Genomic DNA, 57,671 nt, shown 5'->3' with positions numbered 1-57,671 from the left:
TGTCTTCAAGAAATTCCACAATGAAGAGGAATACCAAAACATGGAGAAGTATGGTAAGCATATGGCCGAAAAATTAGTCAAATCCATGATTCGGAACCTAAAAAACATCAGCGACAATGGTCGAAAAACTGAATATATTAAAGTAATCAACGATCTTTTCTCTCAAACTCATGAATAAAAACACCATAAAAATAGGAACGCGTGGCAGCAAATTAGCCCTTTGGCAAGCTGAAACCGTAAAAAGCGAACTCGAAAAAGCACATCCAAATCTTAATTTCGAGCTTGAAATCATTAAAACAAAAGGGGACAAAATTTTAGATGTTGCTCTTTCCAAAATTGGAGACAAAGGCCTGTTCACCAAAGAAATTGAACAAGCTCTTTACGATAATACCATTGATTTGGCAGTACACAGCTTGAAAGATTTACCCACGGAGCTGCCCGAAAACCTAATCATTGGAGGCATGCTGAAACGAGCCGAAGTGCGGGATGTTTTCATCTCAAAAGATGGCCGAAAATTAGCGGACTTTACAGCCAAGGACAAAATTGCGACATCAAGCTTGCGACGCCAGTCTCAACTACTTCACTTCAACCCCGAGCTGCAGATTGTAGATATCCGCGGCAATGTAGAAACCCGCCTGAGAAAAATGAACGACGGTCACTGCGACGCACTGGTTATGGCTGCTGCCGGAATTCTGCGCTTAGGGTACGAAGACGTGATTTCAGAGATGTTAGATACAGAAATAGTACTTCCCGCCATCAGTCAGGGGGCAGTAGCCATCGAAATTAGAGAAGATGACGGCCGCATCCAAGCGCTGGTGGACGCCATTACCGATGAAGCAACCCGCTCAACCACTTTAGCCGAGCGCTCACTTTTGCGTGAGCTTGAGGGAGGTTGCCAGGTGCCTGTTGGGTGTTTTTCGGAAGTGAAGGGCGATCAAATCAAATTGACTGGGATGGTAGCCAGTTTGGACGGGACAAAACGAATCCTTAAGTCGGTAGAGTCAAGCATGGAAGAAGCTTCAGAAAAAGCCATCGAATTAGCTCAAGCTATTCTGAACGATGGTGGCAAAGAAATTCTGGACAGCATCCGGCCAGCATCTGAGGTTTAGGACAAGCAAAGTCTCGACTTAAGTAAGACCTTGCAAAGGTAAACCAGGCAATAACGCTATTAAGGTGCAAAAGGCCCCGAAAAAATTAGATCCCGATGATCGGCTCATCCTGAATCACGCACCCAATAGCACGAATTCATGAACCATTTCAAGAAGCGTGTGAAACAGAATACAGACATATTACAAGGCAAAGTGATTATTTGTACCTATCCGAAAACCGAGCAGGATGAATTGGCTGAAATGCTCTCTTCACAAGGAGCAAGCGTATTTTCCATGCCAGTGATTGACATTTCACCACTTCCCTTTCAGCTTAAAACTGATTTAAACAACTATGATTGGTTAATTTTCACCAGTAAAAACGCGGTTGAACCGTTTACCAACCAGTATCCATCTATTCCTTGCAAAGTAGCAGCTCTTGGAGAGAAAGCAGCCATCCATCTCCGAAAATATGAAGTGGAACCGGCATTCATTGGATCCGGGAAATCGGCCATTGATTTTGCCGCTCAATTTATTGATGTGGTGCATGCCAACGAAAAAGTGTTGCTGGTTCTGGGCAATTTAGCACCCGATACGCTTAAGCAACAACTGGGATCGAAAGCTATGATTGACCGGATCAATGCCTATCAAACCCGTTCCAGTGAGCATGTAGATCCAAGGTTTATTGAATGGCTAGAGCATGATCGCTATGATCTTCTGCTTGTAACCAGCCCATCATCTGTTAGGGCGATTCTGGAAAAGGTCAGCAAGTCAGCAGATCAACTGCGCTTTGTCAGCATCGGAACAACAACAACAGCGGCCATCAGAAAATATGGAGGTGAACCTATCGCGACTTCAGAAGAACCCAGTTACGAAGGTATGGCTCAAACAGTGATCAACTATTATCAAGCAAAAATTAAAAACTAAAAAATATGAGCTTTCCAATAACACGACTAAGAAGACTACGAAAATCAGCCGCTATCCGTAATATGGTGCGCGAAACAGAAGTGAATCGCGATGATTTAATCATGCCTTATTTTGTGCTTCCTGGCGAAAATATCAGCAATCCCATAAAATCCATGCCCGGCAACTTTCAACTGTCGGTCGATTTATTGGTTAAGGAAGTGAAAGACTTGGTTGATCGCACAGGAGTCGATAAAATTTTGCTTTTCGGTATTCCTGCCGAAAAGGATGAGACGGGCGAAGTTGCTTGTCAGCACGATGCCATTGTGCCACAAGCTATTCGTGCCATCAAAGCAGAAGTGCCGCAAGTGATGATTGTGGCTGACGTATGTAACTGCGAATACACCAAACACGGACATTGCGGAACCATTCTTGATGGTGACGTAGATAACGATAGCACCTTGAAAACACTGGCCGCTCAATCTATTACGCTAGCTAAAGCCGGTGCCGACTTTATTGCTCCAAGCGACATGATGGATGGACGGATTGCCGCCATTCGCGAAGCACTGGACGCCAACGGATTTTCAAACACGCCAATCATGGCTTACTCGGCCAAATATGCCTCCGGCTTTTACGGACCTTTCCGCGATGCAGCCGATAGCGCTCCTCAATTTGGCGACCGCAGCACTTACCAGATGGATCCGGCCAATGGCGACGAAGCCTTGCGTGAAGTGGAAACCGACTTGGAAGAAGGCGCTGACATGGTGATGGTCAAACCGGCCTTAAGCTACATGGACATTATTAACCGTGTAAAATCAACCTACAATGTACCGGTAGTTGCCTACAACGTAAGTGGCGAATTTTCCATGGTGAAGGCGGCAGCTGCCAACGGCTGGATTGATGAGCAACGCTTGATCAAGGAAATTCTGACTTCCCTCAAACGGGCCGGAGCCGATGTGATTATCACTTATCACGCCAAGGAATTTGTTTTAAGCGAACTCGAAAAAGGCAACCGGGTTTAGAGGCTGGAACCTGAAACCTGGAACTTAGAATTTGGAATTTGAAACTGAAATATGGAACTACACAAAAGCATACAAGCATTTGATAAAGCAAAACAACTGATTCCCGGCGGAGTTAACTCTCCCGTGCGTGCCTTTAAAAGCGTGGATGCCGACCCGGTATTTATTGCGAAAGCCAAAGGAGCTAAAATCTGGGACATCGATGGAAACGAATACCTGGACTTTGTGGCTTCCTGGGGCCCAATGATTCTGGGACATGCGCGCGAAGAAATAGTGCAAGCCGTTCAGCAAGCCGCTGAGCTGGGAACCAGCTATGGTGCCCCCACCCTCATTGAAAATGAAATGGCTGAGCTAATCACCAGCATGGTTCCTTCCGTTGAAAAAGTGCGGATGGTCAACTCCGGAACAGAAGCAACCATGAGCGCCTTGCGCCTGGCTCGTGGATTTACCGGCCGCGATTTGATTGTCAAATTTGCCGGCTGCTATCACGGTCATGCCGACAGCTTTTTAATTAAAGCCGGCTCGGGTGCAATCACCCTCGGCTTACCCGACAGCCCCGGCGTAACCAAAGCTTCAGCAAAAGATACGCTGACAGCCGACTACAACAACCTGGAATCGGTTGAAGAGCTATTCAAACAACATGGCGATAACATTGCCGCCATTATTTTGGAACCGGTTGCCGGAAACATGGGCGTGGTGCTGCCCGAAGAAGGCTTTTTGAAAGGCTTGAAGAAAATTACCCAAAAATACGGCGCACTACTCATCTTTGATGAAGTAATTACCGGCTTCCGCCTGGCAGCAGGAGGTGCGCAACAACGCTTTGGCGTTGAACCAGACCTGACCACCATGGGGAAAATTATTGGTGGCGGACTTCCTGTTGGCGCTTATGGTGGCCGCAAGGAAATTATGGACAAGCTGGCGCCCGACGGACCGGTTTACCAAGCCGGAACGCTTTCAGGCAACCCGTTGGCCATGGCCGCTGGTTGTGTTATGCTGAGCACGCTTAAGAACAATCCCACGATTTATGACGAATTGGAGCGTAAAGCAGCCACTCTGGAAGCCGGACTGAAAGCAAACCTGGAGAAAACCGGCATCCCCGCTGTAATCAACCGTATTGGCTCGATGATGACAATGTTCTTCACCGAAAACCAAGCCGTTAAAAGCTTTGAAGACGCGATGACATCGGACACAGCGCGCTATGCAGCCTATTTCAAGAAGTCGCTGGAAAGTGGTATTTACCTGGCCCCCTCACAGTTTGAGTGCTTATTCGTTACCGATGCGCACACCGATGAGGATATCGCCCGGGTGATAGCGGCCAACCAGCAAGCCCTGAAAAGCTTGTAGCTGGAAGCCAGATGCTGAATTCTTGATGAAACAACCGAGGGTCCAGTAGCCTGCCCCAAACAACTATTAATCACTAATGACAATCAAATGATGCAATCACTATTTCTAGATACACTTCAGGGAAAGAAGACCGAAAGGCCACCGGTTTGGTTTATGCGCCAAGCCGGGCGCGTGTTGCCCAATTACAACAAATTGAAAGAAAAATACACCTTTCGTGAGTTGATGAATGACGCGCAGCTGGCTGCCGATGTTACCCTGATGCCTATTCAGGATTTAGGAGTCGATGCCGCCATCCTGTTTTCCGATATTCTGGTTATTCCCAACGCCATGGGCATGGAGCTGGAATTTACCGATCGTGGACCGGTGTTTAACAAGCCCCTGAAAGGCATTACCAATCCGGCAGACCACCTGAATCCAGATCCGGCCAAACTGGAATATATTTATGGGGCTATTGATGAGATTATCCGTCAACGTCCGGCCAATATTCCTTTAATCGGATTTTGCGGAGCGCCACTAACCACCTTGTGTTACATGATTCAGGGCATCAGTTCGAACCCCAATTTCCCGGAGGCGATCAAGTTCTTGTTTCAGCATAAAAAAGAAGCCAAGCGACTGATTGATGCCATTGCCGACCTCTCGGTGATTTACGCGAAAAAACAAATTGAGCATGGCATCAATGCCTTCCAATTGTTTGAAACGCACGCCAACCTCATTCCGGTTGAATTGTATAACGAACTGTTTATGCCTGCGGTGAAGCAAATCAGTCGGGCTGTTCGTGAAACTGGCACGCCGTTTATCTTTTTCCCGAAAGGAATTGGCACCGGACTGAAATACATCACGCCGGAGATTGCCGATTTTGTGAGCATCGACTGGCAAATGCCCATCGAAGATGCCCGTGAGATTGTTCATGCTGAAGTTGGCTTGCAAGGGAATCTGGACCCACGCCACCTGTATGCCACACAGGAGGAGATTGCCGTGGAGCTTGAGAAATACAAGCCCTTCTTCCAAAAAAACAGCAAATGGATTTTCAACCTGGGACACGGCTTTCTGCCAGACATCCCTTACGAGAATGCTAAATTCGTGGTTGATTGGATTAAGAGCACCAACTGGTCAGAATAATCAAAACAAAATTATAGCTGCACACCATAGAAATCCGGCCCTTAAAAGGTCGGATTTTTCTTTTGAATAAAACTAAAAACCTGTCAACTACAATTAAGTGTTCGGCCAGTGCGCAGCACAGTGGCTGAACGCGGTGTTGACGTAAACCGGGATTGATAGCCGAAACAAGTATTATGGGTTTTCCAATCGGATATAAGCTATTTTGCCTGACCACGATGGTCGGGCTTTTTATTTTTGGCGGTTTTTTCTCCTTGTTTTTATGGCTTAAACGAAGGAGTTACTTCCCGTTTTTGTGTTCGGGAAACCGGTTTTCGGGTTTTTCTTCGCTGCCTGTCAAAGCTCCGCCAGGCCCTGGGCTCAGGGCTTTTTTACAAGATTCATCAGAAGGTTTAGGGTGGCCGTATTCAGAGGCGGTGGTCCGCGCGTATTAAAACGCCAGATGGTGACCAGCTTTCCTTTGCGGCAGGCCGGACAGAGCAGGTGTACATCCACTCGTTCAGGAAGCTTGATTCGTCCAAGTTCCCGTTGTAGCAGTTCCACACAAACTTTCTTGAGTGTACTGCTCAGGATTCCATAGTGGCGGATGCGGGTAAACCTGCGAGGCAGAATGTGCAGGGCAAAACGGCGGATAAATTCTGCTTCCGGCAATGACAACAGGTATTTGGCACCACCTCGGCGGTAATCTTTGGCCTCGAAAGTCACCTGCCCGCTTTCGATGCTCCGGATGCGATGGTTGCTGATGGCAATTTTGTGGGTGTAGCGACCCAGGTATTCCACCACCTGTTTGGGCCCAAAGAAAGGTTGCTTGCAGTACACCACCCAAGAACGGGCAAACAGGGATTTGTATAGTTTGGGATCATCAAGCTTGTTGGCTCTTAATCCTTCTACATATTTGGCCCGGAAGACCCCACTCATGGCCTTTACCGGAAAAAGGAATTTATCTTTTCCGCGTGCTGCTTTCCACTTGCCTGAGGTGTTGATCCCTCCACCGGGAACAATGCAGTGCAGGTGCGGGTGAAGCCAGAGGTTTTGTCCCCAGGTATGCAGAATGGCAATCATTCCGGGTGCAGCTCCTATGAACTTCGGGTTGGCTGCGAAAGCTTTTACCACATCCCAGGCGGTTTGAAACAGCAGTTTATACACCAGCTCTGGTCGATGCAGGACCAGCCGGTTCAACTCACCAGGTAAGGTAAATACCAGGTGGTAGTACGAAGTACGGAACAATTCTTTCTCACGAGCCTGCATCCACTGCTCGCGTTTGTGCCCCTGGCATTTGGGACAATGGCGGTTCCGGCAGCTGTTGTAACTGATATGCAGTTTTCGGCACTTGGTATTATCACACACATCGATATGCCCACCCAAAGCAGCTGTGCGGCAAACCGACAAAGCCTGCAGGGTTCTGACTTGCCAGCTGTTTGCACAGAGTTCATTTAACCGGTTCTGCTGGTTACGTAATACCTCAGCCACTTCAAAGGCCGGTTTCATGACTTCGGGTATAAGCGGTCCAGCGGACTAAAGGCTTTATCGCGCCCCAGTTGTGCAATGTGCAGGTACATCAGGGTGGTATGAATGTCGACATGCCCGAGCAGGTCTTTCAGGGTCATGATGTCCATGCCCATTTCCAGCAGATGGGTGGCATAGGTATGGCGAAGCGTGTGCGAGGTCACCCGCTTCTGAATCCCGGCCCGTTTCACAGCCTGGCTAATGACCCACTGAACGCCGGTCTCGGAAAATTGCTGCAGCTGCCCGGTATTGGTCTTCCCGTTAAACAGCCACACGTAAGGAGGCTCAGCCTGCAGGTAAGTCCGTAGTCCGCGTACCAAATGTTTGCCCAGCGGCACATAGCGATCCTTTCGTCCTTTACCTTCCCGAACATGCAATTGGGCACGATCCAGGTCAACATCAACCAGTTTGATGCCCAGCAGTTCGTGGCGCCGGAGTCCGCAGCCATACAACAGGCCCAGAATCAAGCGGTGACGAAGCAGCGCGGGCGCTTTCAGCAGGCGCCTGACTTCCTGCTGACTTAACACAACGGGCAGTTTTTTCGAAAGCTTCATTTTAGGCAGGAACACCTGTTTTTGAGGCATACCCATAGCCCGGTAAGCAAAACGAAGCCCGTAAACCGTGTGCTTAAAATAGCTTTCGGAAGGTGTTCGGTTTTGCGTTTTAATCAGATGCAGGTAGTCCAGTACCTGATCTTCTTCCAAAGCCAGTGGATTGCATTTAAAGTGAAGGGCCATGGTGGCCAGACAACGGGCATAGTTGTTCAGCGTACTTTCACTTTTGCCTAAAAGCTCAACTTGCCGTTGCAGTTTCTCATAAACTTGCTTAAATTCAGGGAGTGAAAAACAAGCTTGCTCAATTAACGTGGGGCTTTTTTTTCATGATGATGGAATTTATAGTTCACTCTAAAGGTACTGGAGCCTGAGCACTTTAGCTACCTTTAGGTTTCGTTCAACTCCAGCTCAAGGCGAAAACTACCTGAGAATAATCGATCCCTATTTATTCCCAATTATTGACACAAGCAAACATATTGACAAACAAAGCGTTTCTTAATACGAAGATCTAATTTTTACCTATGCTTAAATTTTTAAAAGATGAATAGATTAAACCAGCTATTGATCGTATTCGTTCTCTTGCTACTTACTAGCCCAAGCTATGCTCAGGCTGATAGTCTTACTCAGAACAATGACTCCATTAATTCAGCCCTATTACTCGACTTTAACCGGAAACTCTACGAGATTGAACAATTACGCCTGGCTGACTCCATCCGGAAAGTGGAACTCGAAAAGGAACTTAACTCTTTAAAAACAACCGATAATTTAAAAAAGGACGAACTCCAGCTTCAACTTCAGCAAATTGAGGAGGCCGAACAACAACGTATTAGCAACAAAAAAGCTCGCATTGATGCGCTTCGCAATTCAGCCATTGGAGCACCGGTGGTAGGCGTATTGCACGACACCTTGTTTCACATCTACTCAAAAATCGGTGCCTTTACACCAGCCGAGCGGGCCGAAAACATCAGCAAGCGCATCCGGCAACTGTACAACGATGACTTTCTGAAGCTGGATTCAATTTCCGTTGTGGCTTCCGAAAACAGCTACGAAATTGTGTACGGCGAAACCATTGTTATGAGCGTCACCGAAACCGATGCTTTTTGGACCAACCAAAACACGCATGATCTGGCACTTAGTCACACCGACACCATCAAACAAGCCTTGTCTCATGCCAAAAAAGAAAACAGCCTGATCAAAATCCTGATCCGGGTGGGGCTGGTTATTCTCGTTTTTATCATTGCGCGGCTGATTATATGGCTCATTGGCCGGGGCTACCAACGCGCCCTGAGACTCATTCACCAAAAAAAGGGAACCTGGCTAAAAAGCCTGTCGTACCGCGATTACACCTTCCTGTCCATTGAGCAGGAAATGCAGGCCATTCTCTTTTTATTGAAAATTGTGCGCTGGTTCTTGTACGTTCTGATGCTGTATATTACCCTGCCCCTTGTATTCAGCATTTTTCCGTTCACGCGCGGCTGGGCCGATCAACTGTTTAGGCTGGTTTGGTCGCCCTTTAAAGCCATATTCGTCGCCGTTTGGAACTATCTACCCAATCTGTTCAGCATCCTGGTTATCTATTTTGTAATGAAATACTTCATCCGATTTGTGCGGTATATCTTTTCTGAAATTGAATCGGGAAAGCTCAAGCTATCGGGCTTTCATGCCGACTGGGCCATGCCCACCTACAGCATTGTTCGTTTTTTGCTGTATGCCTTTATGTTTGTATTGATATTTCCTTACTTGCCCGGATCGGACTCCAATATTTTCAAGGGTGTTTCAGTCTTTATCGGTGTGTTGTTTTCGCTGGGGTCATCCTCGGCCATTGCGAACATGGTTGCAGGGCTCGTGATTACCTACATGCGCCCTTTCAAAATTGGCGACCGCATTAAAATTGGCGACATCTTTGGCGATGTGGTCGAAAAGACCTTGCTGGTTACCCGCCTCAAAACCATTAAGAATGAAATCATCACCATCCCCAACTCAACCATTCTTTCGGGCAACACCATCAACTATAGCAGCGAAGCCGTTGAAACCGGGTTGATTATTCACTCCACCATTACCATTGGCTACGATGTGCCCTGGAAGGAAGTGCACCAAGCCTTGATTGACGCGGCCCTGCGTACCGAACACCTTTTGCCCGAGCCCACTCCGTTTGTGCTGCAAACCAGCCTCGACGACTTTTTTGTGTCGTACCAGATTAATGCCTATACCAAAGTGCCCACCAAGCAGGCCCTCATTTATTCCAACCTGCACCAAAACATTCAGGATGTGTGTAACGAAAAGGGTATTGAAATTATGTCACCACACTACCGGGCAGCACGCGACGGCAACCAATCGACTATCCCGGCCGATTACCTGCCCAAAGATTACCAGACGCCTAGCTTTCGGATAAAAGTCGATCCGGAGAAGGGTAAAAGCTAAGCGGGCTTTTGTTCATCCGGATTCATTCACTTGTATAGAATGGAGAAAGGAATTCTTGTAGTTCCAGCTTACTGACCGGATGAACTGCGAGTCATCCGATCAGCATAGGTATGCGGGCAATCTACAGTTTTTCGAAGTATTTCACTTGCAGGTAGTCGGGCATGTGCAAAGGGGTGTTCACCACAAAAGCGCCCATCAGCACCACCTTTTCGGCTTTAAAGCGTTCCTTTATACGCTGCGACTGGCTGACAATAAAGTCATGGCTTTCGTCGAACAGAATATCCATCACCTTGGGTTCGGGTTGCTGTTTGGGAATAAGATTGAGCTTGGGAGCCAGCATTTGCCTAATGCGCCCTTGCTGGTAATCGTCGGGGTTTAAAACGATTGGCTCGCCGGGTTCGTCGAGCAACATGCGGTAAGCTCCAAAGGCTGCGCCGCACGAGAGGGTGCCACGTGCCTGCCCTATGCGATGCACAAAGCCGAGGCTTTTTTCGTCGATTGCCAGGTGCGGTCCGAAAAAGATAAAGGCGGTTCCATTGTCGGGAATGTGGTCGCCAAAAGCGTTAAAACCCGTTTCGCCCGAAAACGGATAGCCGGCCAGGCCACCCAGGTAAAACACATGGCCAAAATGGCTGCGTATTTTCTCAATCACCACGTTGTTCAGCTCGTCGGGGCAAAGCGAAACCGCTGCAATGGTTTTATCCATTTCCATACCAAATTCAATAACCATTCGGTAGTAATATTCATTGAGCACCTGCTCATAAGGCGCGGCATCAGGAAAAAGCGCTTTAATGCGCTTGTCAATTATACTATTCATTCTCAATCGTTTTTATCCGGTTGAACCCAGTGCATTGGCAATCGCATTCACACATTGGAGCAAAGCAAAAAGATGATCTTCTTCTTCCGGTAATTGCTTGCTTCGGCTAGTCCGCCACTTGCGGAGCAGTTCGATTTGGGCTTCATGCAGATGATTTAATGCTTCGGCCCTTAACAGGGTTGAAAAATAATGATTTTTTCGACGTTCATAGATTGGTTTTTGCAGTAAATCACTCAACATTTCGCGCGTTAAGCTCAATTCCTGCTTAATTTTACTCATCATGCGCTCCCGAATGCTTGCATCTTCAACCAAACTGGCATATGTATCCATGATACGTTCATCGGTCGATGCCAGGCTCGAATCGAGATTGGTGATGACGTAGCGCACAAACGGATCGTAGGCCACCAGCCGACACAGTTTGTCGTATTCTGCTGATTTTTGGGTTTGAAGTTCTTTCAGAGTCGAACCTACGCCGTACCAACTGGTAATGTTGAAACGCGACTGGGACCAGCTAAACACCCAGGGGATAGCGCGCAAATCGTCGATCGTGCGTTTACCCGTCCGCCGGGCTGGCCGCGAGCCAATTTTACTCGACTCAATGACATCGATGGGCGTGGCTTCTGAAAAAAACCGAATAAAATCGGGATCGCTAATCAGTTCGCGGTAAAAATCGCGGCCCCGTTCTCCCAGCTGGTGAAACAAACCGGCCACTTCTTCATTTTCTTCCGGGAAGTGCCTGTGTAAGAGCGACTGAGCCGTAACACTCGCCAGCATCAGCTCCAGGTTGTAAGCTGCGTTGACCTTGTGCGCATATTTCCGTTCAATGGTTTCGCCCTGCTCGGTTACACGTAGGTTTCCGTTGATTGATCCATAGGGCAAGGTTTTAATAAACCAGTGTGATGGCCCCGACCCTCGGCTGATGCTTCCGCCAGTACCGTGAAAAAACCGGATGATGACGCCATGCTTCTGCCCTATTTTCGTCAGTTGTTGCTGTGCTTCGTGCAAAAACCAGCTACTGGCCAGAATACCACCATCTTTATTGCTGTCGCTGTAACCAATCATCACATCCTGGTAAAGCTTATCAGAGTGACTCAGCTCTTGCTGGTAGTTCAGGCTGTTTTTCACCACCGGATGGCTCAGGTAATCGTCCAGAATGCCAGGGCTGGCCTGCAAATCTTCAATGGTTTCGAACAAGGGCACCACCGGTAGCTTGGCGGCCAACAATTGCCCATGTTTCAAGGCCAAACCAGCTTCGCGCATAAAGAGGTAAACAGTCAGCAAATCTTCGGCATTTCGGGTCATGCTAATAATGAGCTTCCCAATAGAGCGCGAACTGTATTTGTTAACATGGTCGCTCACCACCTGCAGACTTTCAATCACATTGCGGGCTTCCGCCCCAATATCAGTATGGTTAACCAAAAAAGGCCGGTTGGTCTTCAGCTCAGTGTCTAAAAAAGCCCGCTTCCCCTCAAGCGACGAGCCCATCCGGCTGTCTTTATTTTCGCCCAACGAAGCCACCACCAGTTGCGAAAGCGCCTTTTCGTGGTACTGGCTATTTTGCCGAATGTCGAGCTGCGCCAAGTGAAAACCAAACACCTTGAGCAGGCGTTTGCAGCGCCCCACATCCACCTGCGCCACTTCAGGAATCCCGTAGCGAACCATTTCGTCGGATAAGTAATTTAAATCGTTAATCAGCTGATCAGAATTTTGATAACTGCTGGCCCGGTCTTCGAGATGCATGGTATATTCCTGGCTTAAATCGATCGGTATTTTATGCAGCAAAAGCATCACATACGCCTTGAAAACCTCGTTGTTATGCTCCTGAATAATTTTTCGTCCAGGGCCTTCCAGTTCTTCTGCCAACTGATGGATACGCTCGCCAAACGTATCGCTCACCTGATCAATATCGAGGTAGATGCTTAGCTTTTGAGCCAGTGCCAGCAGTTCTTTCTTGACGATGATAAACGCGTGTGTCCGAAGCTTATTCAGTGTCATCCGGGTTATTTCGGGGCTTACCAGCGGATGTCCGTCCCGGTCGCCTCCCACCCAATTACCAAAGGCTAATCCGGGAAGCAAATCGCAGTCATCCAGCAAGGAGGTATCAAAATCCGACTCTTTCCAAGCTTGCTTCAAGCGCTTGTCCAGTAAAACGACAACATCCGGAAACACCTCGGTGAGGTAGTGCAAAATATTATCCAGCTCCGACTCCAGCCGGGGCTTTTCAATATAAATTTCACCAATATTCCACAGGCGGTGAAGAATCTGTTTAATCTCATCCCGAATGTCATCCTGCTCAATCCGGGTATACATCTGGTTTTCGCGCTTAAGCAGCAGCAAATACAGCTTGCGGTACTCCTGCAACACCACCGAGCGCTTAGCCTCAGTAGGATGCGCAGTAAGCACAGGCTCAACCAACACCTGGGGCAAAACCTCCAAAATTTGCTGCTCGGTAATTCCTTTTTCCTTCAGCATTTTGAAGTTGATGGCCCACAAGCCATTCACCTCACTCATGTCCTCATCTTCCTTGGATCGGCGGCTCTGTACGGCTCCATTCACCTCAACCAGGTTGAGCAACTGAAAACACATGGATTGCATGTGAATATAGTCATTACTAAGTAATAACTGCTGAGGGGGTTGCGCTGATGAGCTTATCCAGGGAATATAAGTCACCAATTCTGGCTTGTTGCTTTCCTTTAGCACTTCGGCAAAGCATTTCAGCAAAAAGTTCAGATCTTTATAGGGCTTTCCCAAGGCTTGTTGCACTTGTGTAAATACTGAATCCATGGTCTTTTCTTTAATCTTCCTGCACTTTAACAGCTCAAATAAAGTAACAGTTCAAAAAAAATCACAAAACTGAAGCGAACAGACGCTGCACTTTCTGGACGTCAACCGATATAACTGAAAAATAAAAGCCCCTCAACTTACTTGAGAGGCCTGCAAAAATCATACATCAACACTTAGTTGCCGCTAATCTGCCCTCGTATTTCTCCTCCGGGATACGAACTGGTATGCACATTAACATAGGTTTCGCCATTCTTTATGCTGTCAATCAGATCGTGAAGTGTCATCCCTGCTAAGCTGCCAACCAAATCGTCTGCCATAAGAGTTCCTTCAGCCAGTACTCCGTTTGTTGTTCCGACCAAAAGAGCCGGCGGGGGACCGGAAGGATACAGCCAAGCCACAACTCCTCCATTGGCTCCAGCTGGTGCCATGTGGATATGAGCCATCAAAACATCTTCAATATTGGCAACAATCAGCTTATAATGCAAGCTCATCCCATCTTTACTTAGCTGGAAAATTGCCTGTCCGGTAGCCATCGATTCAACCGGAACAGCAGCGACCTCCTGACCGGAGGAGAGATGAGCCCTGAAGTTTCGGGTCATTTTCATTTCAGCACTTTTTAAGGCTACATCAGCCGGGAAGTCTTCTTGAAAGTCGGCTTTTTCGCAAGATGTTGCAAACAAAAGCCCGAGAACGAAAAGAAACACACTAATTTTTCGCATAACATTAACGATTTTAATTCATTTACAAGAAGATACTTAAAAACCCAGCTTAATGTTTCGAAATTAAGATCAATTTATCCTTTTTTTAATGATACAGCTCTTTAAAAAGGAGTCGCGTTTGAAAAACAACCAAGCTGAAATACACTACAGAACGGTGTTGCCTGTAACCTGATGTGCATGGCTACCAATCAAAATAACGGACGGCATGGGAGGATCAATTCGATTCAAGTCCGACTCAATTTGAGCTAACGAAGAGGTAAACAACTGCTGATCGGGATGCCCCACCCGACTAACGATTTGCAAAGGCACATCGCCCGACACTTCCCGACTACGCAATTCGCTGGCCAGAAGCGCCAGATTTTTAAGTCCCATATAAACCATAACGGGAGCTTTAGCTTTGATTACGGCAGCCACCTCATCCATGTTTTCGAAACCGCCGTTGCGCTTATGTCCCGTATAAAACAAGGCCATGCTATTCACATTTCGCAAGGTTACCGGAATATGAAAACCGCTGGCAGCAGCCAATCCGGCGGTAATCCCCGGCACGACTTCCACATTCAGCTTTTCCTGAAAACAAAAAGCCAGTTCTTCGGCGCCCCGCCCAAAGATAAAGGGATCGCCCGCCTTCAATCGCACCACACGCTTCCCTTCGGCAGCAAATTGCTTCAACTGGCGGTGTATGTTGCCCTGTCGTTCGGTTTGATGCTGACCATCCTGGTAATGCTTGCCGGCATAAATTCTCAAGGCAAAGGGGCTTGCCAACTCCAAAATATCCGTGCCATGCAGCGCATCGTATAAGATCACATCTGCCTGCTCCATCCGCCGAAGAGCCCGAATGGTAAGCAACTCCGGATCTCCCGGACCTGCTCCCACGATCGAAATCAGGTGGTCTTCGGAGCTTAGCAATTCCCCTTTTTGATTATACAATTCAGCTATTGACATAGGTACTTTTTCCTCACTACTCGTTTCTCACTACTTTCTACTCACTACTCTCCGCTTCCAAATAATCCATCGGACTCCGATAAATAAACTGGTAATCGAGCAGGTGAATAAGTTTGCTACTGTCCACCAATTTGTATGGCGATTGTTCGTTCTGAAAGGCAGGTGCGGGCATACCGGACACCGCCGAGGCTTTCTCGTAAAACTCCTGACGCGATGGATGAACCGGACAACAGGCATTCAGGGTTTCGCCCCAAAGATCCTTGTCAATAATCGTTTGAATAATTTGCAGACAATCATCCAAGTGAATCAGATTCACGGGCTTGGATCCACTGATTGCTGTTGTTTTGCGACTCAGGAAACGAGCCGGATTGCGATCGGCACCTACTAATCCGCCAAAACGAAGCACCGTGGTTTTAAAATGTGGATTCTGTGTCAACAGCAACTCAGCCACCACCAAGGCTTTCCCTGATGATTTTTGGGGCAGTAAGACATTGTCCTCGCGCACCTCTCCGTTCAGCTCATTGTAAACCGAGGTGGAGGAGATAAACATTACCTGCGGCACCTTAAATTCTTCCAACAGCTTCACCAACTGTTTGATTTGAGCTGGAAAAATGGTCTCGATAAACTCCTCGCGCTTGGGAGGAATAGCCACAATGACCAAGTCCGTATCGAAAAACGTCTGATCTTTCAGCTGAACCTTATCTACGTCAAGCACCAAGCGGTAAGGCTCAATCCCGGCAGCCTTTAGCTTCTTTAGTTTCAAGCGGCTTGTCACCGACCCTTTCACCTGAAAACCTTTGACAAGCAATTGCTCGGCCAGAGGAAAGCCCAACCAACCACAACCTAATATGGAAATTCGTTTCATTTTAATCTTTCTTTTAAGCCATTAACCTTATTAAATGTGCCTAAAAACAGCACAGTGACGCATTTATTCAATGATGATTCGGTGCGTTGGTTCCGGCTCATTCAATTTCTCGGTAATCCGCCGAATCGCATACTTCACAAACGAGAGCTCCTCCTGTTCATGCGACTCGAGAACTAAGTTCGGAAATTCGGCCCAGGCGGCCTGCGCTGTCCGGTTGCCGTTAGCCAGAACCGGAGCCTTGGGTGGCGGAAAATTCCCTGAAGCTTTGTAGCTTTTAATGGCGCTCTCGCTAAAAAACAGGTAGCCGTCAAACACCTCATTCATCAAAATTTCGATGGAGGTATTTTTGTAGACTTCAACAGCCTGCCAATCCTGCTGGTATTGATCCAACATTTCCTCCAAAGGATTAAGCGATTTATTTCCGCGCAGGTAAACAATCTTTTTATGCTTATCCTCCTTCAGCAATAGCTCGGCCAGAGCATAGGCATTGGGCGATGCAGGCCGTAGGACCTTCACCCCACAACGGGTTAAAATTCCTTCCTGCTTTTCTGAAAGGCAATACACCTGCTCTCCTTTTTCAAAGCCAATTCCATCCGCAAAACGCAACAGCCAGTGGGCCGCATAGGAACTGGTTACCACCCACTTTTTACTGCTGCCTTGCCAGGAATTAAATAAGGCGACATCCGGTTTACGATATGTAATCCGAATCAGCGGCTGCTCAATAAAGCGAATCTGCTCACTGACCAGCCATTTGCGGGTCAATGCTGATAATTTTCTACCAATAAATATTGCCGGTAATTCCATGATTCCCTCCGTTTCAATGTTTAAAATCTTTTCCTTGTTTGGTTTCTTGCACATATTCCTTCCGAATAACGAAATCGCCAAAGCCTTCGCCTTCTTTTCTGTTCGTGGCATAATCGGCAATGATAGGTCGTAACTCAGCCAATATTTCTTCTTCGGAAAGAGTTTCTTTGTAGAGGGTATTCAAACGCGTACCGCTGAAATTTCCTCCCAAATAGAGGTTGTAATGCCCGAGTGATTTTCCGACAAAACCAATCTCGGCCAGGTAAGGACGCCCACAGCCATTGGGGCAACCAGTCATGCGGATCACGATTTCCTGTTTCAGCAAATCATATTCGTCAAGAATGGATTCAATTTTCCCGACTAAGGTTGGCAGGTAGCGCTCGGCTTCAGCAAAAGCCAGCCCACAAGTGTTCAGAGCCACACAAGCAATGGTATTTTGGCGTAATCCGGACAATGGCATGGGCCAAACGCCATACTTGCTCATAATCCGGTTCACTTTGTTTTTATCGCTGGTTCCGGCAATAATCAGGTTTTGGTTTCCGGTAAGAATAAACCGGGCATCGTCCACTTTTTGGGCCACCTCACGCAAAGCTGTTTTCAGCTGAAGCGTCTCGGTATCTTTCACCCGTCCCCCCTCAACAAACAGGTTGAGGCTCCACTTACCGTCCGTGCCTTGTTTCCATCCATATCGGTCGCCATTGCGAATAAATTTAAACGGCTTGGATCGCTGTAATTCATAGCCTAAATAACTGTTCACTTCAGTTTTAAACCAGTCCAGCCCTTTGCGGTCGATGGTGTATTTCAAACGAGCCTGCTTCCGGTTGGTGCGATCTCCATTGTCTTTTTGTACCAACACCACTTTTTCGGCTACCTCAACGGCCTGCTCCGGGGTGCAAAAACCAATAACATCGGCCAGACGCGGATAAGCTTCCGGGATGCCAAAGGTTGATCCCATGCCACCGCCGGCAATAACATTGTAGCCAATCAGTTTTCCTTCCTCTTCGATGGCTATAAAGCCCAGATCCTGCGAGAAAATGTCCACATCATTGTAAGGGGGAATGGCGACACCAATCTTAAATTTTCGTGGCAAATAACGATTACCATAAATGGGCTCCACTTCGGTTTTGCTGTCGGCTACCTTCTGCTTATCCAGCCAAATCTCATGATAAGCCGGAGTTTGAGGCGTCAGGTGCGCGGAAATATCACCTGCCAATTGGTAAACTGCCGCATGTAATTCCGATTCAGCGGGGTTAGCATGCGACATCACATTGCGATTCACATCACCACAAGCAGCAATGGTATCCATCAAGGCCTCGTTAATTACCCGGATGGTCGGTTTCAGCTTCCTCTTAATGACTCCGTGCAGTTGAAAAGCCTGACGAGTAGTCAGTTTCAAGGTTCCATTGGCATGAGTGTCTGCTAACCGATCCATTTGTAACCACTGCGAAGGGCTAGCCACCCCTCCTGGCAGGCGCACCCGAATCAAAAATGAAAAGGCCGGCTCAAGTTTTTGGCGTTTACGCTCCTTCTCCAGATCACGGTCGTGTTGCTGATAAATGCCGTGAAATTTCGACAACTGCGTATCATCGGCTGCTATAGCACCGGTTACCTCATCAGCCAAACTCTCCTCTAAAGTTCCTCTAAGGTAGTTGCTCTCGTATTTAATACGTTCGACTTCTGCCAGTTTACTCCAATCAATTGTTTCGCTCATTATCGTCTGTCTTTATTTTTTGTTTATGCTTTCGTCCTGGTTCTGTTGCAGGAGACTTCGTTGATGGGTTCGTTTTCTTAATATACATCGGCCATAAATCGTTTTTCCTTCTTCAGCTTTTTGAAATAGGCACGGGCCTTCTTATCGGTCATTCCCCCTTGTGTTTTGATGATGTCCAACAGGGTAATCTGCACATCTTTGGCCATGTATTTCATGTCGCCACACAAGTAAAAACTGGCACCATCTTCAAGCCAGCGAAACAGTTCTCCTTGCTGTTCTTTTAGTTTGTGCTGAACGTAAACCTTCTCCTTCTGATCACGCGAGAAAGCCAAGTCAATTTTTTCGAGGTAGCCCTTTTGCAGGTATTTTTGCCATTCAAGCTGATACAGAAAATCGGACGAGAAACGTCGCTCTCCAAAGAACAGCCAGCTTTTTCCTTTCTGGTTGCCCGATTCGCGTTCCTGCAAGAAAGCCCGGTAAGGAGCAATGCCTGTTCCGGCACCAACCATAATAATTGGCTTCCCATTTTCAGCCAAGCGGAAATTCGGATTCTTATCAATGTAGATGAGCACTTGGTCGTCCACTTCCAGCCGATCAGCCAGAAAGGTGGAACAAGCACCGTAACGCTGACGTCCCTTGTTTTCGTAGCGAACACGCGACACCGTGATGTGCACTTCATCTTCCACTGCCTTTTGGCTCGACGAAATGCTGTACAGCCGTGGTGGCAGCGGACGCAGCAGCTCTAAAAATTCAGTAGCGGTCAGCCTAGCCGGAAACTCCTGAAGGAGGTCAAGCACATCATGCCCATAAAGGTACTGATCCAGCTTTTCGTCAGATTCCACAATGGCTTTAACCTTTTTGTTCTGGGTCTTTTCAGCATATTTCTGAATAAGATCACGCGTCAACAAGGTTATTTCATAATGGTGTTCCAAGGCCTCGTTAAAGGAGAGTTTTCCAACGCGGGTTTCAACCACTTCCGTATCAATTACCCCCAGGCTTTTGATGATTTCCTTCACCAGCTGAGGTGGGTTTTGAGCAATCACGCCAAGCGCATCGCCCGGTTCGTAGGAAATACCGGAACCTTCCAAGGCAAACTCCAGGTGATACACTTCCTTGTCCGAGTCGCGCCCGGTAATCCGCACTTTATCCAGTACGGTTGTCCGGAACGGATTCTTCTTTGAATACACTACTTCAGATGACTTATCGGCTGACGGTGCAGTCGAAACTGGAGCCTGAGGCTGCAATTTACCTAAGGCTGCAAGCACATTTTGAGTCCACTGAGCAGCATCGTCTTCATAATCAACATCGCATTTCACCAAGGGCACCAACTCCTTAGCTCCGGCTTTTTGCAGGGCCTGTTTAATCTCAATCCCGGTTTGGCAAAACAGCTTGTAGCTTTTGTCACCCAAGGCCAGCACAGCATAATTCAGCCCATTCAATTTGGGAGCCCGCTTCCCAGTGATGAACTCGTAAAATTCTTCAGCCATTTCGGGAGGTTCGCCCTCTCCATGAGTGCTTACAATTACCAGCAAATTCTTCTCCTCTTTCAATTGCTTGGGTTTATAGTCGTCCATCGGCTTTAAAAGGCATGTTATATTTTGTGCACGGGCCTGCTCGCAAAGTGCCTTAGCCAAGGCCTGGCTCCGTCCGGTATGCGTTCCATATAAAATGGTCAAGGGGAATTTGTCCACAGCCTTTGCCGACACTAACCCTTGAGAGGTTTGAGTCTTTGTCAGCCCGGTGCTGACAGCTCCCGCCAGGCCTTGAAAATAGCCATTCAACCAAATGGCCTGTTCAGGCTGAATGCCCTGAGTGAGCTGCTCCAACGCTTTCAGTTGAACGTCGTTTAGTGGAGATAATTTAATACTCATTGTTCTGGTCTTTATCTGTTTTTGATTCTAAAAATTCTTTAATCTCATTCCGGGTTCGAATGGAAGCATAAACATCTTTCGCATTGGAACTGACAGCTACACGAACCGTGTCATTCTGGTAGATCGCCGGCGAAACAAACTGGCAAAGTGCCGGATTATCGTGAATGTTGGCCAACACGCCAGCTTCTTTGCCATCCCGGGCTATCTGCTCATCCAGTTCGGGATTATTGGTACACGAGTAAAACATTAAATAACCAGCCAAGTCGGCCTTGTCGTAGGCCTTAATTTTAAAAGGGACATCGCTGTGTTTAATCTCATCGCAAATGTCCAAGGCCACCACTTCCAGCTCAGCGTCGAACCGTTTCAGAATCTGCATCTTACTCCAGGCCGATTGCCCTCCTCCAATAATCAGGATTTTCTCTCCGGAAATATTCAGTGCGATAGGTAAAAAATTCTGTTTCATGCTCTTTTAGATTTGATATTCAATGTCTGAGTCATCCATCCGTCCAAACTTAATTTTATTCCAGGTGCGTTCGTGGAAATAGTACAAAACCATTTTGGTAAACAATTCAATTCCGCCAATGGTGACTGCAAATTCCAACTGGCCAATCACCAGCCAGGCAATCATGATAGTATCAATTGTTCCCACCGTTCTCCACGAAATGGTTTTAACCACACTGCGATAAGCTTTCTCTCTCATACTCCTTGGATGTAAAATTTGAACATAAAAAAAGCCCTTCTGTTTGTACAGAAGGGCTTTTTTTATGAGTGTTACTTTAACGTATAGTCAAACTATATCTTTTCCCCCTTCTGTATAAAAGCATTGCAACACATACACATCATCATGGTACATGCTGTCATCATCATTTTATATACAGAAGTATGGATTTTCATTGCGCTATTCTTGCTTTCCAATTCGAGTCAAAAGTAATTACATCTTTCAAAAAATAAAAGATTTACAAGTATTTTTCTAAATAAAAATGCCTTGAGACGCATAACACACTAAATACCAACTATATTTGGATTCTATTTAAAATTAACATTGCGTCCTCTGTCAACTCGAAATTTCCATTCATCCTCCTCTTCCACGATAAAATCAATCTAAAGCGAGTAAAGGCTGTACATAAAAAACCACAAGCGAGGAAACTATCAAAATCCTTTTCTATTTAAATGAAAAATGTATTTTTGTGCAGCAGATCAATTAAATGATTCAAACGAGTAAACATATCGGAGCCTTATTTATGTGGATAGCCATGCTGGTGATCATAGGGCACAGCGTCATTCCCCATCACCATCACTCCGAAAAACTTAGTTGCGAACAAGAGTGCAGCCATGAAACCAAGGTCACTGCGAACGAGCACATCCTGTTTGCAGATTACTCGCAGACCATAGCACTATGCCAATCGGGGCATCAACACGAAAATTGCCAAGGCTGTCATTTCACAACGGTAGCTACAACATCTATTTCTAAATTGGTCCTGAATCACAGCTACCTGGCCAGCATCGTCTTACTCATTTACCTTTTTCCTGAAGACCAACAGACACACTATGATTCGTGGTCAAATCAGTATTCTTTTTGCTTTTTTACCCTTACGGCTTCGCGCGGCCCTCCCATGCTAGGATAATTCTCCCGTATCAATTTTCACTTACATTCTATTCATTTTCAGTAGCAACTGAAAGAACGATTTAATATCCTAATCATGAAAAAATTAGTATTTCCCATTTTAGTAATGGGTTACCTACTTTGGGCGTCAGCGTGCACCCATAAACCAGAAGAGCATAACCATCAGGAAGAGCCAACAGCACAAGAGCATGAAGGGCATGACCATGACGCCCCAACCGACGAACATGCGGGGCACGATCATGAAGCTGAAGAACACGACCATAGCACCTGTGAAGGAGAGCATGCTGATAATGAAGGAGAGCAAGAGCATGCACACGAAGATGATAGATCCTATGGGATTATCGAAATCAAACCACAGCATTTTCAGGAAGTGATTCACTGCAGTGGAAAAATCATGCCGGCACAAGGCGATGAAATCACCCTGACCGCCACCCACGATGGCATTGTTGTTTTTGGGAACAAATCGCTATTCCCCGGGAAAGCGATTCGTTCCGGAGAAAAACTGGTCACCATTTCCGGAAAAGGAATGATCCATGACAACATCGAAAACACGTTCATGGATTTGAAAACCAGCTACGAAACAGCCAAGGCCAACTACGAGCGGGCACAAGTGCTGAATGAAGATAAAATAACCTCGGATAAAGAGTTGGCTGATATTAAAATGGCTTTTGAAAAGGCAAGAAACAACTTCGAAATTGTGAAACAGAACTATTCGGCAGGAGGTCAAAACATCACGGCCTCATCCGGTGGTTTTGTTAAGGATATTCTGGTTTCGGAAGGGCAATATGTAAGCACCGGACAGGCCTTGGTCAGAATCACAAAAAACAAACGATTGGTGGTAAAAGCCGATGTACCGCAACGGTATTTCTCCATGCTTCCTCAAATTCAATCGGCCAACTTTATCACCGTCTACGATGAACAACTGCATAAAACCGGTGATTTAAACGGGAAACTAATTTCCTATGGCAAAACAACCGGCGATAACTCCTTATTTACTCCGGTCTATTTTGAAGTTGACAATGTAGGCAATTTACTTGCCGGCTCCTTTGTTGAAATTTATTTAAAGACAGCTGCGATTTCCAATGCCATTGTCGTTCCCAAATCTGCTTTGCTCGAAGAAGCTGGCCGTTACTATGTATTTGCCGAAGAAGGTGAAGAATTTCAGAAAAATTACCTGACTATCGACTGCAATGACGGTGAAAATTACCACATTTTGGAAGGGCTCAATTTTGGCGATCACGTCGCAACCAAAAACCCCTACCTGATAAAACTGGCTTCCATGTCGAGTGCTCTGCCGTCACATGGGCACCAACACTAATATTATCAACTGATTGATTATGCTGAATAAAATTATAGACTATTCGCTGAAGAATAGGTTGGTCGTGCTGATCATGACGACGCTTATTCTCGGCGCAGGAATTTTTGTAACCACTAAGATGGAGGTCGATGTTTTTCCAGATCTGAATGCTCCAACGGTAGTGGTACTGACCGAAGCCAATGGCATGGCTCCCGAAGAAGTAGAGCGTCTGGTAACCTTTCCGATTGAAACCGCAGTAAACGGAGCAACCAATATTCGTCGCGTAAGAAGCTCTTCGGCCATGGGTTTCTCCATCGTTTGGGTTGAATTTGACTGGAACATGGACATTTACAATGCCCGGCAGATTGTGAGTGAGAAACTCGCAACCATTGCTGACCAGATGCCCACTGGAGTGGGCTCTCCCACCCTAGCCCCGCAGTCATCCATCATGGGCGAAATCATGATGATTGCCCTTACCGCTGATGAAACATCTCCCATGGACTTGCGTACCCTGGCCGAATGGAATATTCGTCCACGCCTGCTTTCGGTAGGAGGAGTTGCCCAGGTGGCTATTATTGGCGGCGAGCTAAAAGAATTTCAGGTATTGGCCGATCCCTTAAAGATGGCTTTTCATGAAGTTTCCTTTTCAGAATTGATTGAAGCCTGCCAGTTCTCTAACGAGAATGTTTCCGGTGGTTTTTTGAATGAACACGGACAGGAATACCTTATTCGGGGCATTGCACGAAGCAACAGCACCGAAGAAATTGGAAACAACCTGGTAAAGATGAACGATGAGATGCCGGTGAAAGTCAATGACGTGGCTACCGTCAAAATCGGAGCAACGCCAAAAATTGGAGATGGGTCCTATCGTGCTGACGAAGCCATCATTTTGACGATTACCAAGCAACCAAATATCAATACACTGGAGCTGACAGAAAAAATCAATACATCCTTAAGCGATTTGAAGAAAACGCTCCCGGATGATGTTGGCATTCACACCGATATCTTTGAGCAGGCCAAATTCATTCAGACCTCTGTCAACAATGTCCAGAAAGCCCTGATCGAAGGCGGTATCTTTGTGGTCATTATTTTGTTTGTTTTTCTGATGAACTTCCGAACCACACTCATCTCCGTACTGGCCATCCCTCTTTCCTTATTGGTTGCTATTCTGGCGATGAAATGGATGGGAATCTCCATTAATACTATGACCTTGGGCGGAATGACCATTGCCATTGGTTCGCTGGTCGATGATGCCATCATTGATGTGGAAAATGTCTTTAAACGTTTGCGTGAAAACAGCCTGTTACAGAAAGCAGACCAACGCCCTGTCTTTAAGGTCATTTATAAAGCATCCGTTGAAATCAGGGCCTCTATTCTTAATGCCACCTTAATTATCATCGTCGCTTTTGTTCCGCTATTTTTCCTGTCGGGCATGGAAGGGCGCATGCTTAAACCGCTTGGCATCGCCTACATTGTTTCGCTATTTGCCTCGCTCTTTGTGGCGCTGACTGTTATTCCGGTACTCAGCAGTTTCTTGCTCACCAATGAAAAACGTTTGCAAAAGCAAGCCCGCGGTAGCCGTGTCGAACGCTTTTTACGACGCTATTATACGACCACGCTAGACAAAGCCTTGCGCTATCGTAAAACCGTCATGGGGGCTTCATTCGCTCTATTTATACTTACACTGCTGCTGCTTTCCGGTTTTGGACGAAGCTTCCTTCCTCCATTCAACGAAGGCTCGCTGACCATTAATACCACCACCATGCCTGGTATTAACCTGCAAGAAAGTAACAAGATAGGCACCAGAGCCGAAGAGCTTCTACTTAAGATTCCTGAAATTACCAGCGTTGCCCGAAGAACAGGCCGGGCCGAAATGGCCGAACACGCCTTTGGGGTCAATGTTTCAGAGATTGATGCTCCCTATCAGTTGGAAGACCGCTCGCGCGAAGAATTCCTCCGCGATGTACGGGAAAGGCTCAACAGCATAGAAGGAATCACCGTTGAAGTTGGACAACCCATTAGTCACCGGATTGATGCCATGCTTTCGGGATCAAAAACCAACATTGCCATTAAGCTTTTCGGAACAGACCTGAACGACCTTTTTCGCCTGGCGACCCAAATCCGCGACGAGATTCAGGATATTGAAGGCATTGGCGATTTAAGTGTTGAGCAACAAATCGAGATCCCACAGCTACAAATTAAGCCACGCCGGGAAATGCTGGCACGCTATGGCATTTCGATCAATGAGCTTCTGGAATTTGTGGATTATGCTTATGCCGGCAAAAAAATATCGGATGTCTTCGAAAATGAAAAAGCCTTCAACCTCGTGCTTCGTTTTGATGATGAATACCGCGACCGGATTGAAGCTATTCGGAATGGCTTAATCGACACGCCCAATGGACAAAAGATCCCGCTCTATTATGTGGCCGACATTCGATCTACTTTTGGTCCCAATACAATTGGACGCGAGAATGTGATGCGCAAAATCGTAGTCGCTATCAATGTGGCCGACCGCGATGTTCGCAGCGTGGTCAACGATATTCAGGATCGGATAGATGAGCACATTCAGCTTCCAGAGAACTACCATGTTGAATATGGCGGTCAGTTTGAAAGTGAAGCCGAGGCTTCGCGCATCCTACTCATTGCCTCCCTAGGTGCTTTTCTGATTATCTTCATACTGCTTTACGTCGAATTTAAAAATACGCAACTGGCACTAATTATTCTGCTTAACCTCCCACTAGCCTTGATTGGCGGAGTGATTGCCATCTGGTTAAGTTCAGGAGTGATCAGCATTCCATCCATCATCGGGTTTATAACCCTGTTTGGAATTGCTACCCGAAACGGCATTTTGTTGATCTCGCGTTACCAGTCGCTTTCCAACCAGATTGTAAGCTTAAAAGAGCGCATCATCGAAGGATCAGCCGATCGGCTCAATCCAATCCTAATGACGGCATTAACTGCTGCCTTAGCCTTGATTCCACTGGCGCTGGCAGGCGACAAACCCGGAAACGAAATTCAAAGTCCGATGGCCATTGTTATTTTAGGAGGATTGTTGAGTTCAACCTTGCTGAATAGCTACATCGTGCCCATTATTTATTACTTATTTCAGAAAAAACAGGACATTAAATCAGAATTATGAAGATCCTCATCCTATCGATATTAAGTTTCATAACACTAGCTGCACCAGCCCAACAAGGGGTAGACGATTTTTTGCAGTTGGTGGAACAGAATAATCAGGAATTACAAGCTGCACGAAAACTGGCTGATGCTGAAAAAGCCGGTTTTCAAACCGGCCTCACCCCCGATAATCCGACCATCGAATATGGTCATTTTCCTGGGAGTAACGATGCTATGGGAACGAAAACAATTTATGGCATCAGCCAGTCGTTTGACTTTCCTACCGTTTATGCCATTCGAAAGAAGCTCGCGACCAACCGGGGTGAGCTGAGCAATTTTGAGTACCAAATCTTTCGTCAGGATAAACTACTGGAAGCCAAGCTCAAGTTTTACGATTATCTGTTCTTGCTGAAACAAAAGGCTGAATATGAAAGTCGGCTGGAGCATTCCACCCAACTATACCAGTCGTATCAAGCCAAATTTGAGCAGGGCAATACCTCCGTGCTGGATGTCAATAAAGCACGCATTCAGAATTTAAAGATCAAGAGCAACTACCAGCTGCTGCTGCAGGCGATTGAAAGTACACGACAGGAACTGGAATTACTGGCCGGAAATGAACTGACCTCCCAAAAGCAAACACTGCTTGCAGAGCAGGATCTGCCGCCATTAGCCACCCTGATAGAAGAAGTTCAAGATCAACAACCCGAGCTTCGCTACCTGAAACAAGCACAAAAAATTGCAGCCATGAACGTCAAGCTGGCCCGCAATAACTGGCTGCCCAACCTGGAGATTTCCTATGAAGGTGAACAAGATCCGGACGGAACCTACCGTGGAATCAAAGCAGGGATTGCCATCCCGCTCTGGAAGGATAAAAACAAGGTTGAGCACGCACAGGCACAAGCGCTGTACGAAACCAATCGCTACGAGGCCAGAATTACCGCTATTCTGAATGAATCCACCAAATTGTATCGGCAGGCAACAGAATTCGACAAAATTCGAAAGGAGTACAAACAGACACTGAAAGAAGCTGCCAATGTTCGGTTTCTGGATAAAGCCCTGCTTATGGGACAAATGTCAGTAATTGATTATTTCAATGAATTGGCTTTTTATTACGAAACCATGGATAGCTATTTAGAGATTGAAAAGAACTATTACAGGTCACTAGCTCAATTGCAAGCCTTTCGACTCTGAAAACCAGGTTTACAAATACTTTTTCCGAACAGGATGACTATTTAGCTGCTATGAATTGAAATAATATCTCTATTTTGGCGCCCCTAATTTCGTGTATCACTGTTTTGTGACTGAAAAAAGGAGAAGGATTATGTGGAAGGATACTCAAGAGCTTGAGCGACGAACCAAGGAAGAAGAGATACAACAATTGAAGCAGCAACTGGAAGAGCAGACGCTGAAAAATGCCATGCTTGAAAAGCAACTGCATCAATACAGGAAGGAGCAGCCAAAATCAACCATGCTTCAAACCGAAAGCGAATTTGAGCCTACTGATTTCGAGAACCTCAATGCGCTTTCGGTTCCTGCTTGGGAACAAGATTACTCCAAAGCACATAAACGAATTGCAAAGCTAAAAAAGCAAGGGATTACCAATCTGCAAGACTACTTTGATCAGCATCCACAGGAATTCTTTGCGCTAATCAAGCAGGTTCGGATTATTAATTACAATCAGGCTGCAGCGAACTTACGAATGGATGACCGAGAGATTTCAACCTTATCAGATCTCTTTCACCCTTCCGGCTACCAATGTATTATAAAGAAACTAGAAACGATTCAACGCCAGGAAAAAGAGCTCGTCACCGAGATTTCTGTTCTGAAATCAAATGGAGAGGCAGCCTATTACCTGATGAGATGGGTAAGCGATGAAAATCATTCAAAGAACTATAGCAAAGTCTATGTTTCACTAATCGATATTGCCGCTCAGGATCTCGTGGAAAATCCACTCAGGGAAGCCAACCGAAAGTTATCCACCTTGCTAGGAAACCTGCATGGCATTGTTTATCAATGTCGCGCTGATGCTAGTTACACCATGTTATTTTTAAGCAAGATGGTGTATTCTATGACAGGCTACCAGGCCGACGAACTGCTCATGAACCGCGACCTGGCTTTTATCGATCTCATTCATCCGGAAGACCTGAGACATACCGAGCAACAAATTAGCCTGGCGATTCACCACAACGAACGATTCACCGTAGAGTACCGGATCAGAACCAAATCAGGAAAAGAAAAGTGGTTTTGGGAGCAAGGAGTTGGCGTTAAGAATCAAGCTGGCGAAATCGACACGATAGAAGGCTATATTCTCGATATAACTGCCCGAAAGAAAGCAGAGAAAGCCCAACAGGAAAGTGAAGAAAAGTTTAAACAATCGTTCCATTTCAGCAACTCTTTGATGTTGCTTTCAACGGCTGACAAAAACGGCCGAATCCTTGAAGCCAATTATCGGTTTGAGGAAGTTACCGGATGGAGCAAGGAGGAATATCTCAATCACTCGACCTTTGATATTGGCTTATGGGCCAACCCGAACGAACGGGATGAATATCTCCGGGAGCTGCATCGTGTCGGCTTTGTCAAAAACAAAGAGTACGATTTCCGCCTAAAATCGGGAGAAGTGCGTAATGGATTAGTTTCGGGCCAAATTCTGCAACTGCAACAAGGTCCCGCCGTGTTGGGAATGATTACCGACATTACGGAACAAAAACAGGCACAGCTGGAACTATATAATGAAAGCCTTCACCTGCAAACCGTTTTTGAAACGATTCCGGACCTGATTTGGTTAAAAGATCCCCAAGGGAAGTACCTGAACTGTAACTACCAGTTTGAGCAATTTATTGGAGCGAAAGAAAAAGATATTATCGGAAAAACCGATTATGATTTCGAGAATAAGAATCAAGCCGATTGGTTTAAGAAAAATGATCTGGCAGCTATCCAAGCCAATCAATCAAAAACCAATTTAGAATGGGTCACCTTTGCCAGTGACGGACATCAGGCTTTACTCGAAACGGTTAAAACTCCCATGTTCGACTCCAAGGAAGAACTCGTTGGGGTACTCGGCATTGCACGCGACGTAACGAAAAGCAAGCAAAACGAAAAGGAATTAAAAGAACGAAAGAACTGGTACAAAACGATTTTTAACAATACCGGAACGGCTACCTGCATCCTTAACGACAACCAGGAGATTGTGCAGATGAACGACATGTTCAAACAGTTATCGGGATTCACCCAGACCGATCTGGACAACAAAGTTAAGTGGATGGACTTTGTTTCGCCTGAAGACCTTCCCCGGATGCTCCAATACCAAAAGGAACGAGGGAAACCCGGGAAAAATCCGCCCCGGCAATACGACTGTACGCTGATCAGCAAGCATGGAACACACCATCATGCTATGATAAACATCGATCGGATTCCTGAAACGAACATGTCGGTCGCTTCGCTGCTTGACATCACGCTTCGTATCAAAGCCATCGATGAGTTAAAACAAAGTCAGGAGAAATACCAAAACCTGGTAGAGAGTATCAACGATATCATCTATGAACTGGACGAAGACTGGAACTTTAGCTACGTGAGTCCCAGTGTTGAAGCGATTACGGGCTATTCGCCGGATTTCTATCTGGGCAAACATTTCATGACTGTGGTTTCGCCCACTAATGTTTCGAGAATGCAGCAGGAGTTTGATCTGTTTCTGAACGCTCCGGACAGTGTTCCTTTCGATTTTCAGCCCAATACCAAACACAAGCAGGAAGTCTGGCTGCGAATTTCAGTTCACCCTAAAATGGAAAAGGGGTCCATGTCGGGACTCCGAGGTATTGCAATCGACATCACCAAACAAAAAGCCACTGAAGCCGAACTGATCCATGCAAAAGAAAAAGCAGAACAGGCCAATAATCTGAAATCAGCCTTTCTGGCCACCATGTCGCACGAACTACGAACACCTTTAAACGCCATCATCGGATTTAGTCAGCTAATGGATGATAGCATCTCAAAAGAAGATTTGTTGGAGATGGGTAAAATCATTTACAACAGTGGTAATCATCTGCTCTCGATCATTGAGTCTATCCTGGATTTAACCATGCTTCAGTCCAAACAGGCAAGAGTAAAAGCCGAGACCTTCGATTTCAGCGATCTGCTAAAAGACCTACGTTTTTTCCTCAACGGAGAACTTCAAAAACAGGAGAATAAGAAGCTTTGTGGCGTATTCCCTAATCTGGATGAAAGCCATAAAATTGAACTCAACACAGACAGAACCAAGCTTACCCAACTCCTAACGAACCTGCTGAGCAATGCGGTTAAGTATTCGAAAGAAGGTGCCATTGAGTTCGGTTACCAGCTAACTGATGAAACAATCACCTTTGCTGTTAAAGATGATGGCATCGGTATTCCTGTCGATAAGCAAGAGCTGATTTTTGAGCGATTCCGCCAACTCGATGATACCAGCACCCGACGATACAGTGGCGTGGGATTGGGGCTGGCTATTTGTAAAGAAATCGCCGATTTACTGAACGGGAAACTTTGGGTAGAATCGGCTGTTGGCAAAGGGGCAACTTTCTATTTTGAACTTCCCCTAGTGGCTTCAATACAAAAAGACTGCTAAGCTTTCTTTTCAGAAATCGAGGGTTAGCTGAATGGCTTCCTGTTGCGGATCTTCAAAGTTGGAAATGGTAAGCCCCAATAAGCGCACCCCTTTTACATAGGGGTCCTCAGCCTGAAGTAACTGAAGGGCAGTCTGGTGCAAAACAAGCTCCGATTCAATTTTATGTCCCAGGGTTTTACTGCGGGTAATTTGTTCAAAATCGGCAAACTTCACTTTGAGTGTCAGCGTGCGCCCAAACTTCTGGGCGCGTTGCAAGCGCTGCCAAAGCTCATCTTCAATTTTCTGCATCTGTTCTTTCAAGTCGGCCAGCAAATAGTAGTCGGTTCCAAAGGTATGCTCTGCCCCCAGCGACTTGCGCTCGCGCGAAGGCACCACGGGCCGCTCATCAATTCCCCGCACAATGTTGTAGTAATACTGCCCCGATTTACCAAACTGCCGAGTGAGTTCCTGCAATGCCAATTGCTTCAGGTCGGATCCAAAATAAATACCTTGCTTATTAAGTTTTTCAGCGGTTACCTTACCAATACCAAAGAATTTGCGCACTTCCAGCCGCTCAATAAAAGCCTGGGCATCCTCCGGGGTAATCACAAATAAGCCGTCAGGCTTTTTCTCATCCGAAGCAATTTTAGCCAGAAACTTGCAATACGAAACGCCTGCCGAAGCTGTCAGGCCAGTTGTTTCTTTTATCCGCTGTTTAATCTCCCGCGCAATCAGCGTAGCCGAAGGTTTTCCCTTTCGCGCAAAAGTCACATCCAAAAAGGCTTCATCCAATGAAAGCGGCTCCACCAGTTCGGTGTAATCAAAAAAGATATCCCTGATTTGCTGACTCACCACCTTGTATTTATCGAAGTTGCCGCGCACAAAAATCAAATCCGGGCATTTGCGCTTGGCCACCACTGAGGGCATCGCCGAACGTACGCCATACCTGCGCGCCTCGTAACTGGCCGCGGCCACTACCCCACGGGTATGATCTCCGCCAACAGCCACCGGCTTACCTCGCAAGTTGGGGTCATCGCGCTGCTCAACCGATGCAAAGAAGGCATCCATATCGACATGTATAATTTTACGTAGCGGAGTATCCATAAATCAAACTTGAACAACCGACTGATTGATGTGGTCAAAAGTAGAAAAAAAAGCCCGCAGTTATCCCTTAAATCGCACGAACGAAAATCACCTAAAATGATCGTTCATGTATCCGCAAGGCCCGTTTTGACCAAAAAATGATCAGTTCATGAAATAAACATAGGTTTACTGGGAACTTCGATTACGATATGCTAAATTCAACAATTCAACCCGTTAACCTTTGCTTCGAATGAAAATAACGCGTGCGACTACTCCACCCTCTCCTCAACATCTAGTGAATCATATGGGTATAGCCGATCAATTCGGTCGACCGATTAATGGAGTTGAAAAAAACAAGCGTGCCTGAAAATAGAAGGGGATGAAAATAAAAACTCCCACCGAAGCGGGAGTATAGGAATGTTTTCCTTCGGCATATAGCCTTATTGTGATAAGATGTAAAACAAGTAAGACTTTCAACTTTAAACGCTTTATCCTTTTATCGTATTCGGTTGTGGTTTGATGTAAAACAAGCAAGACTTTCAACATCGGGTGTTTAATGGATGAGTGGTTCTTGACGATGCGGCATTCCGTTGCATTCAAACTGCAGGGTGATGTGCTGAATATCAAATTCGTCTTTCAGGATGCGAACCAGCTCCTGATTGATGGGTTCGGTTTCGGACAATTTCAGATCATCCGTAATAAGCACATGCGCTTCGAAGTGAACGGTTCGATCGGTCAACCGCCAGATATGAATATGATATACCCGGGCCACGCCAGCTGTTTCGGTCAGGCGGGCAGCAACCTCGTGAGTTGAAATGCTAGCGGGAGCAAACTGCATCAGAATCTCGGTCGATTCTTTAAGCAATTGATAGGTATTAAACAGCAGGTAAAAGCTAATCAGCAAGGTGACCGTGGGGTCAATCCAATACCAGTCCCACAGCCAAATGCATACCGCACCAACAACAACGGCCACTGAGGTCAGGGCATCACCCATCAGGTGCAAATAGGCCGCTTTAATATTCAGGTTTTGATGTTTGTGAGCATGCAACAGAAAGACAGAAAAGCCATTGGCAACAAGGCCCAGCAGGCCCAGCCACAACATCCATCGGAAGTCAATAACGGCAGGATCGAAATACCGCTTAACAGCTTCAACCATCAGATAAAAGGAAACCCCGACCAATACCAGCGCATTGATAAACGCGGCCAGAATCTCGGCTCGCTTAAACCCAAAGGTGCTTTTAGCGGTCCGTTCCCGCGAACTTAAGCGATTGGCCATGTAAGCTAAAACCACGGCCAAACTATCGCTCAGGTTATGCAAAGCGTCTGATATCAAGGCCAGACTACCCGAAATTAGTCCGCCAACAATTTGAGCTAATGTTATAATCACATTCAGGATAATCGTAATACCCAAACGATTGTGTGTATGCTGATGTTCCATATTGCTCCCTAACAACTGAATTAAATTTAATGTTTATAGCCATAATTAATACCCCCTAGGCAGAAAGTCGAATGGAGTGCACAAACCACCAGATACAACTAGCTACCAGGCAATTAAATACATATGCGTGCCATGCAAGACTCCTGAGTAGAAGTAATATTGAACTTTTCCCTAATGTAAATACAATTATTTTGCTGTAATTCGTACCAGCTGATGCAACAATTGTAAAACGCTTGTCGTCTTTCAATCAGAAACACCAAACACACTTGGAAGCACTTTATAAAAATATTCATCAAGATGTGATTGACCGCTGCAGAGCGGGTGAACGCGAAGCTCAGTTCCAGTTGTATAAGATTTATTACCAATCGATGTACAACACCAGCCTACGCATGTTAGGCAACACCGCTGAGGCCGAAGATGTGATGCAGGAAGCGTTTTTAAGTGCTTTCAAAAAAATAGAAACTTACTCTGGCCAGGTAAGTTTTGGAGCCTGGCTCAAAAAAATTGTGGTGAACCGTTCATTGGATTACTTAAAAAAGCGTAAGGTGCAGTTTGAAGAACTGGATGAACGCTTAGCCGAGGAAATGGAAACGCCGATGATGGAAACCCATGAAGTGGATATCCAGAAAATAAAAAAGGCCATTTTTAAGCTTCCGGAAGGTTATCGGGTGGTGCTCAGCCTTTATTTATTAGAAGGCTATGACCATGATGAGATTTCAGAAATTCTGAACATTAGCAATTCCTCATCACGATCGCAACTATTGAGAGCCAAAAAGAAGCTACGTGACTATTTATTAAAAGATGAAGTTTTTTCAATTAACTAATACCGGATACTATGAATGATTTATTGGAGAAGATAATTCGGGAAAACAAAGACGCCTTTGAAGAGGATGCGCCTCTGGGACACTTTGATCGCTTCGAAAGCAAGCTGGACAAGGAGTTTAAACACCGCAACCGATTCAACCGCAAGTTCTACTTGCAGCTGGCGGCCTCCCTGCTGTTTGTTTTGTTACTAGGCAATCAAGTGCGGATGTATTTGGCGCCAACACAGGCCGATCTGCCAACGCTGGCTTCCGTGTCGGCCGAATATGGTGAAGTAGAATATTACTTTACCTCGTCCATCGATCAAGGCATGCAAGAATGGGACCAGCTCAGCAAAGATGGTTTTATCTCGGAAGCTGACCAGAAAATGATGACCAAGGAGTTGGAAGAATTTGACCAGATTCAGGCCCAGCTTCAAAAAGAGTTGGAAGCCAATCCGGACGACGAACGGGTAATTAATGCCATGCTGGAATATTACCAGGCCAAACTGAGTGTGATTACCCTGATCATTGAAAAATTAAAAGAAGTTAAACATCAAAAAATGATTCATAATGAAACTCAAATTTAAACTCATCATCCTACTTCTGGGATTAGGCATACTAACTGCTCAGGCCGAAGAGTACACCAAAAAGGAGCACACCTCTTACCTTAAAGCACAAATTCAGGCAGTGGATGTCACCAACAAGTTTGGCACCATTACCATTAATGATTTTGGCGGCGACTCCGTAGTTGTTGATGTGCTGATTACCGTAGAAAATGCCAATGAGAAAAAAGCCAACTACCTACTCGATCAAATCGAAATTGATATGCGTCGGGTTGGAAACGTCTTAAACCTGACAACCCGGATCAAAGATGACTTCAAAACCAAAGGCAATTTCTCGATCGACTATACCATCAATATTCCGGCCGACCGCGACCTGGATGTGACCAATAAGTTTGGCAACCTGATTCTGAACAACCTCTCGGCACAAGGCGCATTCAACATCAGCTACGGGAATATGACTGCCGGCTACCTGGAAGCCCCGGAGAATAGCAAAATCAATCTGGAGCTATCATATGGCAAAGCAGATATTGAATCAGTCAATCATTTGCAAACTGAAATTCGCTATTCCAAGTTGTTTATCGGTGAAGCGAAAACCATTGGAGCCGAATCCCGATACTCGGGCTTAAATGTTGAAGAACTTGGAACACTCGTTCTGGATTCCAAATACGATGGGGTTAATATTGAAAAACTAGGGAGCCTACAGGCCAACTCCAAATACACCAACTACGATATTGAGGAACTCAAACAATCGTTGGTTCTGGATACCCAATATGGATCGGTTCGGGTGAATGAAGTTTCCGACACCTTTGAAAAAATTGATATTACCAACAGCTATGGTGGGATTGAAATAGGACTGGACGATCAAGATTATTTCATTGATGCCACTTGCGACTACTGCGACGTGAACTATCCGGAGAGTGAATTTGTAGGCAACCGGGAAAAAAGAGACCACAGCTTTTATCTGCAAGGAAACATTGGAGCAGAAACCAGCAAGAAGGTGCTGATCAGAAGCCGTTATGGTGGAATAAAGCTCGACTAACCATGTCCGGCATCAAAAAAAATAAATGACCGTAAGTTTAAAACTTGCGGTTTTTTTTTACTTTTATTCTTCGCATGAAGAAAAAGTTACATATCGTTAGTTTCAACATTCCCGATCCCCCCGACTATGGGGGTATTATTGATGTGTATTACAAAATCCGATCCCTGGCACAAGCTGATATCGACATTATTCTGCACTGTTTTCACTACGGAAGGGAAAGATCCGTTGAGCTGGAAAGGCTATGCTATCAGGTTCATTACTATCCTCGCAGAAAGGGGTTGCGCTACTTGTTTTCCTCCTCCCCTTATATCGTCAATACCAGGCGATCGAGAAGCTTATTGAAAAACCTGCAGGAAGAAATTGTCCCCATTTTGTTTGAAGGGCTTCATACCTGCTATTACCTCGGCCACCCCTTGCTTGGAGCTTATAAAAAGCTTGTGAGGACACACAACATCGAGCATCAGTATTACCAGTACTTGGCCCTATCGGAGCAAAACGTGTTTCACAAATATTTTTATGAGCAGGAAGCACTCAAGTTGCGCTGTTATGAAAAACGCTTGAAAATGGCCTCCGGTATTTTGAGTATTTCGCCCGACGATACCCGGTATTTTAAAAATCACTATCGCATGGCTGAGTTCATCCCTGCATTTCATCCTTTCAAAAAGGTAGAAACCAAGCGTGGATTAGGAGAATACATTCTTTTTCATGGTAATCTCAGTGTGAATGAAAACCAAAAAGCAGTGAACTATTTATTGGACCGTATTTTTTCGGAAATTACGCTGCCGGTCATGATTGCAGGGAAAAACCCTCCCGAATGGTTAATCAAAAAAGCGGCCGATATTCCACATGTTTCGCTCATCAGCAACCCCGACATGGAGGTGATGAATCATCTTATTCAGCATGCACAAATCAACCTGATTCCAACCTTCCAGTCGACGGGTTTAAAACTAAAACTGCTAGCTTCCTTGTTTCTCGGACGCCATTGTATCACCAACTCGCCCATGGTTTCAAACACCGGATTAAGTCATCTTTGCTATCTTGCAGACAATATTGCTGATATGATACGGTTAATTCAACAAAAGTTTGAAGAAGAAATTACATCAGAAGAAATCGACCAACGTAAGGAAGTGCTGGAAAACCAATTTTCGAATGAAAAGAATGCTCAAAAGATTTACGCGCTTATCTAGTTTTTTTGTTCTGCTTGGCCTTGCTCAAGTTGGCTACAGCCAGTCCTTCTCCCTCCAACTCAGTTTCCCGGATCAGCCCAACGACACCGTGGTTTTAGCCCACTATTACAATGGACAGATTTATGCTAACGATACCCTCATGCTCAATCAGCATGGGCAGAGCATCATTCATAAAAACGACTTGCGTCCCCAGGGAATTTACGTGCTTTTCTTTAATTCCCGGAAACAAATTGACTTTTTGCTTGGCGAAGACCAACGTATGGAAATCAGTCAACAAGATGAAACGATTCAAATCAAGGATGCCATAGAAAGCGAATGGTTTCAAGCTTATGTCGATTACCTGAAAGCCCGAAAAAAGGAGGCTGCAGACATCCGCAAGAAATTATCCGAAGCCGGAGAACACGCAGAATTGGAGCTACAACTCAAAAAACAGTTGTCGGAACTGGATGCAGAGATTCAGCAAAAATGGCAAGCGGAAGCCGAAAAAGGAACTGGTTCTTTTTACGGGAAATTTATGACTTCCAACCGCCAACTGCTTGCAAATAAAGCCGATTTTCCTCCGGAAGTACAATCCAACGACAGCTTGCTGTGGATTTGCTCGTACCAGTTCAATAAAAGACACTACTGGGATTATTTTGACTGGCTGGACCCCCGGATGTGGCGCACACCAACAATTCATTCCAAACTGGAGACCTATTTTAACAAGGTCTTGATCCAACATCCGGATTCGGTTCTTCCTGCAGCCATAGAAATGATCGAGGCCAGCAAAACCGAGCCGGAAATCTTTCAGAACCTGGTTTCGTTTCTTTTAAACAACAGTATCCAATCGAATTATCTGGGGATGGAAAATGTGTTTGTAGCCTTGGCTGAAAAATATTACCTAAGCGGACAAGCCTTTTGGGCCAGCGAAAAAACCCTAAAAACTATTCGCCGCGAGGTTTATTTCAGAAAAAACAACCTAATAGGAGCGACTGCAAAAGAACTGTTATTACCCGACGAGGAAGGCCAATACCATAGTCTGCACCAACAAAGCACGACTTATACGGTCGTCGTTTTTTGGGAGCCCGAATGTGGCCATTGTAAGCAACAAATACCTGAGCTTTTTGAGGAGGTATTTCTCAAAACAGATCCATCAAAACTCTCCGTCATGGCCGTTTACACCCAGGATAATCAGGAAGAATGGCAGCACTTCATTGCGGAGCATGAGCTTAATGGCTGGTTGAATTTGTGGGATCCGGATCAACTGAGCAATATGCAGGTTAATTACAATATTCGCACGACCCCGATGATTTACCTACTGGACCGAGATAAAAAGATTATCGCCAAGAAGTTGACCGTTGATTCATTAAAAAAGCTGCTGTCCAATCTATAAACAGTCTTAATAAACTATAGGAAAGATAAATCAAAAAGAATTAATAATCGCCCAGGTAAATAACCTTGCTTGTATACTGTTTCTTCGGACGAAGCTCCAGGATATTGATGATATAATTCCCCGGCACCAAACCCGCAAAGTCGAAACTAAGCCAATTATCTGCTGGTTTATTGTAAGGAACACTCACCTGGCGCCCCATCAAATCAACCACCTGCACCCGATACGGATCAATAGGCTGCTTGAACTTAAAAAGCAATTCCTGCCCACTGTGAAACGGATTGGGAAAAACGTCAAAATCAAGATTGACATCTTTTAATTCATCACCCGAAAACAGAGAGTCAACATTGCAAAGTACAACTTCCATCAGCAAGGCCGAACCTTCCTGTCCTGTTGTCTTATCCTGATAGGTATACCATTCGTTCCCGTCTTTAATGAAAAAGGAATTCAATGGATCCACATCCCGCTCAGCCAGAAAAACAGAAAAAACATCTTCTTCTTCCAGCATTTCCAACGAATAGGCAATAAAAAAAGATCCCCTAGTTTCAACTTTTTCATCAAATGTCAGGTAGTTCATCACGCCCTCGTCAATAGCTTGCAAACTAAAATCCTGCGCATACAACAAGGTATCAGGAAATTCATCTCCCGAATAAACCATAATCGTAATCTTGCCTGCTGAATTTTTTTGTCCCAGCGACGCTTCGCCAACGCCAAGAGAAACACCAACTATTTCAGCGCTTTTCGTTTTCTCAAATCGCTCGGCAAACTCCAAATAACCATAGTTGTTATTGCCACTCCAATAACCTTTTGAAACGCCGCCCTCCATGATTTCAAGATTGGCATGCGAATCTACATCCCTAAAATTGGTATAAGCGCCGCACAACATCTCCGTTTGATATGGCGCAAAGCCTTGTATCGATTGTGCATTTGTATCATCCGGATCAAGCCATCTTTTCAGCTGTTTACTAACCTGAGGATAATAATCCCATGCGATTCCAAGACGCTCATAATAATCTGAATTGGGAAGTTCACAGGTAGCAGCACCACCGGTAAGAGAGCCAACCAACAACTTGTCTGGATTCAGCAGCGGAGCACCCGAGGACCCTCCTTCTGTGGTTCCTTTTTCCCAATTCCCGATTAAAAAAAAGGCATCTTCAATATAGTCTCTACTGTAAGATTTAACTTTCGGAGCATGACGATCAATCGAAACCTTTTTCACATCCCCTTGAGGATGATGTATACTGACGCTCGAGTCAGGAACAGTTAACCCGCGATCCCACCCTAAATAGTATGGACGATATTCTGCAGGAGGCTTTGTCCCCAAGTCAACCAAGCTAAAATCAAGGCTATCTGACATGGCCCGTAAGGCACTCCCACTGAGCGAATGACTGGCATCACCATCAATTTCGCCACAGTAAGGCGACTCGTAGTTAAATAGGAAAACCGACTCATTGGCTTCTTTATTCGTCGAGATACAATGCCCGGCAGTATAGACATAAGGCGTCCCATCATTTTTGACATTATTTACCAAAGCTCCGGAACAAAGATCAATACCACTCACAATGATCCGGCAAATCGCATTTTTTTCGTCCCGATAAGCATCCAGCCAATCACAATTAACATTGATATTGCAGTCTCCTGCCATGTGCCCCAACGGACGCCGCTCAGACTTCAATGTTTTGATCCCAACAAAATCGTGGTTCACCTGGCTGATCGATAGCTCACCCCGAAAATCAGCATTTATAGGCTCTTCGTACTGAACCACCAAGCGATCGCCAAGCACTGGCGACGTAGCAAGCGCGCCATGCGCCTGATTATTTATGGAGGTAAAAGCTCCAATAACATCGGAACGATCAGCCGAAAACAGAAATAGCCGGGCCCCCGCTGGCAATTTATAGCGGTCGAATAGCAAGTTTAAAGACTTGGCTTTATCGGAAACTAAAACCAATTGCCAAACACGATACTCACCCATTTCAACCCATCGTCCCGAATTTTCAGGATTTAAGGAAACCTGCAGCGGCTCGGCAAAACGAAAAGGTTTTAACAGGTTGGAATCGGATTGGGCCAGGCTCGCTTTCATCAACAAATCGTTGTTCAAGGGAGGTAAAGCCACTACCGACCTACTCTTCAGCGAAGTAGAGAAGGAGACATCCAGAGGAACTCCCCCATCTGACAGCTGTCCCCAAACGGGATTAGCAAGCCAAATCAGCAATACAAAAAATATCAGTCGGTAACCAGCCATGTAATTCAAATTCAATCAAAAATAGAAAAATATAATAACACTTGCTCGTAATTAAAGGTTTTAACACGAAAGATGATAATTTTGACTAGCAGAAATCAATCCAAAAAGACAAATTCGATGAAAGTTTTAGTGATGTATGTTCATGAATTTAGCTATTCGCCAGCCGAAAAAAACCTGGAAGAAGCGGAAACCATAACCAGTGGAGATACGATAACAGATGCTATTCTAGCCTTTGTTCAGGTAGAACAGGAAGATGAGGAGAAAGATGTGAAGAGCCGCGAGAAAAAACTGGTCAACCACCTGAAGTGGACCGCCCGAAAGAACAACTGCAAGCGTGTCATTTTACATTCCTTTGCACATCTTTCGGAGTCGAAAGCAAGTGTAGGCTTCACCAAAGAGCTGTTTGATCAAGCTGAGGTGCGACTGCAAAATGCAGACTTCGAAACCACCCATACGCCTTTTGGCTATTTCCTGGATTTGAAAATCGATGCGCCAGGGTATTCTCTGGCACGTATTTGGGCTACCCTCTAGATATGCCATTCGTTAACATACATACCCACCATCATCAGTCCAACGGGGGCATCCAATTGGTCAACCATTTCATTCAGGAGGACTTTTCCAATCAGTCTGACATAAGCTTTTCATCGGGCTTGCACCCCTGGCATATCCAGAATACCGATTGGGATCCTTTGCTTCAGAAACTAGAAATGTACGCTGAACACAATCAAATCCGGGCCATTGGCGAATGTGGACTCGACCGAGCCATTGAAACACCACTAAAACGACAGGAAGAGCTCTTCATCCGACAAGTTGAACTGGCAGAGCGCTTCCAAAAACCCTTGATTCTGCATGTGGTTAAATCCTATTCTGACATCATTCGGATCAAGAAAAACAGGACACCCTCCATTCCCTGGATTCTTCATGCTTACCAAGGCAATCAACAAACTACCCAGCAGCTTCTGCCACACGAGTTTTACTTTTCGTTTGGGCCACAACTTCTGAAAGGACAAGAAAAGCTAGCAAACTCCCTAAAGCAGATACCATTGAAAAAACTTTTCTTTGAAACCGATGACAGTACTGATAAAATTGAAACAATTTATATTTTTGCAGCCCAAATTCTTGGTCTGACAGTCACTGAACTGCAAGAATTGGTATTCAATAATTATCAAAGAATTTTTGGAAATGGCTAAATGGCAAGATCGTACAGTGCTGATGTTGGGTGGTGAAGACATGGAGAAATTGCGAAATTCACATGTTTTAGTGGTTGGATTAGGAGGTGTTGGCGCCTACGCAGCCGAACAACTTTGCCGGGCAGGCATTGGGCAAATGACTATTGTAGATGGCGATGTGGTGGAACAAACCAACCGTAACCGCCAACTGCCAGCACTTATCAGCAACGAAGGAAAACCCAAAGCAGAAATAGTGGGTGAACGCTTCAAGGATATCAATCCCGATCTCAATCTGCGGATAGTCAACGAGTACCTGAGAGACCAGCGCATGATTGACCTTCTGAACGACGCTGACTATGACTATGTGGTAGACGCCATTGATACCCTAGCCCCTAAAATATTCCTGATTTATCACAGCGTGCAAGCTGGACTTCCCATTGTTAGTTCAATGGGCGCTGGAGGGAAGTTTGATCCCGCCCTGGTGCAGCAGTGCGATATTTCGAAAAGCTACAATTGCAGACTAGCTAAAATGATTCGTAAAAGTCTGAATAAGATGGATGTTCGCAAAGGAGTACAAGTTATATTCTCGCCCGAACAAGTTGACCCCAAACGGGTCAGAATAGAAGAAGGACAAAACAAAAAATCAGCGGTAGGAACAATCTCCTACATGCCACCAATCTTTGGCTGTTTTTGTGCCTCTGCCGTCATCCGTGATTTATTGAAAGAATAAACCAGTTTGGCATTGGTTTTGGGGGGAATGCCGTTCAAAACAACCATCAACCATGAAAACAAAATTGACCTTTTTCGCCATGGCATTAATCACCCTTATCTTTTTCCAATCCTGCTCTGCCCCAAAAGCAATCGTCAAACTAAAGCCGGAAACAGAAGAAGTGAAATGGCTTTTTGGTCAATCGTTTATGGTTGACTCCCTCTATGGGGTGATCTACGAAGTGGGCTTTAATCGAATCGTTGATAATCAATACTGGTTTGATTTTCATATTACCAACCGCTCCAATATGCCCATTCTGATTGATCCGGTAAATTTTGCCTATCTCGCATACGACTCTTTGCTTAACGCCCAAACAACAGTTCCCGTGCAAGCCATGAATCCCGAGGACGAATTGCTGACAATTGATCAGGAGTTGGCGTACAACAAATCCCGCGCTAAAAATCATCTGGGTATTAGCATTCTGGCTGCCGGAGTGGATATTGCAACCGGCATTGCAACACTGAATGACGACAATCCACACAACGACTACTTACGAACACATTTGTATGACGCCACCCAAGCGGGGGCTATCGAAAATGCTATCGAAACCGACAATTTAAATGTACTTCGTGAAGAGTGGGCTTCAAGCACCATTCGGCGCACCACGCTCGAAAGTAACTATTCCATGCACGGAAAAGTATTTTTTAAGGCACTGCCTCAGGCCCGTTATATAAAACTACTATTGCCCGTTGATGACCAGCAAATTGAAATGAATTTCAAGCAGATACAACAAAGCTCAAACTAGCCGGGGAGCCCCCGATCATTCGGTCTATATTAAATTTATTGTTATCTGGCCTAAACTTTTCGGAAACTACTTTTGTTTTTTAGAAAAAATATTTAGGTTTGCATCAACACAAAAGGCAACAAATGGACATTCAAGGAACATACCAGCATTATTCTACTTCGCTTTCCCTAAGCGCTGCTGTCATGTCTATGTGTATGCAATAGCCTTCATCTGGTATTGTATTGATACTACGTGAAGGCGGACCCCAATTTTTTCAACTCAATTACATTTATTTTTCGTTTAACTTAATACAAAACTTATGCCTGTGCATGTCATTCGGCTTGGTGGAAATAATATCAATCAGCCTGAAATTATCCAATCGCTATTAGTCATTCTGAAGAAAATTAAGCATGACCACCTGCTTGTTATCTCGGCTTCGGAAAATATCCAGCAAATTTTAAATTCCGGTTTGGAACTCCTATGTGCTTCGTCTCAAACCTACAGCGGCCTCCTGGATCAATTACGCGAAGAAGCCAATGCAGTAGCCCTTAACAATCAAATCAAGGAACTAACTGTCTTTGAACAGACCGTACTTCCTCTGGAACGCTTGCTGCAAGGAATTCAGTATACTGGCGATTACTCGCTGGCTTTACGCGACCAGGTTCTAAGTTATGCTGAAATCATCACCACCGCGCTGCTTCAGGATATCTTAAACCATCATCAACAAGAAACAAGTTTACTGCTTCCTCAGGAAATTGGACTTGTGGTGAGTGCTGAATACGGAAATGCCAGTATTCTTAAATCCCCCTCGGTTGAAAATATCCGAAACCGGAACTGGGATCGTCTCAACTTAATTCCGGGATCTTTTGGCCTGACGCCTGACGGGAAAATTGCCCGTATTGGAGAACGTGCGGCAGACTATACCGCAGCGGCATTAGCTTCCATTCTGGATGTGGACCAACTGGAACTTTGGGAGATCAGCAAATCATTTAAAACAGCCGATGATGAAGTTATTCCGCACGCAACCTACATTGAAAACCTGACCTACGCCGAAGCCTCCGAATTAGCCTATTTTCACCACTCCTCCATTCATCCAAGAATTGTAGAGCCCCTGATCGAACAGCACATTCCTATCCGGGTATTCGAACTTGTAGAAGGTGAAAAGATCCTGAAAACCACCATCAATTCCACCCGAACAGAAGAGACGCAAAATATCAAAAGTGTTGCTCATAGCGACGATATCGCAATTCTGAAACTCAATGGCCCCGGTGTTGGATTTAAACCCGGAATCCTCTCCATTGTCACCACCGCTTTCGCCCAACATCAAATTAATATTCGCTCGGTAATCACTGCGCAAACCAGTATCAACATCATTATTGGTAAAAACGATATCGCCAAAGCTGAAAAAATTCGTCAACAACTCGACCTCAGCTCTGTTAGTCAAATTGAATTTGTTTCGAACATCTCCCTCATTGCCATTGTTGGACATGGTATGCAAACCAATCACGGCATCTCAGCTCAGCTATTTTCGGCCGTAGCCAAACATGAAATCAATGTTTTACTCAGCGGATCGGGGGCTTCCGACCTGGTAAGCTACCTGATTGTGGATGATGCAGATAAGCATAAGGCGATTCAGGAGATTCATAAGATATTTTTTAATATTTAACTCAAACGTTTAGTACAATGACTACCGAAAAATTAAAATTTGAAACCCTGCAACAACACGCAGGGCAGCAACCGGATCCAACCACCGGATCGAGAGCGGTGCCGATTTACCAGACAACTTCTTACGTATTTAATGACGCCGATCATGCGGCCAATCTTTTTGCTCTTAAGGAGTTTGGTAACATTTACACTCGTATCATGAATCCGACTTCGGATGTATTTGAACAACGTATAGCTGCACTCGAAGGTGGTATTGGCGCATTGGCCGTTGCATCAGGACACGCTGCACAATTCCTGGTTTTCAACACCTTGCTTGAGCAGGGCGACAACTTTGTAAGCTCTCCTTATCTGTACGGAGGATCATACAATCAATTCACCGTATCATTTAAGCGTCAAGGTATTGAAGCTCGATTGGCCAAAGATTTGCAGCCCGAATCGTTTGAAAAATTGATCGATGAAAATACCAAAGCCATCTACCTGGAAACCATTGGAAACCCGGCTTTCGCTATTCCCGATTTTGATGCGATTTCGGCTTTGGCAAAAAAATACGATATTCCACTCATTGTTGACAACACCTTTGCCGGGGCCGGTTACTTGTTTCGCCCCATTGAGCATGGCGCCAACATTGTTGTTGAATCGGCCACCAAATGGATTGGCGGACACGGAACGAGCATTGGCGGCGTGATTGTCGACGGAGGAAATTACAACTGGGGCAATGGCAAATTCCCCGGGTTCACCGAGCCCTCACCAGGCTACCATGGATTGAAATACTGGGATATCTTCAATTTCGATGGTCCTTTTGGCAACATCGCTTTCATTACAAAAGCACGGGTTGAAGGCTTGCGCGATTTTGGCCCGGCCATCAGTCCTTTTAACTCCTTTTTATTGCTCCAAGGCTTGGAAACCTTATCTTTGCGACTCGATAGACACGTTGCCAATGCGCAGACACTGGCCGAGTGGCTGGAAAAACATCCGAAAGTGGAAGCAGTCAACTATCCAGGCTTAAAAAGCAGTCCGGATTACCAGCTGGCGAAGAAATATTTTCTGAAAGGTCCGGGAAGCATGCTTTCCTTCGTGGTAAAAGGCGATGTGGAAGACGCCAAAAAAGTTGTGGACAGCCTGAAGTTGGTGAGTCACCTGGCGAACGTTGGAGATACCAAAACATTGATCATCCAACCGGCAGCGACTACACACCAACAATTATCGGCCGAGGCCCAACTGGCTGCAGGAGTTTTACCATCGCAACTGCGTGTCTCTGTTGGAATTGAACACATTAACGACATTATTGGAGACTTTAAACAAGCCTTCAGCCAATTGAAATAACTGTACACTTCCCGGATGTCTAAATGGCATCCGGGAAGTTATATAACTAAAAAAAGATGCCATTAAATATTCCAGACCAACTACCTGCTATTGAGCTTCTTCGCGAAGAGAACATTTTCGTGATTGATAAAACAAAAGCTTCTCATCAGGATATTCGTCCGTTGAAGATTGTGATTTTAAATCTGATGCCCCTAAAAATCTCAACGGAAACCGACTTGTTGCGCTTGCTTTCAAACACCCCTCTTCAGGTCGAAATTGACTTTCTGAAGATCAAAGGACATAAGCATAAAAATACGTCTGCCAAGCACATGAAGACGTTTTACACTACCTTTGACGAGATCAGGAACAACAAGTACGATGGCATGATCATTACCGGAGCCCCCGTTGAGCAACTTCCTTTTGAGGAAGTGACCTACTGGGATGAAATGAAAGAAATCATGGATTGGTCGATTCATCATGTCACCTCATCCCTATTTATCTGTTGGGGCTCGCAAGCCAGTTTGTTTCATTTTTATGGCATTCCGAAATACGATCTGGATAATAAAATGTTTGGCGTTTTCAAACACCGGGTCTCGGACAACAAGTTACCTATCTTCAGAGGCTTTGATGATGAATACTACGTTCCCCATTCACGCCATACAGAAATCCGAAAGGAAGATGTTGACAAGGTTCCGGAACTTGAAATTATTTCCAGCTCCGAAGATTCCGGAATTAACATGCTCATGGCCAAAAACGGACGGCAATTTTTCATTACAGGCCACTCGGAGTACTCGCGTAACACCTTGCGCAATGAATACCTACGCGACGTAGAAAAGGATTTGCCCATTGAAGTTCCGAAGAATTATTTTCCTAATGATGATCCATCGGAAAAGCCAACCATGAAATGGCGCTCAGCAGCCAACTTACTCTTCACCAATTGGCTAAATTATTACGTCTATCAAGAAACGCCCTACAACCTGGAAGATATTAGCTAATCGTATATTTCGCACCTTTCATCGTTCTTAAAATTTCATTAATTTTAAACGAATTAAAAAATGAAGTACGATGTCAGAAAAGAAAAAAATAGCCGTAGTCCTCTCCGGAAACGGCGTTTATGATGGATCAGAAATACATGAAACAACCTTGACGTTGCTGGCTATTGCACGCCAGGGAGCAAGCTACGAAATCTTCGCGCCCAATGTTGAGCAAGCACATGTTATTAACCACCTTACGGGAGAGGAAATGCCCGAAACCCGTAATGTTTTGGTTGAATCAGCTCGAATTGCACGTGGCAAAATTGCCGATTTAAGTACTTACCAAGCCAATGAGTTTGACGCACTTGTGTTTCCAGGGGGCTTTGGTGCGGCCAAAAACCTGAGCACATTTGCCTTCGAAGGCCCCGATTGCAAAGTCAACTCTGATGTTGAAAAAGCCGTAAAACAAACCGTGCAGGCCCAAAAACCCATTGGGGCAATTTGTATCGCCCCAGCCATAATTGCTAAAATACTCGGTGATGTAAAAGTAACCATCGGAAATGATTCAGGCACGGCCGACGCCATCGAACGCATGGGAGGAACACACACCAACACCACGCATGGCGAGGTGATCTTCGACTCAAAATACAAGGTTTACACCACACCTTGTTACATGCTGGATGCTACCATTGAACAAATTGCCGATGGAGCCGACAATATTATTCAGGCTATCCTGAAATCGCTTTAATTCAAGCTTTCCCGTCAAATGGGAACTCCAGTTATTTCCCTCCAGGCAAGATAAAACGGACCTTGGCTTTTGAAACCATCCAATTGATATGCTAAAAGTTTATTTTGCCTGGGGGTGTTTACTCAGTAGCCACAATCTTAAATTCGGTTCGTCGGTTGTTGGCCCTGCCCTCTTCCGTTTCATTGCTATCCATCGGAACAGAATAACCATAGCCTCGATAAGTTAAACGGTAACTTACCACACCATTCTCCAACAGGTAAGTATAAACAGCTTTAGCCCGGTTTTCTGATAATTCCTGATTCATCTGCTCGCCCCCAACCGAATCGGTGTGTCCGCCAATTTCAATTTTCACCTTCGGATTATTGCTCAGAAAGGTAGCTAATTGATCCAGCTCACTTCTGGATTGACTCAACAAGGTATACCTGCCCGTATCGAAAAAGATGTTTCGAAGCACTGTCGCATTTCCAATTTCAATAGCCTGCAACGGAATATCGAGCAGAATCGGATCTGACGCATGACGAACTTGTTTCAAAGCAAAATTTTCAGAATAAAACAGGTAGCCCGGCTTGGAGACATTGAAGGCATAGGTTTTCCCCAAAGGCAAACACATCAAAAATTCGCCCTGCTCCCAACACGATTCCGTTGTTGAAACCACCCGGTTATCGTCCAGGTCAATCAGCTCAATCTGGGCACACAAAGGCTGGTGGCTGAACGAATCATATACTTGCCCCTGCACGTAAGAAACCGCCGTTGGGCGAATGTTGGGCGGCAACACAAACTGGTAAATATCCAGACCTTCTGATCCGGGCCTGTCAGACGAAAAATAAGCGTCCTGACCAGCCGCATTCACAATCAGTCCTTGCTCATCTTTATTGGTATTGATTGGATAACCAAGGTTTTTCGGCTTTCGCCAAACCGAATCCCCAACCAGACTTGCGTAAAAAATATCGGAACCACCAAGTCCCAAGTGAGTATCGGAAGCAAAGTATAACGTTTTCCCATCGGCATGAATAAAAGGCGAGGTTTCATTGCCGGAAGTATTAATCGAATCACCCAGATTTTCAGCTTCACTCCAGCGAGCCCTTCCTGTTGCACTAAATCCATTTAACCGGCAGCGCCAAATGTCCATTCCACCCTTTCCATCTTTTCGATTGCTGGCAAAATACAAGTACTCGCCATTGGCTGAAATGGATGGCTGCGACTCCCAGGCAGCAGAACTAACCGGATCACCGGCATTTTGAGGAGTAGACCAAGTCCCTCCGCGATTTCTGGAGTAATAAATATCGCAACTTCCAAAGCCATCATTCCGTGTGCAAGCGGTAAAAAACAACAATTTACCGTCAGCGGAAATACTCTGTGCTCCTTCATTATTTCGGGTATTAATATCTTCCATTGGCTTACCTTCCTGCCATTCCCCCTCTTCCATGTGTGACAGGTAAAAATCTTCCTGATAATGGCGCGTTCCTGCCAGAGCTCCTTTCGGCGGCATCAAGCGGGTATAAACCATTGTTTTACCATCGACCGTTAGACTGGGCCAGTAGTCATTGAATTCGGAGTTGACCTTTTTCCCTAAATTGACTGCATCCATTTCAATAGCCCGATCACGCATTTCCAGCGCAAACTGGCACAGCGGAATTTTGTCTGAAGCTTTCGCATAAAAAAGATGATCAGCAGATTCTTCAGACAAAAATGCCTGAAAAGCATCCAGTGCCCGCTGGTATCTTCCTATACGATAGCAAGCATTACCAAGCACATAGTTGATTTTAGCAGATTGCTTGGAATCAAGTTCCAACGCTCTTTCCAAGGCTACAATTTGCATACTGTCTTGCTTCATTTCACCGTAAATGTCGGCCATTAAAAGCATCGCTTCCCAAAAGTGATCATCAACACGCAGGGCTTTTTCTAACTCCCCAATAGCTTGCTGATTTTCCTGCTGATGATAGAAGCCGGTGGCGCTTTCAAAGTATTTCTTCGCTTTTCTACTGCTTGTCGACAATTGTTGGGCATTCAGTCCCAAAACCAGGAATAAAGCGATTAGTGTGCTGAGTGTTTTCATGCAAAATAGCTTAATTAATAATCTGTTTTTCTGAATAGCAGGCAAACTGCCTACTCCTCGCTTGCCTGCCAACGAGATGACTAATTTCACAAAACTTTTGTGAAGATACCATTTATCATGAAGGAATCTGAGACGACACCTAAAAATCAGACTTAAGTAAGCACCCAAAACAAATCGCCAAGGGCAGTCCAATTATTGATTCCAAAAATGCAGAATATGTCTATTTTTGACTTTTAAAATAAAAGCCATTTGAATCCCTTGCGAAAGATATTCCATTTCAACCCGACCTGCGAATTGGCCCTTGCCAATGGTTCGCCATACTACCAGGCTCCTGCCTTGCTGCGCCAGTTTGAGGAAGAACTAGCTCCCATCATGCTCTTTTTTGCGTCAGAAGAAGATCATATTTTGAAGGAGAACCCGCTTCCTGAAGCCTTTAAATACCAGATGGGCACACTCGGGATTCCAACAAATCTGGTTTTATCCAAGGAAAAGTCCCTGGAAATCATCCAAGATGAGCCTGTTCACCTCAATCCCTGGGGATGGAGCCCTGCCGAGAGCAATTACTTATCAGCCTATTCGCAACCGAATGAGCTTGCCCATAAAACCCGACAGCTAGCCGACAGCAATCTTTTTGAACGCAAGCATGCCGTTACGTTTTGCCACGAACTGATGACTGAACATCCTCATGATTTTTTCCCGGAAGAAGAAAAACGTCCGCGATTGATTCATGATTTGCCTTCCATTGAAGCCTATCTTGATCAACACCGACAGATCGTACTCAAATCTCCGCTAAGTTCAAGTGGTCGTGGGTTGCAGGTTATTCGAAAACAATTACTAAATGAATCAAACAAGCGGTGGATTAAAACCATGCTTGATCAACACGGCTACTTAATTGCCGAACCTTTATTTCAGAAAAGAACGGACTTGTCTTTTCAGTTTGAATTGAAAACTTCGGGCGAATTGATTTATCATGGAATCAGCTATTTTGAAACTAACAGCAATGGACAATACCTGGGACATCATTTAAATCCTTCATCCGAAGTCAGGCATCGCTATTTTACGGAACAAACATTAGCCAGCATCGCCAACCTTCTGGCCGGTCAACTCCGAAAAAGCATCTACCATTCGAGCTACCATGGCTTTCTGGGTATCGACGCGCTAATTTACGAGGTGAATGGAAAAATCAAAATGCAAGCCTGCCTTGAAATCAATCCGCGATTCAACATGGGAATTTTAAGTCAGTTCATCACTCAAAGAATTCATCCCGAAAGCCGTGGGATGTTTCAAACCTATTATCATCCCAAAATCAACTATAAAAACTTTGTGGAAGAGCAGGCCAGAAAAAATCCGCTGGAAATGGCAGCTGGTCTATTGCGAAAGGGTTTTGTTTCACTAAGCGCACCGGGGCATGAAAGTAAATTTGGGGCCTACCTGCTACTCGGGTAAAGGAAAGAAAAGCTTGCGCCCCCAACGAGGAGTTAGTTGATTAAATATCGATGCAGCACTTCAACCAAAATATTTAGGCGAATTGGCTTGGCTAGAAATTCATCACATCCGGCCTCCTTACTCCGTTTCTCCTCTCCGGATAAGATGTAGGCACTTTGTGCAATAACCGGAACTTCCGGACGTATTGATTTGATCATCTTAGTCGCTTCAAAACCGTTCATTCCCGGCATATTCAGATCCATTAATACCAGGTCAATTTGCTTATTTTCGCGAAATAATTGAATTGCTTCGCCACCATCGCGAGCGAAAATAGATGAAGCCCCAAGCTTACTCAGTGCAGCGCGAAAATAACTGGCACTAATCTCATTATCCTCGACCACAAGAATAGTTTTACCTAATAAATCAGCTTGCATACCGGTCATAGACATAAGTTTTTTAGAAAAATAAGCAAAAAAATGGACTATCACATCAACTTCTATTGAAGAACATCTCACACATCCTCATCTGAAAATCGATTTCCGTATGACACCAATCAACTGTTTTTCAAGCTGAAAAAAAACCGAAGCAACGACTCCGGTTTCAATACTTAATCAGTTTTTCGCTTAATGCTGCACCCCACAGGCTTGGTTTCTGGTTCAGCAATGGTCTGCCCCTCCGCCACGCTTTGGATGGCTGTTTTCAGATAAGCTTTTTTCACATTCTTGGCATCATCGTAATTATCATCAATGGCCCCCTTGTAAACCAGCTTATAGTCTTTGTCGAAAAGAAATACATGTGGCGTGGTTTGCCCTCCAAAAGCATTGGCCAATAAACTGTTTTCATCGACCAAATAAGGGAAATTATACGCATTTTCTTTGGCATGTTTCTGCATCGCTTCGTAGGAATCTACTCCATTGCGATTGCCATAATTGGAGTTTAGCACAACCAATCCCACTCCATGCTCATCGGCCCATTGCTTTAAGCCATTGTAACGCCCTTCCCATTTCTTCACAAACGGACAGGTATTGCTCGAGAAGATTACGACCAAGCCATGTTCATCCATGACATCGTCCAGTGACATTTTATCGCCTGACACATCCAACATTGTAATGGTGGTATGCTTAGCCTGATCGCCAACTTGCAACTGGGATTCTCCCGCAAAAGCCAGAAAACCCCCAATAATCAAAATAAACGACAATAAGGTTTTCATATCTACAATTGTATTGGTTATGAAAGAATAACAAAACCTTTTTACAACTTGTTTGTAAATAAGCTTAAACAAATGTAGATGCTACGAGATATTCGCAATAACTATCAAAAACATAAACTGGTTGAAACAGATCTGTCAACCAATCCGATTGAGTTGTTTAACCTCTGGTTGGATGAGGCTATTTGCAGCCAGGTGAACGAACCGACAGCCATGATTTTGGGCACCGCTGTCAATGGAATTCCAGATACACGCATTGTCTTGCTAAAAGAAATTGCAGATGATAATTTTGTTTTCTTCACCAACTACAATAGCTCGAAAGGCCAACAGATAGCTACCAACCCACAGGTTGCCCTTAATTTTTTCTGGCCTGAATTAGAACGTCAGGTACGTGTAAAAGGAACCGTTTCCAAGCTCGCTGACGAGTTGTCAGAAGTCTATTTTTACTCTCGACCGAAAGAAAGTCAGTTGGGCGCCTGGGCCTCAGCACAAAGCCAAATCTTAACCAACCGAAAAGAACTGGAACAGAACTATCAGGAGCTTGAGAAAAAATTTGAAGGTAAAACCATCCCTAAGCCCCGGCACTGGGGTGGATTCAAGGTTCAACCCAATGAAATTGAATTCTGGCAAGGACGCCCCAGCCGGCTCCATGACCGCATTCGCTATTACTCTCTGAAACCTGGGCAGTGGAAGTTCAAACGGCTGGCTCCGTAAATAATATAATTTGCACCTTTCACTCCTAGTACAAACATGATATAGCAGAAATGAAATTTGGAAAAGTAGACCATCCCGAACAAGTAGATTTTACCTTACCGCAAGATCATCCGGACACCACAGCGATCCTGAAAAACAATAAGAAAGATCAAAAAATACAGGTATTTGTTGGTTGTGCAAAATGGAACCGTCAGGATTTAAAAGGCTTCTACCCAAGAGGAACGAAAGACGAACTGGCCTATTATGCTTCGCAATTCAACTCGATTGAGCTGAACGCTACCTTTTACCGTATGTTTGGCGCCGAGCAGTTTAGAACCTGGCACGACAAGACACCACCTGACTTTAAGTTTTTCCCAAAAATCACGCAGTCCATCAGCCACATGCGACGCTTAAGCAATGTGGAACAGCTAACAGAAGAATACTGTGACAACATTGTTCAACTGGAAGATAAACTGGGCATGACTTTTCTGCAACTGCACAACAACTTTGGGTACAAGAATTTTGACCGGCTGACTTCCTTCCTTGAACGATTTCCAAAAGCGATTCCGCTGGCTACTGAAGTTCGCCACCCTGAGTGGTTTAGTGAGCATAAAATTGCCAACAACTATTTTGCGTTACTGGAAAAACACGGCGTAACCAATATTCTGGTTGATACGGCTGGTCGACGCGACCTGCTACACATGCGACTGACCACACCTACCGCGTTTGTGCGTTATGTTGGCGCCAACCATCCTGACAGCGAACTTAAGCGACTGGATGACTGGGTAGACCGGCTGGAAAGATGGGTTGATCTTGGACTTCAAAACATTTGCTTTTTTGTGCATCAAAACCTGGAAAAAGAATCACCAACCCTTTCCGCTTATTTCATTCAGAGAATAAACGAACGTCTGGGCTCTACTTTAAAACCACCGGCTATAAAAAGCGGGAGCTTGAACTAACAAACTCCCACTGTACCGTTTCGTTTTATGATGAATTGACCTTTATTGAGCCGTTAACTCCTTTTCGATGAATGCTCCCAAAGCCAAATATTCTTCATATAGTTTTTGATATTTTTCTACATTCTCTGGAATCGGATGATATTCCATTTCGAAACCTCCGCCCATATTTTCTTGAGCTTCTTTAATCGTTGGATAAACACCCGCAACCACAGCCGCAGCCATCGCCGATCCTAAAGCGCAGGCCTGCTCCGAGCGAGCCACTTTAATCGGCCTATTCAGCACATCGCACAAAATTTGCATCACCAACGTCGATTTTTTAGCCACACCTCCCAGCGCAATCACACTATCAATGCGAACGCCTTCGCGCAAGAAACGGTCAACAATCGCTTTTGATCCAAAGGCTGTAGCTTCAACCAGCGCACGGAAAATCCGAGGAGCATCTGTTCCCATAGTCAAACCAGCAATAGCTCCTTTCAGGTTTTGATTAGTATCCGGTGTACGACGACCATTCATCCAATCGATTGCCAAAACACCACTCTCGGCGATGCCAATTTTTTCAGCTTCCTTGGACAGTTCCACAATCATATTACCTGCCATTTCTTCCAACAAGGCCTGACGCTGTACTTCGCTAACTAAGGATGATTTGGCCAAAATTTGCTCTGCCGGCCACATCAATACTCCTCTAAACCAGGCATAAATATCACCAAATGCTGACTGCCCGGCTTCCATGCCCAGCATGCCTGGGAGAATAGAGCCATCAACCTGCCCACAAATTCCTGCAATCAGCTTATCGCCCATTTCCTCCATCGGAACAACCAACATGTCGCAGGTTGAAGTTCCCATCACCTTACTCAAGTGATAAGGCTCTATTTCGGCACCAATAGCGCCCAAGTGAGCATCAATAGCGCCAACGCCAATCACAACATCAGTTGAAAGCCCTAACTTATCAGCCCACGCTGCAGAAAGCTTGCCTACAGCAACATCACAAGTAAATGTTTGTCTGTACAAGCGATCACGCACACCACCCAGCATCGGATCAAGCTCCGTTAGAAATCCGTCTGAAGGAAGGCCATCAAACGCTTCGTGCCACATGGCCTTATGACCGGCCGCACAGCGGCTTCTTTTCAATGTCTTTGGACGGGTGTTTCCTGTCAGCACTGCCGGAATCCAATCGCAATGTTCGACCCACGAGTTCGCGGCTCTGTATACAGCCGGATCAACCCGTGAAATATGCAACAGTTTAGCCCAAAACCATTCCGAAGAATACACGCCCCCTTCAAACTTGGTGAAATCAATCTCCCATTTTCGGGCCAATTTATTTATTTCATCCGCTTCCTTCACGGCGGTGTGGTCTTTCCACAGTACAAACATGGCATTTGGATTTTCTTCAAACCCCGGCGTCAAGGAAAGCGGTGTTCCTTTTTCATCAACCGCTACGGGAGTTGAGCCTGTCGTGACAACCGAAATCCCCACTACATTTTCGGCGACCCCATGCGGCGCCTGTTTTAAAGCTTCTACGATCGTGTATTCCAGTCCCTCCAGATAATCCTTTGGATGCTGGCGAAACTGGTTTTGATTAGGATCGCAATACAGGCCTTTTTCCCAACGCGGATATTCAAAAGCTACGCTGCTTACTTCTTCGCCAGTTTCAACATTCACGATTAATGAACGAACGGAATCCGAGCCATAATCTAGTCCGATGGTATATTTTGTTTCTGTCATTCTATAGTTTAGTTCTTAAAATTTCTATATCTTGATCGTTATTTGTATCGTTCACCACTACCAATCCACTGAAAGAATGCTTATTATCAATAATGCATCCAATTTCGTATGACCAGAAGTCTTTGGATCGACCTTATTACACATTAACCTGACTTAGATCTTTATAATTCGACCGATATCCTTTTCCTGACTATTTCCCTGCTGATAAGAATAGAAATAGGCTCCCTTTTTTGACTCACTGGAATCTTTTCGATTCGATCGTTTTAAGATTCCTAAGGAAAGGATTTTCTTTCTGAAATTACCTGGGTCCAATTCACGCTGAAAAATGGCTTCATATAAACGACGTAGCTGGGTTAGCGTAAACATCTCAGGCAACAACTCAGATCCCACCAACTGGTATCCGGCTTTAAACTGAAGCTTGGCCAGTGACTTCTCGACCATTTCCGTATGGTCGAAAATCAACTTCGGCATCTCTGATAGTGAATACCAGGTCGCACCATATTCTTTCAATCGATTCTCATCATAGCGATCAAGTCGTACAAGCGCATAATAGGCCAAGCTAATCACCCTGGCCACTTCCTCCCTATTAGGAGCAGTAAAGGCTGCCACTTGCTCCATGAAAATATTATCGAGTCCAGTTGTCTTCTTCAAAATTCGTGCTGCCGCCTGATCCGATGATTCGTTTTGTTGAATAAATCCACCAAGCAATGACCAGTTGCCTTTAGACGGTTCAAAACTACGTGGATATAACAGCAACTTCAATTCGCCATTGCTGTAACCCAAAATGACACAATCTACCGCAACATAATGCCGGGGATGTTCCCCATACATCTCCGATAAAAAATTCCCTGAAGATTCCATAGGACTCAAATCTATAAAAGTATCTTATACCCTTAACTGCATTTTGCTATCTTTTTCGATTAAATGTTCGAAAACACAAAAGTAAGGAATACTTATTTTGATATTAAGCACAAAAAGTGAAAATGCAATTCTGCGCGAGAACCAAATGGTTATCATGAATTTGAAAAAGGTCAAGAACCAGAAGAATTCAATTTTCAAAGTATTTCATCAAAGAAGACTCGAATAATTTCGATAAAACCGAGCAAAACAAAGACATTTTTTCTATATTTGCATCGCTTTTAACGAAAAGCCGAACCACAAACCAGCTTATTGCAAGCAAACATAACTTGGTTCGATTACAAAATTTATTGCCCAGATGGTGAAATTGGTAGACACGCCAGCTTGAGGGGCTGGTGACCGATTATGGTCGTGCAAGTTCGAGTCTTGTTCTGGGCACTTTTATCTAAAGTAACGATTTGAAAATCAAATTGTTGCTTTTTTATTTTGAATAAAATATAAATATTACAGAAACAGGTGAATATGGCTCACCCGTAAAATCCGGTGGATTTCCATTTTTCAAGCAAAAATTTTAGCTACTCTAAAAAGAAAGTATTTAATA

General features: G+C 45.2%; 48 protein-coding genes and 1 tRNA gene (1 of these 49 running past the window's edge). 29 read left to right on the top strand and 20 right to left on the bottom strand.

Translation table 11 applies throughout. The features are described from left to right. The 6 genes from hemA to hemE form a co-directional block, all read left to right on the top strand. Nucleotides 1-178: the final stretch of a glutamyl-tRNA reductase gene (hemA, locus tag ACUNWA_RS08765; protein ID WP_445591519.1), read on the top strand. It extends 1,073 nt beyond the left edge of the window; 178 of the gene's 1,251 nt are visible here — the last part of the coding sequence; its start codon lies beyond the left edge, outside the window; the stop codon is at nt 176-178. Next, nucleotides 171-1,109 carry a hydroxymethylbilane synthase gene (hemC, locus tag ACUNWA_RS08760; RefSeq protein ID WP_445591518.1) on the top strand — a complete coding sequence of 313 codons (939 nt, stop codon included), beginning with the start codon at nt 171-173 and terminating at the stop codon, nt 1,107-1,109. The genes hemA and hemC overlap by 8 nt, the downstream gene beginning before the upstream one ends. A gap of 138 nt (nt 1,110-1,247) precedes the next feature. Further along, nucleotides 1,248-2,012 carry a uroporphyrinogen-III synthase gene (locus ACUNWA_RS08755; RefSeq protein WP_445591517.1) on the top strand — a complete coding sequence of 255 codons (765 nt, stop codon included), beginning with the start codon at nt 1,248-1,250 and terminating at the stop codon, nt 2,010-2,012. A gap of 5 nt (nt 2,013-2,017) precedes the next feature. Continuing rightward, nucleotides 2,018-3,010 (top strand): porphobilinogen synthase, encoded by a 993-nt coding sequence (gene hemB, locus ACUNWA_RS08750; protein ID WP_445591516.1) that lies wholly within the window; start codon nt 2,018-2,020, stop codon nt 3,008-3,010. A gap of 51 nt (nt 3,011-3,061) precedes the next feature. Continuing rightward, nucleotides 3,062-4,351: a glutamate-1-semialdehyde 2,1-aminomutase gene (gene hemL / locus ACUNWA_RS08745; protein WP_445591515.1), complete on the top strand. Its 1,290-nt coding sequence runs from the start codon at nt 3,062-3,064 to the stop codon at nt 4,349-4,351. Between the two features lie 87 nt (nt 4,352-4,438). Continuing rightward, a complete protein-coding gene (hemE, locus tag ACUNWA_RS08740) occupies nt 4,439-5,470 on the top strand; it encodes a uroporphyrinogen decarboxylase (RefSeq protein ID WP_445591514.1) in 1,032 nt (343 codons plus the stop codon). A 357-nt stretch (nt 5,471-5,827) separates the two neighbouring features. Here hemE and ACUNWA_RS08735 read toward each other — a convergent pair whose 3' ends face one another. Together ACUNWA_RS08735 and ACUNWA_RS08730 are read right to left on the bottom strand one after the other, a co-directional pair. Beyond that, nucleotides 5,828-6,955 (bottom strand): IS91 family transposase, encoded by a 1,128-nt coding sequence (locus tag ACUNWA_RS08735; protein ID WP_445591513.1) that lies wholly within the window; start codon nt 6,953-6,955, stop codon nt 5,828-5,830. After that, complete coding sequence (locus ACUNWA_RS08730; RefSeq protein WP_445591512.1) at nt 6,952-7,710, bottom strand: tyrosine-type recombinase/integrase; 759 nt, start codon at nt 7,708-7,710, stop codon at nt 6,952-6,954. The genes ACUNWA_RS08735 and ACUNWA_RS08730 overlap by 4 nt, the downstream gene beginning before the upstream one ends. Before the next feature lie 357 nt (nt 7,711-8,067). Here ACUNWA_RS08730 and ACUNWA_RS08725 point away from each other — a divergent pair, with 357 nt between their 5' ends. Continuing rightward, nucleotides 8,068-9,948, top strand: a complete 1,881-nt coding sequence (locus ACUNWA_RS08725; protein ID WP_445591511.1) for a mechanosensitive ion channel family protein — start codon at nt 8,068-8,070, stop codon at nt 9,946-9,948. Between the two features lie 121 nt (nt 9,949-10,069). Here the strand turns inward: ACUNWA_RS08725 and ACUNWA_RS08720 are convergent, their stop codons facing one another. The 10 genes from ACUNWA_RS08720 to ACUNWA_RS08675 form a co-directional block, all read right to left on the bottom strand. Continuing rightward, the gene (locus ACUNWA_RS08720) at nt 10,070-10,765 is read right to left on the bottom strand and encodes a hypothetical protein (protein WP_445591510.1); all 696 of its coding nucleotides are present in this window, start codon (nt 10,763-10,765) and stop codon (nt 10,070-10,072) included. A gap of 12 nt (nt 10,766-10,777) precedes the next feature. Next, nucleotides 10,778-13,549: a phosphoenolpyruvate carboxylase gene (locus tag ACUNWA_RS08715; protein ID WP_445591509.1), complete on the bottom strand. Its 2,772-nt coding sequence runs from the start codon at nt 13,547-13,549 to the stop codon at nt 10,778-10,780. A gap of 173 nt (nt 13,550-13,722) precedes the next feature. Beyond that, nucleotides 13,723-14,268 (bottom strand): CHRD domain-containing protein, encoded by a 546-nt coding sequence (locus tag ACUNWA_RS08710; protein ID WP_445591508.1) that lies wholly within the window; start codon nt 14,266-14,268, stop codon nt 13,723-13,725. Nucleotides 14,269-14,412: 144 nt separating this feature from the next. Then, entirely contained in the window at nt 14,413-15,210 is a 798-nt protein-coding gene (cobA, locus tag ACUNWA_RS08705; protein ID WP_445591507.1) for a uroporphyrinogen-III C-methyltransferase, read from the bottom strand. 37 nt (nt 15,211-15,247) lie between these two features. After that, complete coding sequence (locus ACUNWA_RS08700; protein WP_445591506.1) at nt 15,248-16,075, bottom strand: NAD(P)H-binding protein; 828 nt, start codon at nt 16,073-16,075, stop codon at nt 15,248-15,250. Between the two features lie 63 nt (nt 16,076-16,138). Then, nucleotides 16,139-16,879 (bottom strand): uroporphyrinogen-III synthase, encoded by a 741-nt coding sequence (locus ACUNWA_RS08695; protein ID WP_445591505.1) that lies wholly within the window; start codon nt 16,877-16,879, stop codon nt 16,139-16,141. Between the two features lie 13 nt (nt 16,880-16,892). Next, a complete protein-coding gene (locus ACUNWA_RS08690; RefSeq protein ID WP_445591504.1) occupies nt 16,893-18,590 on the bottom strand; it encodes an NADPH-dependent assimilatory sulfite reductase hemoprotein subunit in 1,698 nt (565 codons plus the stop codon). Nucleotides 18,591-18,667: 77 nt separating this feature from the next. Further along, nucleotides 18,668-20,461: an assimilatory sulfite reductase (NADPH) flavoprotein subunit gene (locus tag ACUNWA_RS08685; RefSeq protein ID WP_445591503.1), complete on the bottom strand. Its 1,794-nt coding sequence runs from the start codon at nt 20,459-20,461 to the stop codon at nt 18,668-18,670. Continuing rightward, complete coding sequence (locus tag ACUNWA_RS08680) at nt 20,451-20,924, bottom strand: precorrin-2 dehydrogenase/sirohydrochlorin ferrochelatase family protein (protein WP_445591502.1); 474 nt, start codon at nt 20,922-20,924, stop codon at nt 20,451-20,453. The genes ACUNWA_RS08685 and ACUNWA_RS08680 overlap by 11 nt, the downstream gene beginning before the upstream one ends. Before the next feature lie 6 nt (nt 20,925-20,930). Then, complete coding sequence (locus tag ACUNWA_RS08675) at nt 20,931-21,161, bottom strand: DUF2061 domain-containing protein (protein ID WP_445591501.1); 231 nt, start codon at nt 21,159-21,161, stop codon at nt 20,931-20,933. 505 nt (nt 21,162-21,666) lie between these two features. On the opposite strand from ACUNWA_RS08675, the gene ACUNWA_RS08670 reads away from it, so the two are divergent. The 5 genes from ACUNWA_RS08670 (at nt 21,667) to ACUNWA_RS08650 (ending at nt 31,096) form a co-directional block, all read left to right on the top strand. Next, entirely contained in the window at nt 21,667-22,086 is a 420-nt protein-coding gene (locus tag ACUNWA_RS08670) for a hypothetical protein (RefSeq protein WP_445591500.1), read from the top strand. A gap of 75 nt (nt 22,087-22,161) precedes the next feature. Further along, nucleotides 22,162-23,403, top strand: a complete 1,242-nt coding sequence (locus ACUNWA_RS08665) for an efflux RND transporter periplasmic adaptor subunit (RefSeq protein WP_445591499.1) — start codon at nt 22,162-22,164, stop codon at nt 23,401-23,403. Between the two features lie 19 nt (nt 23,404-23,422). Beyond that, complete coding sequence (locus ACUNWA_RS08660; RefSeq protein ID WP_445591498.1) at nt 23,423-26,521, top strand: efflux RND transporter permease subunit; 3,099 nt, start codon at nt 23,423-23,425, stop codon at nt 26,519-26,521. After that, complete coding sequence (locus tag ACUNWA_RS08655; protein ID WP_445591497.1) at nt 26,518-27,690, top strand: TolC family protein; 1,173 nt, start codon at nt 26,518-26,520, stop codon at nt 27,688-27,690. Before ACUNWA_RS08660 ends, ACUNWA_RS08655 begins: the two co-directional genes overlap by 4 nt. A 130-nt stretch (nt 27,691-27,820) precedes the next feature. Continuing rightward, nucleotides 27,821-31,096, top strand: coding sequence for a PAS domain S-box protein (locus ACUNWA_RS08650; protein WP_445591496.1), 3,276 nt, complete (start codon nt 27,821-27,823; stop codon nt 31,094-31,096). Nucleotides 31,097-31,105: 9 nt separating this feature from the next. Here ACUNWA_RS08650 and dinB read toward each other — a convergent pair whose 3' ends face one another. After that, nucleotides 31,106-32,179 (bottom strand): DNA polymerase IV, encoded by a 1,074-nt coding sequence (gene dinB / locus ACUNWA_RS08645; RefSeq protein ID WP_445591495.1) that lies wholly within the window; start codon nt 32,177-32,179, stop codon nt 31,106-31,108. Nucleotides 32,180-32,711: 532 nt separating this feature from the next. Then, complete coding sequence (locus ACUNWA_RS08640) at nt 32,712-33,596, bottom strand: cation diffusion facilitator family transporter (RefSeq protein WP_445591494.1); 885 nt, start codon at nt 33,594-33,596, stop codon at nt 32,712-32,714. Between the two features lie 266 nt (nt 33,597-33,862). Here ACUNWA_RS08640 and ACUNWA_RS08635 point away from each other — a divergent pair, with 266 nt between their 5' ends. The 5 genes from ACUNWA_RS08635 (at nt 33,863) to ACUNWA_RS08615 (ending at nt 38,560) form a co-directional block, all read left to right on the top strand. Beyond that, nucleotides 33,863-34,420: an RNA polymerase sigma factor gene (locus ACUNWA_RS08635; RefSeq protein ID WP_445591493.1), complete on the top strand. Its 558-nt coding sequence runs from the start codon at nt 33,863-33,865 to the stop codon at nt 34,418-34,420. Between the two features lie 11 nt (nt 34,421-34,431). Then, complete coding sequence (locus tag ACUNWA_RS08630) at nt 34,432-34,986, top strand: hypothetical protein (protein WP_445591492.1); 555 nt, start codon at nt 34,432-34,434, stop codon at nt 34,984-34,986. Then, nucleotides 34,970-36,001: a hypothetical protein gene (locus ACUNWA_RS08625; RefSeq protein WP_445591491.1), complete on the top strand. Its 1,032-nt coding sequence runs from the start codon at nt 34,970-34,972 to the stop codon at nt 35,999-36,001. Before ACUNWA_RS08630 ends, ACUNWA_RS08625 begins: the two co-directional genes overlap by 17 nt. Nucleotides 36,002-36,075: 74 nt before the next feature. After that, on the top strand, nt 36,076-37,188 hold the full coding sequence (locus ACUNWA_RS08620) for a hypothetical protein (protein ID WP_445591490.1): 1,113 nt from the start codon (nt 36,076-36,078) through the stop codon (nt 37,186-37,188). Then, entirely contained in the window at nt 37,151-38,560 is a 1,410-nt protein-coding gene (locus ACUNWA_RS08615) for a TlpA family protein disulfide reductase (protein ID WP_445591489.1), read from the top strand. The genes ACUNWA_RS08620 and ACUNWA_RS08615 overlap by 38 nt, the downstream gene beginning before the upstream one ends. A 40-nt stretch (nt 38,561-38,600) precedes the next feature. Here the strand turns inward: ACUNWA_RS08615 and ACUNWA_RS08610 are convergent, their stop codons facing one another. Beyond that, nucleotides 38,601-40,799 (bottom strand): trypsin-like peptidase domain-containing protein, encoded by a 2,199-nt coding sequence (locus ACUNWA_RS08610; protein ID WP_445591488.1) that lies wholly within the window; start codon nt 40,797-40,799, stop codon nt 38,601-38,603. A 117-nt stretch (nt 40,800-40,916) separates the two neighbouring features. On the opposite strand from ACUNWA_RS08610, the gene ACUNWA_RS08605 reads away from it, so the two are divergent. The 8 genes from ACUNWA_RS08605 (at nt 40,917) to elbB (ending at nt 48,150) form a co-directional block, all read left to right on the top strand. Beyond that, nucleotides 40,917-41,330, top strand: a complete 414-nt coding sequence (locus ACUNWA_RS08605) for a threonyl-tRNA synthetase editing domain-containing protein (RefSeq protein WP_445591487.1) — start codon at nt 40,917-40,919, stop codon at nt 41,328-41,330. Between the two features lie 2 nt (nt 41,331-41,332). Continuing rightward, nucleotides 41,333-41,989: a TatD family hydrolase gene (locus ACUNWA_RS08600; protein ID WP_445591486.1), complete on the top strand. Its 657-nt coding sequence runs from the start codon at nt 41,333-41,335 to the stop codon at nt 41,987-41,989. Then, nucleotides 41,982-42,698: a tRNA threonylcarbamoyladenosine dehydratase gene (locus ACUNWA_RS08595; protein ID WP_445591485.1), complete on the top strand. Its 717-nt coding sequence runs from the start codon at nt 41,982-41,984 to the stop codon at nt 42,696-42,698. The genes ACUNWA_RS08600 and ACUNWA_RS08595 overlap by 8 nt, the downstream gene beginning before the upstream one ends. A 52-nt stretch (nt 42,699-42,750) precedes the next feature. Continuing rightward, a complete protein-coding gene (locus ACUNWA_RS08590) occupies nt 42,751-43,482 on the top strand; it encodes a hypothetical protein (protein ID WP_445591484.1) in 732 nt (243 codons plus the stop codon). A 298-nt stretch (nt 43,483-43,780) separates the two neighbouring features. Further along, the gene (locus ACUNWA_RS08585; protein ID WP_445591483.1) at nt 43,781-45,127 is read left to right on the top strand and encodes an amino acid kinase family protein; all 1,347 of its coding nucleotides are present in this window, start codon (nt 43,781-43,783) and stop codon (nt 45,125-45,127) included. A 17-nt stretch (nt 45,128-45,144) separates the two neighbouring features. Next, nucleotides 45,145-46,449, top strand: coding sequence for an O-acetylhomoserine aminocarboxypropyltransferase/cysteine synthase family protein (locus ACUNWA_RS08580; protein WP_445591482.1), 1,305 nt, complete (start codon nt 45,145-45,147; stop codon nt 46,447-46,449). A 56-nt stretch (nt 46,450-46,505) separates the two neighbouring features. Next, complete coding sequence (gene metA, locus ACUNWA_RS08575) at nt 46,506-47,423, top strand: homoserine O-acetyltransferase MetA (protein WP_445591481.1); 918 nt, start codon at nt 46,506-46,508, stop codon at nt 47,421-47,423. Nucleotides 47,424-47,493: 70 nt separating this feature from the next. Continuing rightward, entirely contained in the window at nt 47,494-48,150 is a 657-nt protein-coding gene (elbB, locus tag ACUNWA_RS08570; RefSeq protein ID WP_445591480.1) for an isoprenoid biosynthesis glyoxalase ElbB, read from the top strand. A 118-nt stretch (nt 48,151-48,268) separates the two neighbouring features. On the opposite strand, the gene ACUNWA_RS08565 is transcribed toward elbB, so the two are convergent. Beyond that, nucleotides 48,269-50,206 carry an OmpA family protein gene (locus tag ACUNWA_RS08565; protein WP_445591479.1) on the bottom strand — a complete coding sequence of 646 codons (1,938 nt, stop codon included), beginning with the start codon at nt 50,204-50,206 and terminating at the stop codon, nt 48,269-48,271. A 258-nt stretch (nt 50,207-50,464) separates the two neighbouring features. Between ACUNWA_RS08565 and ACUNWA_RS08560 the strand changes: the two genes are divergently transcribed. Further along, nucleotides 50,465-51,652, top strand: coding sequence for a hypothetical protein (locus tag ACUNWA_RS08560; protein WP_445591478.1), 1,188 nt, complete (start codon nt 50,465-50,467; stop codon nt 51,650-51,652). Nucleotides 51,653-51,684: 32 nt separating this feature from the next. On the opposite strand, the gene ACUNWA_RS08555 is transcribed toward ACUNWA_RS08560, so the two are convergent. Both ACUNWA_RS08555 and ACUNWA_RS08550 read right to left on the bottom strand, forming a co-directional pair. Beyond that, on the bottom strand, nt 51,685-52,074 hold the full coding sequence (locus ACUNWA_RS08555; protein ID WP_445591477.1) for a response regulator: 390 nt from the start codon (nt 52,072-52,074) through the stop codon (nt 51,685-51,687). Nucleotides 52,075-52,238: 164 nt separating this feature from the next. Beyond that, the gene (locus ACUNWA_RS08550) at nt 52,239-52,841 is read right to left on the bottom strand and encodes a thioredoxin family protein (protein WP_445591476.1); all 603 of its coding nucleotides are present in this window, start codon (nt 52,839-52,841) and stop codon (nt 52,239-52,241) included. Nucleotides 52,842-52,919: 78 nt separating this feature from the next. Here ACUNWA_RS08550 and pdxH point away from each other — a divergent pair, with 78 nt between their 5' ends. After that, complete coding sequence (gene pdxH / locus ACUNWA_RS08545; protein ID WP_445591475.1) at nt 52,920-53,552, top strand: pyridoxamine 5'-phosphate oxidase; 633 nt, start codon at nt 52,920-52,922, stop codon at nt 53,550-53,552. A 50-nt stretch (nt 53,553-53,602) separates the two neighbouring features. Further along, complete coding sequence (locus ACUNWA_RS08540; protein ID WP_445591474.1) at nt 53,603-54,490, top strand: DUF72 domain-containing protein; 888 nt, start codon at nt 53,603-53,605, stop codon at nt 54,488-54,490. A gap of 42 nt (nt 54,491-54,532) precedes the next feature. Here the strand turns inward: ACUNWA_RS08540 and ACUNWA_RS08535 are convergent, their stop codons facing one another. Together ACUNWA_RS08535 and ACUNWA_RS08530 are read right to left on the bottom strand one after the other, a co-directional pair. Beyond that, nucleotides 54,533-56,212 carry a ribulokinase gene (locus ACUNWA_RS08535; RefSeq protein WP_445591473.1) on the bottom strand — a complete coding sequence of 560 codons (1,680 nt, stop codon included), beginning with the start codon at nt 56,210-56,212 and terminating at the stop codon, nt 54,533-54,535. A gap of 153 nt (nt 56,213-56,365) precedes the next feature. Next, nucleotides 56,366-57,073, bottom strand: coding sequence for an NUDIX hydrolase (locus ACUNWA_RS08530; RefSeq protein WP_445591472.1), 708 nt, complete (start codon nt 57,071-57,073; stop codon nt 56,366-56,368). A gap of 349 nt (nt 57,074-57,422) precedes the next feature. Between ACUNWA_RS08530 and ACUNWA_RS08525 the strand changes: the two genes are divergently transcribed. Continuing rightward, a tRNA-Leu gene (locus ACUNWA_RS08525) sits at nt 57,423-57,508 on the top strand. Nucleotides 57,509-57,671: the final 163 nt, after the last annotated feature.

Source organism: Sunxiuqinia sp. sy24 (genome assembly GCF_052677165.1).
The sequence above is the reverse complement of the archived record's forward strand: the minus strand, read 5'-3'. Positions and strand labels throughout refer to the sequence as shown.

Coding starts and splice junctions, on each gene's coding strand:
- hemC (WP_445591518.1), top strand. CDS start 171: ATGAATAAAAACACCATAAAAATAGGAACGCGTGGCAGCAAATTAGCC.
- ACUNWA_RS08755 (WP_445591517.1), top strand. CDS start 1,248: ATGAACCATTTCAAGAAGCGTGTGAAACAGAATACAGACATATTACAA.
- hemB (WP_445591516.1), top strand. CDS start 2,018: ATGAGCTTTCCAATAACACGACTAAGAAGACTACGAAAATCAGCCGCT.
- hemL (WP_445591515.1), top strand. CDS start 3,062: ATGGAACTACACAAAAGCATACAAGCATTTGATAAAGCAAAACAACTG.
- hemE (WP_445591514.1), top strand. CDS start 4,439: ATGATGCAATCACTATTTCTAGATACACTTCAGGGAAAGAAGACCGAA.
- ACUNWA_RS08735 (WP_445591513.1), bottom strand. CDS start 6,955: ATGAAACCGGCCTTTGAAGTGGCTGAGGTATTACGTAACCAGCAGAAC.
- ACUNWA_RS08730 (WP_445591512.1), bottom strand. CDS start 7,710: ATGGCCCTTCACTTTAAATGCAATCCACTGGCTTTGGAAGAAGATCAG.
- ACUNWA_RS08725 (WP_445591511.1), top strand. CDS start 8,068: ATGAATAGATTAAACCAGCTATTGATCGTATTCGTTCTCTTGCTACTT.
- ACUNWA_RS08720 (WP_445591510.1), bottom strand. CDS start 10,765: ATGAATAGTATAATTGACAAGCGCATTAAAGCGCTTTTTCCTGATGCC.
- ACUNWA_RS08715 (WP_445591509.1), bottom strand. CDS start 13,549: ATGGATTCAGTATTTACACAAGTGCAACAAGCCTTGGGAAAGCCCTAT.
- ACUNWA_RS08710 (WP_445591508.1), bottom strand. CDS start 14,268: ATGCGAAAAATTAGTGTGTTTCTTTTCGTTCTCGGGCTTTTGTTTGCA.
- cobA (WP_445591507.1), bottom strand. CDS start 15,210: ATGTCAATAGCTGAATTGTATAATCAAAAAGGGGAATTGCTAAGCTCC.
- ACUNWA_RS08700 (WP_445591506.1), bottom strand. CDS start 16,075: ATGAAACGAATTTCCATATTAGGTTGTGGTTGGTTGGGCTTTCCTCTG.
- ACUNWA_RS08695 (WP_445591505.1), bottom strand. CDS start 16,879: ATGGAATTACCGGCAATATTTATTGGTAGAAAATTATCAGCATTGACC.
- ACUNWA_RS08690 (WP_445591504.1), bottom strand. CDS start 18,590: ATGAGCGAAACAATTGATTGGAGTAAACTGGCAGAAGTCGAACGTATT.
- ACUNWA_RS08685 (WP_445591503.1), bottom strand. CDS start 20,461: ATGAGTATTAAATTATCTCCACTAAACGACGTTCAACTGAAAGCGTTG.
- ACUNWA_RS08680 (WP_445591502.1), bottom strand. CDS start 20,924: ATGAAACAGAATTTTTTACCTATCGCACTGAATATTTCCGGAGAGAAA.
- ACUNWA_RS08675 (WP_445591501.1), bottom strand. CDS start 21,161: ATGAGAGAGAAAGCTTATCGCAGTGTGGTTAAAACCATTTCGTGGAGA.
- ACUNWA_RS08670 (WP_445591500.1), top strand. CDS start 21,667: ATGATTCAAACGAGTAAACATATCGGAGCCTTATTTATGTGGATAGCC.
- ACUNWA_RS08665 (WP_445591499.1), top strand. CDS start 22,162: ATGAAAAAATTAGTATTTCCCATTTTAGTAATGGGTTACCTACTTTGG.
- ACUNWA_RS08660 (WP_445591498.1), top strand. CDS start 23,423: ATGCTGAATAAAATTATAGACTATTCGCTGAAGAATAGGTTGGTCGTG.
- ACUNWA_RS08655 (WP_445591497.1), top strand. CDS start 26,518: ATGAAGATCCTCATCCTATCGATATTAAGTTTCATAACACTAGCTGCA.
- ACUNWA_RS08650 (WP_445591496.1), top strand. CDS start 27,821: ATGTGGAAGGATACTCAAGAGCTTGAGCGACGAACCAAGGAAGAAGAG.
- dinB (WP_445591495.1), bottom strand. CDS start 32,179: ATGGATACTCCGCTACGTAAAATTATACATGTCGATATGGATGCCTTC.
- ACUNWA_RS08640 (WP_445591494.1), bottom strand. CDS start 33,596: ATGGAACATCAGCATACACACAATCGTTTGGGTATTACGATTATCCTG.
- ACUNWA_RS08630 (WP_445591492.1), top strand. CDS start 34,432: ATGAATGATTTATTGGAGAAGATAATTCGGGAAAACAAAGACGCCTTT.
- ACUNWA_RS08625 (WP_445591491.1), top strand. CDS start 34,970: ATGAAACTCAAATTTAAACTCATCATCCTACTTCTGGGATTAGGCATA.
- ACUNWA_RS08620 (WP_445591490.1), top strand. CDS start 36,076: ATGAAGAAAAAGTTACATATCGTTAGTTTCAACATTCCCGATCCCCCC.
- ACUNWA_RS08615 (WP_445591489.1), top strand. CDS start 37,151: ATGAAAAGAATGCTCAAAAGATTTACGCGCTTATCTAGTTTTTTTGTT.
- ACUNWA_RS08610 (WP_445591488.1), bottom strand. CDS start 40,799: ATGGCTGGTTACCGACTGATATTTTTTGTATTGCTGATTTGGCTTGCT.
- ACUNWA_RS08605 (WP_445591487.1), top strand. CDS start 40,917: ATGAAAGTTTTAGTGATGTATGTTCATGAATTTAGCTATTCGCCAGCC.
- ACUNWA_RS08600 (WP_445591486.1), top strand. CDS start 41,333: ATGCCATTCGTTAACATACATACCCACCATCATCAGTCCAACGGGGGC.
- ACUNWA_RS08595 (WP_445591485.1), top strand. CDS start 41,982: ATGGCTAAATGGCAAGATCGTACAGTGCTGATGTTGGGTGGTGAAGAC.
- ACUNWA_RS08590 (WP_445591484.1), top strand. CDS start 42,751: ATGAAAACAAAATTGACCTTTTTCGCCATGGCATTAATCACCCTTATC.
- ACUNWA_RS08585 (WP_445591483.1), top strand. CDS start 43,781: ATGCCTGTGCATGTCATTCGGCTTGGTGGAAATAATATCAATCAGCCT.
- ACUNWA_RS08580 (WP_445591482.1), top strand. CDS start 45,145: ATGACTACCGAAAAATTAAAATTTGAAACCCTGCAACAACACGCAGGG.
- metA (WP_445591481.1), top strand. CDS start 46,506: ATGCCATTAAATATTCCAGACCAACTACCTGCTATTGAGCTTCTTCGC.
- elbB (WP_445591480.1), top strand. CDS start 47,494: ATGTCAGAAAAGAAAAAAATAGCCGTAGTCCTCTCCGGAAACGGCGTT.
- ACUNWA_RS08565 (WP_445591479.1), bottom strand. CDS start 50,206: ATGAAAACACTCAGCACACTAATCGCTTTATTCCTGGTTTTGGGACTG.
- ACUNWA_RS08555 (WP_445591477.1), bottom strand. CDS start 52,074: ATGACCGGTATGCAAGCTGATTTATTAGGTAAAACTATTCTTGTGGTC.
- ACUNWA_RS08550 (WP_445591476.1), bottom strand. CDS start 52,841: ATGAAAACCTTATTGTCGTTTATTTTGATTATTGGGGGTTTTCTGGCT.
- pdxH (WP_445591475.1), top strand. CDS start 52,920: ATGCTACGAGATATTCGCAATAACTATCAAAAACATAAACTGGTTGAA.
- ACUNWA_RS08540 (WP_445591474.1), top strand. CDS start 53,603: ATGAAATTTGGAAAAGTAGACCATCCCGAACAAGTAGATTTTACCTTA.
- ACUNWA_RS08535 (WP_445591473.1), bottom strand. CDS start 56,212: ATGACAGAAACAAAATATACCATCGGACTAGATTATGGCTCGGATTCC.
- ACUNWA_RS08530 (WP_445591472.1), bottom strand. CDS start 57,073: ATGGAATCTTCAGGGAATTTTTTATCGGAGATGTATGGGGAACATCCC.